Annotated in this window: 49 protein-coding genes (2 of these 49 cut by a window edge); 21 read left to right on the forward strand and 28 right to left on the reverse strand. The window is 31.2% G+C overall.

Features of this window, described 5'->3' with window-relative positions:
* The 4 genes from bhDAH_RS06295 to bhDAH_RS06310 all read right to left on the reverse strand — a co-directional run.
* Window positions 1-226 carry the 5' portion of a hypothetical protein gene (locus bhDAH_RS06295; RefSeq protein WP_020732447.1) on the reverse strand. 29 nt of this gene lie to the left of the window's left edge, so 226 of the gene's 255 nt are visible here — the first part of the coding sequence; the start codon lies at window positions 224-226; the stop codon falls past the left edge of the window.
* A gap of 71 nt (window positions 227-297) precedes the next feature.
* The gene (locus bhDAH_RS06300; RefSeq protein WP_020732448.1) at window positions 298-822 is read right to left on the reverse strand and encodes a hypothetical protein; all 525 of its coding nucleotides are present in this window, start codon (window positions 820-822) and stop codon (window positions 298-300) included.
* Window positions 823-944: 122 nt separating this feature from the next.
* Window positions 945-1,535, reverse strand: coding sequence for a hypothetical protein (locus bhDAH_RS06305; RefSeq protein ID WP_020732449.1), 591 nt, complete (start codon window positions 1,533-1,535; stop codon window positions 945-947).
* Between the two features lie 51 nt (window positions 1,536-1,586).
* On the reverse strand, window positions 1,587-2,105 hold the full coding sequence (locus bhDAH_RS06310; protein ID WP_149029006.1) for a hypothetical protein: 519 nt from the start codon (window positions 2,103-2,105) through the stop codon (window positions 1,587-1,589).
* A 489-nt stretch (window positions 2,106-2,594) separates the two neighbouring features.
* Here bhDAH_RS06310 and bdr point away from each other — a divergent pair, with 489 nt between their 5' ends.
* Window positions 2,595-3,140, forward strand: a complete 546-nt coding sequence (bdr, locus tag bhDAH_RS06315) for a Bdr family repetitive protein (protein ID WP_062705917.1) — start codon at window positions 2,595-2,597, stop codon at window positions 3,138-3,140.
* Window positions 3,141-3,142: 2 nt separating this feature from the next.
* Here the strand turns inward: bdr and bhDAH_RS06320 are convergent, their stop codons facing one another.
* From bhDAH_RS06320 to bhDAH_RS06360, 9 genes are all read right to left on the reverse strand, one after another.
* The gene (locus bhDAH_RS06320; protein WP_020732452.1) at window positions 3,143-3,742 is read right to left on the reverse strand and encodes a hypothetical protein; all 600 of its coding nucleotides are present in this window, start codon (window positions 3,740-3,742) and stop codon (window positions 3,143-3,145) included.
* 53 nt (window positions 3,743-3,795) lie between these two features.
* Window positions 3,796-4,341: a hypothetical protein gene (locus bhDAH_RS06325; protein WP_020732453.1), complete on the reverse strand. Its 546-nt coding sequence runs from the start codon at window positions 4,339-4,341 to the stop codon at window positions 3,796-3,798.
* Between the two features lie 149 nt (window positions 4,342-4,490).
* Complete coding sequence (locus tag bhDAH_RS06330; RefSeq protein WP_020732454.1) at window positions 4,491-5,090, reverse strand: hypothetical protein; 600 nt, start codon at window positions 5,088-5,090, stop codon at window positions 4,491-4,493.
* A 50-nt stretch (window positions 5,091-5,140) separates the two neighbouring features.
* A complete protein-coding gene (locus bhDAH_RS06335) occupies window positions 5,141-5,695 on the reverse strand; it encodes a hypothetical protein (RefSeq protein WP_020732455.1) in 555 nt (184 codons plus the stop codon).
* A 292-nt stretch (window positions 5,696-5,987) separates the two neighbouring features.
* Window positions 5,988-7,172: a hypothetical protein gene (locus tag bhDAH_RS06340; RefSeq protein ID WP_020732457.1), complete on the reverse strand. Its 1,185-nt coding sequence runs from the start codon at window positions 7,170-7,172 to the stop codon at window positions 5,988-5,990.
* A 246-nt stretch (window positions 7,173-7,418) separates the two neighbouring features.
* Window positions 7,419-9,020 (reverse strand): Mlp family lipoprotein, encoded by a 1,602-nt coding sequence (locus bhDAH_RS06345; RefSeq protein ID WP_062705920.1) that lies wholly within the window; start codon window positions 9,018-9,020, stop codon window positions 7,419-7,421.
* Window positions 9,021-9,434: 414 nt separating this feature from the next.
* Window positions 9,435-10,118, reverse strand: a complete 684-nt coding sequence (locus bhDAH_RS06350) for a hypothetical protein (protein ID WP_062705924.1) — start codon at window positions 10,116-10,118, stop codon at window positions 9,435-9,437.
* 213 nt (window positions 10,119-10,331) lie between these two features.
* A complete protein-coding gene (locus bhDAH_RS06355) occupies window positions 10,332-10,907 on the reverse strand; it encodes a hypothetical protein (RefSeq protein WP_247098906.1) in 576 nt (191 codons plus the stop codon).
* A 136-nt stretch (window positions 10,908-11,043) separates the two neighbouring features.
* Window positions 11,044-11,595: a hypothetical protein gene (locus tag bhDAH_RS06360; RefSeq protein WP_062705930.1), complete on the reverse strand. Its 552-nt coding sequence runs from the start codon at window positions 11,593-11,595 to the stop codon at window positions 11,044-11,046.
* A 274-nt stretch (window positions 11,596-11,869) separates the two neighbouring features.
* On the opposite strand from bhDAH_RS06360, the gene bhDAH_RS06365 reads away from it, so the two are divergent.
* Together bhDAH_RS06365 and bhDAH_RS06370 are read left to right on the forward strand one after the other, a co-directional pair.
* The gene (locus tag bhDAH_RS06365) at window positions 11,870-12,658 is read left to right on the forward strand and encodes a S2/P23 family protein (RefSeq protein WP_020732462.1); all 789 of its coding nucleotides are present in this window, start codon (window positions 11,870-11,872) and stop codon (window positions 12,656-12,658) included.
* A gap of 915 nt (window positions 12,659-13,573) precedes the next feature.
* The gene (locus tag bhDAH_RS06370) at window positions 13,574-14,026 is read left to right on the forward strand and encodes an arthropod-associated lipoprotein (protein ID WP_020732463.1); all 453 of its coding nucleotides are present in this window, start codon (window positions 13,574-13,576) and stop codon (window positions 14,024-14,026) included.
* 309 nt (window positions 14,027-14,335) lie between these two features.
* On the opposite strand, the gene bhDAH_RS06375 is transcribed toward bhDAH_RS06370, so the two are convergent.
* The 15 genes from bhDAH_RS06375 to bhDAH_RS07510 all read right to left on the reverse strand — a co-directional run bounded on the left by bhDAH_RS06375 (window position 14,336) and on the right by bhDAH_RS07510 (window position 27,663).
* Window positions 14,336-15,265 (reverse strand): hypothetical protein, encoded by a 930-nt coding sequence (locus tag bhDAH_RS06375; RefSeq protein ID WP_020732464.1) that lies wholly within the window; start codon window positions 15,263-15,265, stop codon window positions 14,336-14,338.
* 582 nt (window positions 15,266-15,847) lie between these two features.
* The gene (locus tag bhDAH_RS06380) at window positions 15,848-17,200 is read right to left on the reverse strand and encodes a PBSX family phage terminase large subunit (protein ID WP_020732465.1); all 1,353 of its coding nucleotides are present in this window, start codon (window positions 17,198-17,200) and stop codon (window positions 15,848-15,850) included.
* A 2-nt stretch (window positions 17,201-17,202) separates the two neighbouring features.
* Entirely contained in the window at window positions 17,203-17,763 is a 561-nt protein-coding gene (locus bhDAH_RS06385; RefSeq protein WP_020732466.1) for a hypothetical protein, read from the reverse strand.
* Between the two features lie 983 nt (window positions 17,764-18,746).
* The gene (locus tag bhDAH_RS06390; protein WP_020732467.1) at window positions 18,747-19,292 is read right to left on the reverse strand and encodes a chromosome replication/partitioning protein; all 546 of its coding nucleotides are present in this window, start codon (window positions 19,290-19,292) and stop codon (window positions 18,747-18,749) included.
* 57 nt (window positions 19,293-19,349) lie between these two features.
* Window positions 19,350-20,102, reverse strand: a complete 753-nt coding sequence (locus tag bhDAH_RS06395) for a ParA family protein (protein WP_020732468.1) — start codon at window positions 20,100-20,102, stop codon at window positions 19,350-19,352.
* A complete protein-coding gene (locus bhDAH_RS06400) occupies window positions 20,078-20,644 on the reverse strand; it encodes a DUF226 domain-containing protein (protein WP_020732469.1) in 567 nt (188 codons plus the stop codon). Before bhDAH_RS06400 ends, bhDAH_RS06395 begins: the two co-directional genes overlap by 25 nt.
* 32 nt (window positions 20,645-20,676) lie before the next feature.
* A complete protein-coding gene (locus bhDAH_RS06405; RefSeq protein WP_020732470.1) occupies window positions 20,677-21,789 on the reverse strand; it encodes a plasmid maintenance protein in 1,113 nt (370 codons plus the stop codon).
* Between the two features lie 430 nt (window positions 21,790-22,219).
* Entirely contained in the window at window positions 22,220-22,585 is a 366-nt protein-coding gene (locus bhDAH_RS06410; RefSeq protein WP_020732471.1) for a BBA14 family lipoprotein, read from the reverse strand.
* Window positions 22,582-22,956, reverse strand: coding sequence for a BlyB family putative holin accessory protein (locus tag bhDAH_RS06415; protein WP_020732472.1), 375 nt, complete (start codon window positions 22,954-22,956; stop codon window positions 22,582-22,584). The genes bhDAH_RS06410 and bhDAH_RS06415 overlap by 4 nt, the downstream gene beginning before the upstream one ends.
* Before the next feature lie 17 nt (window positions 22,957-22,973).
* Window positions 22,974-23,141 (reverse strand): BlyA family holin, encoded by a 168-nt coding sequence (locus tag bhDAH_RS06420; RefSeq protein ID WP_076982460.1) that lies wholly within the window; start codon window positions 23,139-23,141, stop codon window positions 22,974-22,976.
* Between the two features lie 117 nt (window positions 23,142-23,258).
* Entirely contained in the window at window positions 23,259-24,368 is a 1,110-nt protein-coding gene (locus bhDAH_RS06425) for a DUF685 domain-containing protein (RefSeq protein WP_020732474.1), read from the reverse strand.
* A gap of 29 nt (window positions 24,369-24,397) precedes the next feature.
* On the reverse strand, window positions 24,398-24,997 hold the full coding sequence (locus tag bhDAH_RS06430; protein ID WP_020732475.1) for a DUF735 family protein: 600 nt from the start codon (window positions 24,995-24,997) through the stop codon (window positions 24,398-24,400).
* Window positions 24,984-25,844 carry a DUF276 domain-containing protein gene (locus tag bhDAH_RS06435; RefSeq protein WP_020732476.1) on the reverse strand — a complete coding sequence of 287 codons (861 nt, stop codon included), beginning with the start codon at window positions 25,842-25,844 and terminating at the stop codon, window positions 24,984-24,986. The genes bhDAH_RS06430 and bhDAH_RS06435 overlap by 14 nt, the downstream gene beginning before the upstream one ends.
* Window positions 25,841-26,170, reverse strand: a complete 330-nt coding sequence (locus bhDAH_RS06440; protein WP_020732477.1) for a contractile injection system sheath initiator — start codon at window positions 26,168-26,170, stop codon at window positions 25,841-25,843. Before bhDAH_RS06440 ends, bhDAH_RS06435 begins: the two co-directional genes overlap by 4 nt.
* A 1,370-nt stretch (window positions 26,171-27,540) precedes the next feature.
* A complete protein-coding gene (locus bhDAH_RS07510; RefSeq protein WP_257722530.1) occupies window positions 27,541-27,663 on the reverse strand; it encodes a hypothetical protein in 123 nt (40 codons plus the stop codon).
* Window positions 27,664-28,335: 672 nt separating this feature from the next.
* On the opposite strand from bhDAH_RS07510, the gene bhDAH_RS06445 reads away from it, so the two are divergent.
* The 18 genes from bhDAH_RS06445 to bhDAH_RS06530 all read left to right on the forward strand — a co-directional run.
* Window positions 28,336-31,014, forward strand: coding sequence for a BTA121 domain-containing protein surface lipoprotein (locus bhDAH_RS06445; RefSeq protein ID WP_062705933.1), 2,679 nt, complete (start codon window positions 28,336-28,338; stop codon window positions 31,012-31,014).
* Window positions 31,015-31,287: 273 nt separating this feature from the next.
* Window positions 31,288-31,497, forward strand: coding sequence for a hypothetical protein (locus tag bhDAH_RS06450; RefSeq protein ID WP_062705936.1), 210 nt, complete (start codon window positions 31,288-31,290; stop codon window positions 31,495-31,497).
* Entirely contained in the window at window positions 31,464-32,903 is a 1,440-nt protein-coding gene (locus bhDAH_RS06455; protein WP_149029008.1) for a BTA121 domain-containing protein surface lipoprotein, read from the forward strand. The genes bhDAH_RS06450 and bhDAH_RS06455 overlap by 34 nt, the downstream gene beginning before the upstream one ends.
* Before the next feature lie 240 nt (window positions 32,904-33,143).
* Window positions 33,144-34,160, forward strand: coding sequence for a BTA121 domain-containing protein surface lipoprotein (locus bhDAH_RS06460; protein ID WP_020732481.1), 1,017 nt, complete (start codon window positions 33,144-33,146; stop codon window positions 34,158-34,160).
* A 282-nt stretch (window positions 34,161-34,442) separates the two neighbouring features.
* Window positions 34,443-35,426 carry a BTA121 domain-containing protein surface lipoprotein gene (locus bhDAH_RS06465; protein WP_062705943.1) on the forward strand — a complete coding sequence of 328 codons (984 nt, stop codon included), beginning with the start codon at window positions 34,443-34,445 and terminating at the stop codon, window positions 35,424-35,426.
* Between the two features lie 390 nt (window positions 35,427-35,816).
* Window positions 35,817-36,779, forward strand: coding sequence for a BTA121 domain-containing protein surface lipoprotein (locus bhDAH_RS06470; protein WP_155719667.1), 963 nt, complete (start codon window positions 35,817-35,819; stop codon window positions 36,777-36,779).
* A 390-nt stretch (window positions 36,780-37,169) separates the two neighbouring features.
* Window positions 37,170-38,600 (forward strand): BTA121 domain-containing protein surface lipoprotein, encoded by a 1,431-nt coding sequence (locus tag bhDAH_RS06475; RefSeq protein WP_155719668.1) that lies wholly within the window; start codon window positions 37,170-37,172, stop codon window positions 38,598-38,600.
* A gap of 347 nt (window positions 38,601-38,947) precedes the next feature.
* On the forward strand, window positions 38,948-40,351 hold the full coding sequence (locus bhDAH_RS06480; RefSeq protein WP_155719669.1) for a BTA121 domain-containing protein surface lipoprotein: 1,404 nt from the start codon (window positions 38,948-38,950) through the stop codon (window positions 40,349-40,351).
* Window positions 40,352-40,616: 265 nt separating this feature from the next.
* Window positions 40,617-42,677, forward strand: coding sequence for a BTA121 domain-containing protein surface lipoprotein (locus tag bhDAH_RS06485; RefSeq protein ID WP_020732485.1), 2,061 nt, complete (start codon window positions 40,617-40,619; stop codon window positions 42,675-42,677).
* 241 nt (window positions 42,678-42,918) lie between these two features.
* The gene (locus tag bhDAH_RS06490) at window positions 42,919-44,547 is read left to right on the forward strand and encodes a BTA121 domain-containing protein surface lipoprotein (protein ID WP_192957786.1); all 1,629 of its coding nucleotides are present in this window, start codon (window positions 42,919-42,921) and stop codon (window positions 44,545-44,547) included.
* A 222-nt stretch (window positions 44,548-44,769) separates the two neighbouring features.
* Window positions 44,770-45,753, forward strand: coding sequence for a BTA121 domain-containing protein surface lipoprotein (locus bhDAH_RS06495; protein WP_020732487.1), 984 nt, complete (start codon window positions 44,770-44,772; stop codon window positions 45,751-45,753).
* 296 nt (window positions 45,754-46,049) lie between these two features.
* Window positions 46,050-47,987 (forward strand): BTA121 domain-containing protein surface lipoprotein, encoded by a 1,938-nt coding sequence (locus tag bhDAH_RS06500; protein WP_020732488.1) that lies wholly within the window; start codon window positions 46,050-46,052, stop codon window positions 47,985-47,987.
* Between the two features lie 220 nt (window positions 47,988-48,207).
* Window positions 48,208-49,635, forward strand: a complete 1,428-nt coding sequence (locus tag bhDAH_RS06505; RefSeq protein WP_020732489.1) for a BTA121 domain-containing protein surface lipoprotein — start codon at window positions 48,208-48,210, stop codon at window positions 49,633-49,635.
* Between the two features lie 516 nt (window positions 49,636-50,151).
* Window positions 50,152-50,349, forward strand: a complete 198-nt coding sequence (locus bhDAH_RS06510) for a BTA121 domain-containing protein surface lipoprotein (RefSeq protein WP_062705950.1) — start codon at window positions 50,152-50,154, stop codon at window positions 50,347-50,349.
* Window positions 50,350-50,800: 451 nt separating this feature from the next.
* On the forward strand, window positions 50,801-52,702 hold the full coding sequence (locus tag bhDAH_RS06515; protein ID WP_062705953.1) for a BTA121 domain-containing protein surface lipoprotein: 1,902 nt from the start codon (window positions 50,801-50,803) through the stop codon (window positions 52,700-52,702).
* 231 nt (window positions 52,703-52,933) lie between these two features.
* Window positions 52,934-55,300: a BTA121 domain-containing protein surface lipoprotein gene (locus tag bhDAH_RS06520; protein WP_062705957.1), complete on the forward strand. Its 2,367-nt coding sequence runs from the start codon at window positions 52,934-52,936 to the stop codon at window positions 55,298-55,300.
* Between the two features lie 278 nt (window positions 55,301-55,578).
* Window positions 55,579-57,303 carry a BTA121 domain-containing protein surface lipoprotein gene (locus bhDAH_RS06525; RefSeq protein WP_020732495.1) on the forward strand — a complete coding sequence of 575 codons (1,725 nt, stop codon included), beginning with the start codon at window positions 55,579-55,581 and terminating at the stop codon, window positions 57,301-57,303.
* Between the two features lie 313 nt (window positions 57,304-57,616).
* Window positions 57,617-57,671, forward strand: the beginning of a protein-coding gene (locus bhDAH_RS06530; RefSeq protein ID WP_062705960.1) for a BTA121 domain-containing protein surface lipoprotein. 1,094 nt of this gene lie beyond the right edge of the window; 55 of the gene's 1,149 nt are visible here — the first part of the coding sequence; its start codon is at window positions 57,617-57,619; the stop codon falls past the right edge of the window.

The raw sequence follows: 57,671 nt of genomic DNA on the forward strand, positions 1-57,671 counted from the left end.
ACTCTTCATCACGCATTGTCTTTATCTCTTCCCTACGAGACTTCAAGAGATCCATTTCTACAAAAGAAATACTCCTTATGCTACCAAAGTTAAACTCCCTAGAATATCGCCTGTAACAAAAATATTTATTCTCACAAGATGGTTCAATCTTAGCTCCAAGCAAAAATACACCTAGCACGTAAAATTGAACATACATTAACATCCTCACAATAACTTGAGTAAACATATATGCCTCCTTAAAAATAACAACTTTTAAAGATAAACTTAAGATAAATAACTACTGTAGGTCCTAAAATATCAATGATATACTACTTCAAAAATATCAAGTAAGCGACTCAAATTTGCTGCACTGACTTTAAAAGCATACTTCCGCTCAAGTTTACCCATCTCTTCAATACACTCAACATTAAATTTTAAGTCACCCTTAGCTTTCTTAATCAGTTCTCTCCACTCTGGCTTGCAATGCCTAAAATCAAACTGATCAACACTACTACTCCATTTCCCATTCTCAAGAAACCCATTAATGACGCTACTCTTCATGTAAAAATAGAGAAACTTTCCATCTAAGTCAATCTTCTTTAGTTGCATTGCACAATCACTTTTAAGATCAAGAGATACGTTTATATCATTAAAATAACTATCATAACTGATTGCAAATACATTACCATCATCATCAGTCAAATTCAATGTAATAATGCCTAATCCATGCTGATTGCTTCCATAAACTACTTTAAATTCCTCAGACTCTTTTGCAAACAAATCATAAAATACAAATAAACTGACTGCTAGTAATAATTTTAAAAAGAGTTTATATACTTTCATAATTAAATACCCCCCCTAAAATTAAATTTTCATTAATAAAATATTAATATAACATTAATGTTTTACTAAAATATATATTAATATATATGCCAATATTAATTTCCAATTTAAAGCTTAAAGCCTTAAATTGCATATTCTCTAATAAAATTATCTGTCTCTAAAACAAATTCCTTATCATAATGAGTGATTAGAGTAATTTTAAGTCTATCTTTAGCTTTAAGCTTATCAATAAATCTCTGCTTAAGGACAATAGTGAAAGTATTACGCACTGGTGCTGGAAAGATAAGGTTTAAAAATTTCGGATTAACATCAGGTCTTCCCATCTGAAAATCTTTAATTCTAGCAAGTTCAAAATTAGGCTCATAAAGATTAAATATTGATACTTCTGCTTCTACACCATCAAAAATAACCTTCTTAAAATTAATTGCTCGCGGTTCACCAACTATTTCAAATGATAAATAATAAGCTGGATAACCCTTTAGCATTACATTTTTAAACCTCTCATCACGCATTGCATTTATTTCTTCTTTATAAGACTCTGAGAGGCTCTCTTTCATAAAAATGATACGCCTTATGCTACCAAAATTAAACTCTTTAGAATATTCCCTGCGACAATAAGATTCACCCTCACAAGATGACTCCGCATTTGCTCCAAGCAAAAATACACCTATCAAGCACAACACACATAAACGACACATTACCTTAGTAACCATATATGCCTCCACGACAATATATTATCAATATATTTAAGGGACAATTAATTATTATAATAATTCTGAGATATAAAGCACATTACTCAAACTTTCTGCACTAACTTTAAAGTAATACTCCCGCTCAATCATACGCTCAACTTCAATGCAAACAACACAAAATTGTAAGTCTTCTCCATTAGCTTGCCTTATAAATTCTCTCCACTCTGACTTGTGGCTAGCCAAATGAACAACAATCCCCCCCCAAGTAATCCATCTTCCATCCTGATTATACATAGTAACTAGCTCATCCATAGTAGATTTGTAGCCCACATGGAAAACACTTCCCATTAAATCGATCGACTTTAATTTAATCGCACGATCACTTATAAGCTCAAGCCTTATCCTTATATCATCGGCACCAACATAAATTGAAAACAAATTATAATCACTAAACAAATATAATTTAACGACACCTAAGCCCTTACTATTGCTTGAATAACGTATTTTAAAGGATTCTTTTGCAAAAATATCACAAAACACAAATAAGTTAACTATAAATAATAATTTTAAAAAGAGCTTATATGCTTTCATAATTAAATACTCCCCTAAAATTAAATTTTTCATCAATAATACATATATGCTTAAGTCTATACCCAAAACAGGCATTAATCAACCTTACTCAAAACCTTTAAATATTAATCTGAATTTATAGAATTCCTACAATAATTCCTACAATAATAAATATCTGGCTTTAATAAACATAAAGCTTTAACAAAATTAAACCTTAAACTTAAAACAAAAATGCAGCATAATTAGGATTGCCCAATTAAACTTGTAAGTAATAAATTTACTAGAATTGCTACGCTAATAGGACCTTTTGCAAGCTCTTAAGTATCCTAGATTTCAGCAGTAAGTCTGCTCTATATCATTTATAAGCACAAAGGAAATGATAAGACCCATTGACTTACTAAACGCATAGCGCTCTTAACTCTAGGTACACATGATTAAAGCACATTTTACTAAGGTAAAGGTTCCTATAACACTTAAGATACTATATAATAATTATATAAGGAGATTCTTATGGGACACGCGCAACCAGTAATTACTCAACAAATGGTTATAGCAGAACTTACTAAAGCTGGAATAAACAGAGACATTGCTGCTGATCTTTCTTATAGATATTATCGTAATGAGCTTACTTACAAAGATATTGAGTATTTAGAGAACAATTTTAACTTAAAACTCGAAATGTTAGAACGTAGCCTAAAATCTGAGATTATATCCGTTAAAACTGAACTTAATAACAGAATAGATATTAAATTTAATGAACTCGATAATAAAATAGATACTGTTGAGAATAATCTAAATGTAAAGATTGATACTAAATTTAATGAACTCGATAATAAAATAGATACTGTTGAGAATAATCTAAATGTAAAGATTGATACTAAATTTAATGAACTTGATAATAAAATAGATACTAAATTTAATGAACTTGATAACAAAATAGACATTAATAAAATGGAATATAAAAGTACATCAAGATTACATAATTGGATGTTTGGAACTATTATTACGCTTAATATAGGAATAATCTTAGCATTAATATCAATGTTAAGTAAGTAAACTTAAAATTCATATTTTCTAATGAAATTATCAGTCTCTAAAACAAACTCCTTATCATAATGTGTTGTTAGAGTAATTTTAAGTCTATCTCTAGCTTTAAGCTTATCAACAAATCGCCTGCTAAGAGTAATAATAAAAGTATTATACACTGGTGTTGGAAAGATAACTTTTAAAAATTTCGGATTCTCATCAGGACGTCCCATCTGAAAATCTTTAATCATAGCAAATTCAGAATTAGGTTCATAAAGATGAAATATGGATACTTCTGCTTCTACGCCATCAAAAATAACCTTCTTAAAATTAACTGCCCGCGGCCCATCAACTATTTCAAACTTTAAATAATAAGATGGGTAACCCTTTAGCATTGCACTTTTATACCCCCCATCACTCATTCTCTTTATCTTTTCCCTAAAAGACCCCGCAAGGTCCTCTTCAGTAAAAACAATACGCCTTATGCTACCAAAGTTAAACTCTTTTGAATATTCCCTGTTACAATAAGAATCATCTCTACAAGATGATTCAAGCTTAACCCCAAGCAAAAATACACCTATTAAGCACAATAAACATAAACGGCAAATTACCTTAGTAGCCTTAATAAACATATCTGCCTCCTTAAAGATAACAATTTTTAAGATAACAACTTTAAGATAAATGACTACTGTGATGCTTCAAAACTAGCTACTTGCTCTAACAAATCAACAAATCTGCTCAAATTTACTGCACTAACTTTAAAGTAATATTTCCTTAAAAGCCTATTCTCAGATTCAATGCAAGTAACGCAAAATTGTAAGTCAGAATCCTTAGCTTGCCTTATAAGTTCTCTCCACTCTGACGAGAATTTACCGAAATAAAATAACCCTCTCTCCAAACCCCATTTTCCATCCCGATTGTTCATATCAATCACCCCCTCATCGGCAGACCTATTAATATGAACAATGCTTCCCATTAAGTCGATTGTCTTTAACTTAATCTCACTATCACTCTTAAGCCCAAAATTTACATGCACATATCCAGTATAATTAGAATAATGCATTGAAAGAAAATTATCATCATTAGTTAAACCTAAGTAAATTTCGCCTGATCTATCGCTATTGCCTGAATAATGTACTTTAAGCTCCTCAGACTCTTTTGCAAACAAATCACAAAATACAAATAAACTGACTATAAATAATAATTTAAAAAAAAGTTTTTCTCCTACCATAATTAAAGACTCTCCTAAAATTAAATTTTTCATCAATAATATATATATGCCTCAAGTCTATACCCAAAACAGGCATTAATCAACCTTACTTAAAACCTTTAAATATTAATCTGAATTTATAAAATTCCTACAACAATGAATATCTAACTTTAAAAGCCATATTTTTTGATAAAATTATAAGTCTCGAAAACAAACTCTTTATCATAATGAGAAGTCAGAGTAATTTTAATTTTGTCTCTCTTTTTAAGCTTATCAATAAATCTCTTTTTAAGAACAATAGTAAAAGTATTATGCACTGGTATTGGAAAAATAAGGTTTAAAAATCTTTTATTAACATCAGGCTCTCCCATCTGAAAATCTTTAATACTAGCAAGTTGCGCACTAGGTTCATAAAGATCAAATATAGATACTTCTGCTTCTGCACCATCAAAAATAACCTTCTTAAAATTAATTGCCCGCGGTTCACTAACTATTTCAAACTCTAAATAATAAGCTGGATAACCCTCTTCAATTGCTTTTCTATACTCTTCATTACGCATTGTCTTTATCTCTTCCCTATAAGACTTTGAGAGATCCCCTCTCTTAAAAGAAATACTCCTTATGCTACCAGACTTAAATTCTTCAGAATATCGCTTGCTACAAAAATATTTACTCTCACAAGATGATTCGAGCTTAGCCCCAAGCAAAAATACACCCAACACATAAAATTGAAAATACATTAATACTCTAGCAATAACCTGAATAAACATATATGCCTCCTTAAAGATAACAATTTTTAAGATAACCTTAAGATAAATGACTACGGTAATAATTCAAAACCATGCACCTGTTCTATTAGATCAATCAATTTACTCAAATTTGCTGCACTAACTTTAAAAGTATACTTCCGCTCAAGTTTACCCTCAGCCTCAACACACTCAACATTAAATTTTAAGTCACCCTTAGCTTTTTTAATCAGTTCTCTCCACTCTGGCTTGCAGCTATGAAAATTAAGATCAAAACCATTGCCCCACATTCTATCCCGATTAGACATCTTCATTAACCTATCCAAGGTAAATATATCGTACATACAGACATCATTTTCATTTAATTTAATCGTCTTTAGATAAATTTCACGATCACTTTTAAGATCAAGATATACCTTTACAGAACCACCCAAATAAGAATTATAACTAACTACAAGCATAGCACCATCATCATTAATCAAATTCAATGCAAAACCACCTGTACCACTTTTATTGCTGAAATAAGACGCTGTAAACTGCTCAGATTCTTTAGCGAAAGTATTATAAAAACAAAATACGAGGAAACTGACTGTAAATAATAATCTTAAAAAGAATTTCTCTGCTATCATAATTAAATACTCCCCTAAAAGATTAAATTTTTATCAACAATAACATTGATAATAACATTGATAATAACATAAATGAATAAATAAATGAATATTCAAGTCCATGCCTAAATGGACATTAATCAACCTTATAATACCACTAACCATCAATCTAGATTTTAAATAGATCAATAGATCAAACTTCAAAAGTTGCTTGGAAAACAAACAAATAAACTAATTAAATTAAACGGGCAAAAATAAATTTACCCTAAAGCTTATAAGCTTTAGGGTAAAACATACTAATATTTAACTAAATCTATCCCTTAACTTTGGAACTTAATGCACGAAAATCATCACTAAGATTAGAATTACCCTTAAACGCTGATTTCATCTGTCTAAATATCCAATCAAAAGAATCATCACTGTAATCATTACCATTTGCAAAAATATCTGCTAAGCTTTGGAAAAATAGACTTAAAGAAGTCCCACTATAGTGTCTAGAACTAACTGAACACCTAATTAAAGCGTCTACCGCAGCATTACTACTTAGATCGCTAACAGAACTAATTCCAGCTTGACTTAAAAGCTCATTATCTTTACCCTGACTAATCCAATTTTGAATCTCTTGTGAACTTCTAGCATTTGATTTTATCAAATCAAATACCTTCTTCATAGCTCGTGCCAATTCTATTCTTCTAAAAGAAGAAGTAGAATCATTTCTTTTTAACCAATTAAAGAATTTTTCGCGTACGGTCTCAAATTTTTTTTGCTCAGAAGTTGATCTACCATTAACTTTAATAGCATCTTCAAGATACTTCTCTAAATACCCAAATAATTTTTTCTCTTCATCAGTAATAACTATAACCGAACCGCCACTGCCATAAGTTGACCTACAGCTAACAGACCTAGGACTAGAAGACACATAAGAATAAGCAACCCTTGTTCCCAAAATAGAAGATACAGGACCTCTTGGGTTCCATCTAGTTTGACTAGTAGTAGTTCTATTTTTATTTCGACGCTTTTGTTGTTTATCTGCTTTTCTATCTACTTTTTTATCTACTTCTTTGCTTGGCTCCTTCTGCTCAACTTCTGTTGCTTGAACAGTTACAGCTTCTTGGTTCTCAGCAGGTATACTAGCAACTTTTACGTCCCCACTACCAGACAACTCACCAGGCTTAGCAACAACTACTCCACCAGCAGACACATCAACTCCACCTTTATCCTCAAGCTCATTAACAACTTCTAGCTCATAATCAACAACATCATCATAGTCTACATAAACAACGTTGCCATCCTCATCAACATAAGCATATTCATATTCGCCTTTAAGAACATCTACAAGATAATCTGCACCTTGCTTAGCAGCCATCAGACCACCTTTAATAAGAGCCTCTATTCCTCCGCCCTGACCATCAAGGCCATCTCTACCAAGCAAGTCAGACAGATTACAACTAAATGCCAAAACGCTTAAAAGCACAACAAAAATTTTTGAAATTTTCACACTTTTCCTCCTTATCAAATTCTAAATATCACCAATTTTTAAATATTAAATTAATAATATACATCAATAAATTTAGATTTAAATTAATAATTCAAGTTATTATCAAAAATATCGTAAGATAATAGACAGTATAAATGTACGTATGCATATACACTTTAAAAATTTAATTAAAATTAAATAAGGACTTACCCTAAAGCTTGCGGGCTTTAAGATAAATCCTTAAAATTACATTAATCACATTAATTCTCAAGCTTGACTTTTATCTTCAATTATGGATTTAAACTCTCCAAATCCCTTATCTTCACCAGCATTATCAGAAAATACCGCTTTTAGATCCTTAAATATTTGCTCCTCAGGTTTATCACGATCATTCTCAGCATCATAAAGAGTATCTGCTAATGCTTGGAACAATAAACTCACAGCAAACCCACTATAATCTCTAGAGCTAAGGGTTTTCTTTATTAAAAAGTCTATCTCCACATCACTATTTAACTCATCATCTCTATCAACGTCAACAACAGTATCATCATCTCCAACAACACCTAAAACCCAAGTCTGAAGCTCTCTTGAGTTGGAACTCTTTTCTTTGATGAAATTATACACTCTCTGCATCGCTTGCACTAATTCTTTTCTCTTGGAAAAATCAGTATCCTTTTCTCTCAACCATGCAAAGAATTTTTGACGTCCATTCTCTAATTTACTCTGCCTAGAACTTTCATTTCCATTAACCTTAATAGCGCTTTTAAGATATTCTTCTAAATGACCAATTACCTGAGTCTCATTAGAACTTAAACTTACAGTCATACCGCTGTTTACAGTCATACCGCTGTTTGCACTCGAAACATCAGAATCAGACTTAATACCAGCAAACATATCTCCCATGCTAAGAGTAGCATCCATTACAAAATTCCCTACATCTTGGAGAGAACCAAGAACAGCTCCTGCTCCTTGCATAGCGGCTGTAACAAAAGTCTCTGCTCCCTTGCTAGCGGTCTTAATTCCATCCTTAACTTTGTTATCAATCCCATTCTCAAGTCCATACTCAATTACATTAGCAATCCCATCAGCAACACCGTCCACAATTTTTTTTACTGTACCCAGGACAGCGAACTTAACATTTTCTGTCTCTTTTTCTGTCTCTTTTTGTGTCTCTAAGACAACAGCAATCGAATCTTTAATAGCAGCAACTCCCCTCTCATCTCCAGATACTATTGCCGGACTTGCAGCAGCAGTAACGCCACTAGTAATAATAGTATTGGTTAAATCTCCACTAGCAATAACTCCTTCTGTTCCATGACCAGTAGAAATATCACCCTCGGCTTTAATATTTAAATTAGAAGCACCAACTCCATGACTATCAGCTAAAACATTTTTCAAATCAACAGATTCTGCTTCTTGACTACTAGATGAATTTCCATCAGAAGCAGCAGCTCCTACTCCAGAACCACCAACTGAAACTCCACCAGCAGCTACAACTCCTTGAAGAGCACCATTAGTTCCTTCTTGGGAAGCAACGCCTTTTTGAGGAGAATCCCCTGGTTTTTGCAAAGCACTACCAGCTCCTTCTTGAGAAGAATTTTCTGAGTTTTGCAGAGTATTTTTCTTAGAACCAACAGCAACTACTGCCCCCTCGCCACTAGCAGCAGCATCTTTCCCTACTTCCTTACCAACAGATTTGCCCCTTTGGCCAATATTCTCTGGCTTTTGAAGCTCAGAAGCAACAGAATTTCTTATATCTTGAACAGATCCAGGCTCATCAATCTCCCAGTTACTCTCACTTACAGCATGATAGAATTTGCAACTCAAGGTAAATGCACTTAAAATAATAACAATACCAAGATTCCTCATATCCATCCTCCTATACAAATTCCATAAGTATTAGAATAATAGTATATAGCAATAAACTTAAATTTAAAGTAAATTTTTTGAAATTTTATCTAAATAAAATACCCTTAAGCTCTTTGTCATTACTGACATAAACCTTGAAAACCATTGGAAATGAAAGAAAAAACATACCCCAAAGTTAACGTAACTTTGGGGTATATCAATTAACAATATTGATGTACAGAAAACTGCTAAATCTTATATACTTAAAACACATATTAAATGTACTTTTCCATTTTAAGATTTACTTATTAACATCACTTGTTCTGCCATTACCTGAACTAATACTACCTCTGTACCCTCAACTATACTTAAGAAAGTGCTCTTTAAAAAAGAGCACTTTTTGCTTCATAGTTAATCTCAATAACTCCTACCGCTTTAAATCCCATGATATGATGTAGAAGAAACACTAAATAATGAACGGAATAAACTGCCTATTCCACTCCAACCAGATGAAGAGCGTGGCTTAACAGCTTTTGGCTTAGCAACTTTTGGTTTAGCAGCAGCTGGGGCTTTAGCTGGTTTTGAAGGAACAGTACCTTTTGATGTTTGGGTAACAGTCTTAGTACTTTCTGATTTCTCAGAAACCTCTGGGGTCTTTACTTCTGGCTCAACAACTTCTGCAGTCCCAACACTTTCAGTTTTAACACTCAAACCAGCAGCAATTTCTGATCCAGCACCAGTACCAGCAACTTCTACTCCTTGACTATTAGCTTCTTCTTTTTGCTCATCAGAACTTCCCTCTTCCTTAGCTTCCTTTGCTTCTTCAGCTTGCTCTTCAGCTTCCTCTTGCTCTTCAGTTTCCTCAGAAGCTTCTGCGCCTTGAACAACATCAGCAACAGCTCCTAATACTTGAACACCAACATCGCCAATGCCTTCAAGAATAGATGAAAGCCCAGAAACAATTAAATCTTCTGCTCCTGGCTCAGAAGACACATGCTTAGAAGACATAAGCCTATCACGCAAATCACCCAACTGAACATCTGCCATTAAACCTTCATAAAGGTCACAGCTAAACATAAATACACTGAAAAATATAAAAATAATATGTAACTTTTTCATAATATTCTCTTATTTCCTCTCCTAATTATAAATTTCTATTCATAATCGATCTTTAAAACTCAAATTATGAATAGAAATAATATATAACAGTAAATTCTAAATCCAAATAAAATTTTTAAATTATTATTATAAAAATAAATGCATATACGTACTAATAAGTTCAATAAAATTTAAATCAATTTTAAATATCAATTAAATTTTAAGGTTTTAATTTTAATGTAAAATATCAAAATACCTTTCTTCGGACAAGAAATTAACAGTCTCAATGCTATACTCAACATCATCATGAGAGACTAAAGTAATTTTAAATCCTACTTGCTCGCGCAAAGCCTTAAATAGGGCTTCATTAAGTGTAATAGTCAAATTATTAACTACTTTAACTGAATACTCTTTTAAATACTTCCGGTCCAAATCATTACTACCAACAATTTGAAAATATGGCACATCTGATGAGTTAAACTCCGGTTTGGTTATTTTATAATTATAAAGCCTAGCATCAACTCCATCAAAAATTACATTTTTAAACTTCATTAAGCGTCCTTTATCAACTATTTTAAAACTTAGAGTAAAAGATGGATGAGAAGCTATGAGCTCTTCTCTCTCGGAATCCTTTAAGGCCTTAAAATCTTCAGATTCGGCATTAATATACAACGCTTTAAAGAAAATACTCTTTATACCACCTAAATCAAATTCTTTAAAATAAGTACTCTGCCCTATCATATTAGTATGCGGAGTTGAACTATACCTCTCTTTTGTCGAAAATAAGTTATTTAATACCTTATCCTTCAAGTATAGAACAAAAAAGAATATGAAAAATATACAAAAACATATAAGCAAAAAAATATATATCTTAAATGCAAATGCCCTAATCTTATTCATATATTTATCCACCAAACATATTTACTAAAAAAATTAAGCAAAAACTTCAAATAGCTTTAAACTTATCAACAAGGTCAAAAAATTTCTGCGCACCATTTACACTGAAGCTAAAAGAAATATTTCTCTTAACACCACTCTTGCGCTCAACACACTCAACATCAAATTTAAGACCTTCATTTTTTGCAAATTCTACAAGTTTTAAATATTCATTAAGTTCAGACTTTAGGTAAATCCAAAATCCTGTAAGTTCAATTGAATCATCAAAAGGCAAAATATACTGCTTATCAGCAAGTTCCAACTGTTGATTATCAAACGACCGTAAATATTTATGCTCAACTTCAATACCATTAAAGGAAACCTTTAAAAGATTAAGAGGCTTGTTAGCTGAAATATTAAAATCCAAAACAAGGTAGTCATTATTATCCTCATTAACCCTATCAGGATAACTCATATGAATCGAACCTACATCGTTTCTTAAAATCATCTTAGTTCTAAGATTCCCATGATTAACATCATGCAAAACCTCAATCTCTTCTGAGGATGAACGTGAACAGCTAAAAATTAAAAATGTTGATATTAAAATAACATTTAACAACATAACCCTTGAATCCCATTATAAAACATAATTCAAGCTTTTACAATATTTATGCTTACAAACAATAATAAAATAACAAGTCTTAAGAATCAACTACTTGCAATGACAAATACATGTTAATATACATTATGTATATGATTCTTAATCAAGATGATAAAGTTACAAACTTATGCGATAATAGAAATCCATGCGATACTTTAGTAAGCAATAATCCCTAAATTACTTAAGGATAAACAGCATGAAGTAATTCATAGATAAGTTTAAGGAGAAATATTTTATGGATATGAAGATTTTATTATTAGTACCCACTGCAATATTTTGCATGCAATGCAATAATAAAGGAGCTCAAAATTTAAATTACAATCAAGATGAAAGCAAACGACGCAGCGTTAAACGTGACAATTACCTAAGTAAATTTAATCACAAAAAACCTAAAGAATTTGAATCTCCCTCTAACACTTTAATACAAAATACGCAAGAACCATATGTAATGCTAGAAGGCACCAAAAAAATTTCATTAATTTTTACAACAAAATATGCAACATGGATTAAAAACAAAGCTATAAGCATTAAAGGACTAGATGGCAAGATTATGAGTACTCTTGAAAATAAGCTTAGATATGCTTATTCAATATCCCCTATTAAACTGAACAACCATTTTAACACCAAAATTATGCCTATTGTACTATTCGAGACCACTAAAAATGGTGGTGAGGATCTTGAAGTTACAAGCTTTAATTTAACAGATACGCCTCGCTTAAATTTCAATGCAAGAAGATATCCAGGAATTGAGGGACTATACAAACCAGCAACAACAGAAAACTCAGAAGAACCTGGCTATTTTCATACAAACCCATTTTGGATACCATATAACAATAAAGAAGTAATACCAGCACTTACACAAGCACAATACATAAAAGCCAAAATCAAGGTTAAGCATAAGACAAGCAATACCATTAAGGAATATCATATATTACTTGATACCAGCTATCTGGTTAAGTTAATAAAAAGCATACTAAACCGATATCCTGATATTACAAAGACTGCGCCTAATTTTAAACTTTAATGTTAAACTTTAATGTTAAACTTTAGTGTTAATTAACGCTAATTAATGTTAATCAATGTTAAAAACATAAAAACAAAGATTCTACACCATAGCTTTATAGACTATAGTGTAGGATCTTGTATCATAACAACGCTAGCTTAGCATTAAGCAAAGCTGCTACTTAATTACCTATGTATAATTAAACGATTTAAATGCTCCTGAACAATATCTTTAAAATAACACATATCCTAATAATCTACCACCCACCCATCAAAATTAAAATAAATTAAAATTAAACAAATACAGATAACAAATAAAAACAGCTAAACAAAATATATATTTAAATTAATGCAGTTTAAGCATTAAGTTTGCCTAAACTGCCAATATTATAACTTAAGCCACCACCTTCTTTAGTACTTAGGCTTTTTGTTCACAATATGTGAAAGAAGGAAACAGCACCAAAGCTAAAATAGCTAAATAAACCTACATCTCCAACATTTTTCAAGCATGTATGCCTTATTTATTGTTAATAATAAACATATATCAATATCTAAATAGATCAAGTTTTTTAAATAAAAAAATTAAATATAACTTCCAAAAGTTATATTTTTCAAATAAAATATGCAATTAATGCACCCGCACAGAATGTGAACTGCCACCACTTTTACTTGTTACCACTAGTTCAACGTCTCTTCATAATACTTCCTCTTGTCGCTTGAATCTTACTTAAAAACACTTAAGAAAAGTATAAAAATCTAAAACACCCTTCACAGATTGCGTACAAAGCATTTTAAAACCTTTAATTGAAAAAAATTCTTTATTAATACCCTTTATTAACATGTAACACTCTTGTACTTCTCAATTAAAAATGATAACATAACTATAAAACAAATTATGTTATCGTGTTAAACAACGCGGTAAAAAGGAGAATGTTTAATGAAAAAAATTATTTTAGGTGCTATCGTAGCATTATTTGCTTTATTAAGCTGTGATCAAAATTCAAAAGCAGATCCAACAAAACTTGGAACAGGAGAAGGCAATGCCTACGTAAAGGTTATTAAAGACCCCGCAAAACTAACAGTAGTTGCCAGAAATTTTGAGGACATTAAGGCTCTTTTACCTCCAGCATCAGCAGGTAAAACTTATCAAGACTCCAAATTGGATGCTGCATTTACAGCAACTGGTACTGATCTAGATAAATTCTCAAAAGCATTAGCTGCTAAACAAACACTTGAAGCTGCTAAAAAGAATGCAGGTGCCAATGTTGCTGAGATTGACAAAGAACTTATAGAAGTAATTAAAGCTTTAGGATTTACAGATGGCGATGCAGCCCAAGCCGGCAGTTTTAATAATGTTCTTAAGAAATTTACAGACGCCCTAGAAGGATAAACCCTTTTAGGAATTGTAAGTTATTTTAAAATTTGCAATCGACAAGGCTGTTGTCATACAGACTGCAGATAGATTAATGAAAATGCACTCCCTAAGGAGTGCGTTTTGTTTTATATCTTTATTATTGCAACTTAAAACCAATAATATCTTATAAGTTAAGTACAAAAAGGATGTAAACTTAAATATCTACCTGGTATACATACTATTAAATTACTCTTCACATTTACTAATTCTAAGCCGCAAGGTATTTGTCCCGCAATTAAATACTTAAATATTAAATTAATTTTACATTCAATATTGATTTGCTATTCATAAAATAGCATCCCTATTCTCATCAAGGAAATCTCTTAACTGATTTACAGTCATTAAATTCCTTAGCACATCAACATACCCTACAGAGATCTTAACAATTTCAAGCTTCTGCATCATAATTGAAGCATCCTGACCAAAATTCAGCTCACCTTCACTCCTAAATATTACTTTAGAAGTTGAACTATCATATTTAACTTCCCCCGGCAATAATAATCTATCATGATTTTCAGATTTAGCTGAAAAATTTAATTTTACTGCATAAGCACTCTTATTTCTAATATTAATAACTTTATCTTTTTGCGCTAAAGCCTTCTCCACAAGACTTAAATGATCAAAATTCATCTCTATATTAATATCTGCCCCAGCCTCGGTTCTAAATCCTAAAAGTATCATCAATAAATGCTTGGGTTTAAATCCTCTTTTTTTCATTTCATGTAAAATTTCAGGAAAATAATCTGATCCTAAGATCTTCTTAACAGGTTTTGTAACTAAAAGACTTATACTCTTTAACTTTGCATCTAGTACCTTTTCCACAACTTGATTACGCTGACTACCAGACTCTATGCGTCCATCTTTAACATCATAAGATAGATTTGCCCCAATATAACTCAAATCTATATCCAAGTTATTAAAAGGACTTGACAATCTTGATACATCAAATGCCACAGATGGAAGTTGAAATTGTTTAATCATACCTTCTGGGACTTTATTTTTCTGGTTTGAAAAAATATTGTCATTTACTTTTGATAAAGTAATATCATCAAATTCATCCTTAAAAACATCTGCCTTCTCTTCCCTAGCATTTTGTAAATCTGAATTTTTACTTTCCCACATACCCTGCAAACTTGGAAAGTAATTTCGACTATAAACAAGCAATGAAATAAATAATACAACTGTTGATACAATAATAATTACTCTAACTATCAAACTCCTCCCCCTCATACATTAAACAATACAAATAATTATTGTGATCAGTATAACATACAAATACATACGATACACTAAGCTATGCGCACCACAGCGCACTTTAAACCATCAATAATAAATTCTAGTATTTAGAAGTAATCTCATTATAGTAATATCTACTAACTTGCTAGAAGTGTCTCTATTTATTTTAAGTCATACTTTTCTAAAGTAGATAAATATTACTAAATTTCCACAAATAATAATTATACTTTCTAATAAAAGGCAATATTTTAATTTTTAAATTAGGGAAAATTAAAAAGTCCACAATGTAAGGTCCATACGCTTAACATATTGAGCATAAGGTTTATTACAAAAAAACTCTTGATTAAAAAAATTGCATTCCAAATTAAACAGTTCAAAATAAATGCTCAATTTCACATAATTTTTAGAAAAATATGTGTATATAAAAAAAATTGAACTATATTTTTTAAAAAGTCATGTTTATAATGATTCTTCCATTATAATAGACTTGAAGAATTACGCAAGCTGCAGTTTTGAGGCTGTAGCTTCAAATTTAAACTTATATACAATAATCTATGCAAGTTAAATATATCTGCTCTTGGAGAAATGCTTAAGTTTATCTTTATATTCAAGACTTAAGAGTAGATAACAAGCACTCAAAGCATCAAGAGCGTCATCTTTGCCTTTAGAAGCACCACTATAGCTATAAATATCATTAATAACATTCTTATCTATAATCTTTAAAAACTCTATCTTACGGGCGTTAAATAAGGGTATTAGAGTACATATTCGCACAAACTTATTGCTTAAAGGTTTAACTGCTGATATTTTAAAATAATGATTCATGCTTTGCCGAAGGGATATCATAATTTTTGTTAAAAACCCATGTCCATCGGTATTATCTCGATCCTCAACATAAAGTGTATTAATATTAAAGTTTTCCGCAAGCACATTAATTGCACTAAGAATTGAATTATCACTTATAGGTTTTCTATCCTGATAAATATATGCATAATACTTATCTCCCACCCTCTCAAGTACACAAATTGCAGTATTGTCCATACCAACAGAAAACGCAGGATCAACATACATAATTGGACTTTTAAATGTATAATCACAATTAAGAATAACCTCATTAAAGCACGCATCAGTACTAGCAGTCCACTCTCCTAAGAGTACTCGGGCCTTATAAGCAGATAAATTTTTGTAAATCATTTCCTGTGTTTCAATAAAATCTTTCAAGTTTAAAGGATTATCATAAATACTAAAATTATATGTCCTATATATATCTTTTTTATCAATATAATCACTCTTAAAGTAATGTGCAGGATGATCGGGATTAGTGTCAAAAATAATAATGGATGGCTTTTGTCTAAGCCTTTTCATTATCTCAAGCAAAGTTTCTTTATGCATTAAGGTTGCCTCATTGACATACACCAAAGCAGAATTACTACCCCTAATCCTAAAGAAAGCATCACTATTCTTGCCACCATAAATATTAAGTGTCAGGCCCGCAATGGTGCATGAAACACTGCGAGAAACCTTTAAAACATACTCTACATTTAAAAGATTACATATCTTCTCTACCTGTTTAAGTGTATTGGTAAGCAATGCACCAATGGAACTGCCCACAATAAAATTATTAGTATCTTTGTGATAATAATCTTTATTTTGAATCAAAAACTTAATAAGTAAATATGATGCTAAGAATGTCTTACCACTAGATATTCCACCATTAAAGATTATTTTAGAGCAAAAATTATTATTTAAATCCAAGAGTACTTCCCTCTGTTTAAGGGTTAAATACTTCTCTTCAAACGATTTAAAATCAATTTCTTTTCGTTTTTTTTGTGAAAATGTGGCAATATTAATATTAAATTTTTGTTTAAATCTCTTCTGCAATTTAATAAAAACTGATAAATCGTTTAATTCCAAGATTACCCCAACTTTAAGCCCTTAGACTTAAAAATTTCCTTAAGTTTAATCAAGCACTCATAATCTTCCTTCATATCATTTAAAATAAGCTTTCTAGATATTAGGTTCTTCTTATAAATCTTGCGCTTTAAATCAAATCTAAGTTTCTTACATAAGCTCTCATCATCACTATTGCTTATTTCCTTTTCTAAATTTAAAATTTCGCTATTAACATCAATTAACTTTTTAAAATCAGACCTAAGAGTAAGTTCTTTATATTTAAAATGGGAATTTATGTAAGAATTTGCAATTTTATAAAATGACTTATAAAAGCTATCGCGCTCCCCTTCAAGCCTATAAGCCTCGCAAGTTGCATCTCTAGCAAGATCACCCAAATCAACATCACTAGAAGACCTAGACGTAATATCAGCGCTACCCGGATTACTTGCAAGCTCACCTAAAATATTAAGTTTAACTTTTAAAACGGTGGATTCACTAACATCCAAAATTTTTGCAATATCAGCTGTACTTAAATTTGATTTAAATAAAATATTATATTTTGCTTCCCTATTTTTAAATGCCATTTAAATAAATTGTAAACAAGTTTTTACAAAAAAACAAGATTTAATGCATTTCAAATTCAATAAAAACCTAGAACATTAACACAAAAACTTGACTGCCTGGCAAACTCGTTACACATAAAGTAGATATTGGATTATATCCAATATCTACAAAAAGGAGAAAAGTATGATTAAAAATCATTTTAAGTTAAGAATCACCTTTAAATTAATAAATAATGTAATATTAATTATGATTTTAACATAAAACATAGGTTAAATCGAATTAACTAGCAATAAAAAATAAAAAACAATAAAATTCATAACACCAACATAAACTTGATACCATAAAAATCTACTACTTAAAAAGCTAATACCAAAATATTACTAGAACAATGTCAATCCAAACTTTCATAAAATGTAAAGAAATAAAAATTGATTTTCAATTTATGCTATTTTTTAAACGTAAAATTTTACTCTGCACTAAAACCCAAAATCAACAAAATATCTCAGATCCCTATTTTATACTCTTAGAACCAGGGGCTTATTGCCCCGATAAAGAGAATTTATGAAAAAATATTGTTATTTGCCTCTCAAAAACTAAAGGGTTTACTAGGAACTCTGGCCTCAAAGCCCCTAATAAACCCTTTAAGGTAACAGGTCCTTATATTAAGAGTGACACATTGCATGTCAATCTGTACTAACTATAATATATAACAATTTCAAACATTTTGCAAATATTTTTCAAAGTTTTTTTAAAAAAAAATTAAAAAATACCAAAAAAATTGATTACCTTAACATTTATTTACTTACCTAAAGTCCACTTACCTATAAATACAACCAAAAAACTAGAACATTTTGACTGGACTTTAAAAAATTTAACAAAAAAATATTAAAGTTTTTACTCTCTCCACGTTAGGTTTATTTCTAAGATCTTTGACCTATCTGCATTAGGAGACTATTTTCAAAAAATTCTTAGAAATAAATCCAACATCACAAAATCTATTATCCTATTTTTTCCCCCTCTTTGAAGACTCAAATTGACTTATTATTTTTGCTAAAAATTCTTTTTCTTCCGAGAAAACTTTCTCTAAAAGAAAGCTTGTAAGCTTGGCATTTTGCTTATAAAATGCATATGCATCAGAACATTTAAGCTGAAACCTTAAAGGCCTTAACGGATTTTGTTTCGATTTCTTTATATTAACACCCTCTTTATTCCTTAACAAAAACATGGTTCCATTGATCCCATTGTTAATGACATACTTCTCCTCTACAATTCCCTCCTCAATAGCAGTGGCTATCTTTAAATACTTATAAGTCTGAGTCCTTGCAAGCCGATAATCTTTGGCAAAATCGTCAAAACTAGCATAATTATCAAGCTTGTAATACTCCTTATCCTTAATCTCTTTTAATACCTTCATTGCCTCAATTTTACAAAAGATCTCTTTTTGAAAATTAATTTTCAATCTCTCCTTAAGCTTATTATAGTGAATAGATATCTGTTCTTCAGGTGAAAGTTCTTTAGCCAAATTCCTCTTATTAACCTCTATTCCCATTTCTAACCCTCCTTTGCCTTTTACGTACACTAAGTGTACGTAAACTATTATTCAAGCTTAAGCCATAATGCCTATCTTACTCATCAAAGTTAAAAGCGTATTTTGGTACTCCATTATATAATCTTTACTTAAATCAAAAACATCGTTTCTAGCTATTTTCCTATTTAAATCTTCTCTTTCGGAGATTGTACCTAAAAAATTATCATTTTCTTTTAAAATATTTAATAACTCCTTATGCGTATTATTCTTTTTAAACTTAGTATTAAGCAAATAAATAGGAGCCTTTATAGATAATTTCTCTATGAAAAAATTAAATAAATCTAAACTCTCAACTGCCCATTTCTCTGCCGTAATTGGCACTATGATGTAACTACTACATACTAAAGCATTAGTTAAAGTAAAATCTAAGCTTGGATTGGTATCAAGTATTATGTAATCATACTCAAACCCCAATAACTTTAATTGTTCTTTTAGCCTAAATTCTTTATAAGGAATAGACTCTGAATTAAATTTATGCAAAGTCAAATAACTTGGTATTAAATCTAAATTACTATTAATATTTACAACAGAACTATCAATATGCAGATTTGATATTAACACTTCATATATATTCCGATTAAACAAATCTATTCCCTGTTCCTTTATGATATTAAAATAATAACTGGTAGTTGATGCTTGTGTGTCAATATCGATAATTAATACCTTAAAAGATTGTGATAAAAGCGTTGCAAATATTAGACTCGTGGTGCTCTTACCCACACCACCCTTAATTGATGCCACTGTAATTACTTTTGTCTCTTTTGTATCCATCTTGGAATGATACCCCCTTCCGGCAATTTTTTCCCATAAAATGCATAAAGTTCCCTCTCTAATTCTAGGAGTATACTTAGTAAAGTCTGATAGTAGGAACTCTCAACCTTATCTTTTTTTAATAAATTATGCAGGCCACTTAAATAACAAAAAACCCCGCCCTTCTTAAATCTAAATTCTATGTACTCACACTTCCTTAAAGTATAAGTCTCCCTCTTATTAAAATTTTTTACTAAAAATGCCTTGTCTAATTTCTTAATCCCGTAATAAATACCCAAAAAATCATCATCATCTCTTATTGAGAATAAATGAAACATGCTTATGTCTTCTATGTTGAAAATCCCTCTAAGAGATATGAAAAACTTAGTTGGCTCATTCTTACTTATCCCAAATGTGTAAAAGTCATTAAATATCTTAGTATGATATATCTTGCGTTTATTAATCTCTTCTACTTTAGAGAAAATATTACTCTTTCCCTTCCTTTGGTTCTTGGGATCTATTTCTTTTTTCTTCTGCTTCAATAATTCTAGTAAAGCCACCATCCTTCCTTTTCCTTGGTATAATTAATAATTTATTACTTTATAATCCTAAGCAATTCGTAATAATATGTGTTATCAACCACTTTGCTATACTTTAATTCATCCTTAGTATTAATAAATTTCTTTAAGGCAGGTATCAATACGCTAATATCTACTCTATGCCTTAGCTGTTCTAATAATATACTAAAAATATTGTTTTTTATATCATCTCCTTCGCTTTCTTGTTTTCGGTAGGTCTTAATGTTGGTTTTTATTTTCCTTATTAGACGATCTAAATCTCTGTATTTGTCTTGTTCTATTATGAAATGGGGCTTTTCTTTATAAGTTTCATATATTCTACTAAACTCCTCTCTTAATGCCTCTTCGTCATAATTCTGCTTCTTAAGTTCCAATTCCCCTTTACCTAGTATTTCCTTAAGTTTCTCTACCTTAATTGCCTGTTTACAGCTATTACCTTGGGTATTTTTATTTAAATATCCCTTTCGTTTTAAAAAGTCCTCAACACATCCTATTTGCCCACTTCTAAGCTCACCTTTAATTAAGGTCAAGTCTTCCTCTGAGAGAAGGTTTATGCTCTTTTCATACCTTTTTATTTCCTTTATAAGTTCTATCTTTACTGTCTTATTTATCTTCAAGTTTAATAAAGTGAAGGGTAAATCAATCCTGAATTTGCATTTGCTTATGTATTTGATCAATATTTCTTCTTCTCTTTTATTATTATTATTAATATTATTAATACACTCCCATTTTGGACTCCCATTTTCTTTGCCGTAAATCCTTACTCTTTCTTGAAATTTGTTTATCTTCTCTTCCTTAAGATGCTTGAAATGTGAGTTTATCTTAGCGTGACATTCTTTCTTTGAATATTGTAGCGTATAATAAATTTCACTGCCACATTGCTTGCCTAGGTGTTTGCAGTAGTTGAGTGTGAGTTTAAACTTTTTCTCAAGTGCGTATAAATAATTCTGTAGTGTTTTGATCTTGACTATCTTTTGATTATTCCTCTTTAAGTTGCCATTAAAAAAATATAAAATGTTCTTTTGTGTGTATCGTTTTAGTTTGAAATTCATGAAATTAAGTGTAGATATAAGCACAATTAAGTTGTATTGATATCTATTGGTTTTTCCCTTTATACTTTTGATTTTCATTGTTTACTCCTAATATAAGTATTTATAAGTCTTAAGTTAATTAATAATACAATTTATCTTAAAAGTAAATACTTGTTTTAACAAATATGAAAATAAATTAATATTTATTTTCATAAGGTTAAATATTGATTTATTTTTTTATTGTGTTTGATTTCTCTAAAAAGTGCTTTACAAACTTATGTTTTTGCTATATCATAAGAATAAACACTTGTATTAAGAGTAAATAAGTACTAGTAATTTTTATTTAAAATTAATTGGAAATGGACGAGCCTTGTTAAGGGCAAGTCGTGTTAAATCTTTAATATTTTTTCAATATCTTTTGTTTTGTTAAAATTTTCCTTGAAAATATGATTTTATTTGAATGCATTAAAATAAAAAGTCCCAAATAGGGACTTTTTTGTGAAAGAGTAAATGATGATGTTTTTTAAATTCACTTTTTTAATTTACTATATTTTTTGTATACAGAAATAGCTATTGGTTTTGTATTATTTATGTAATGTTTTAAGTGCGCTATATTGTCTTTAACTGCCTCTAGTGTGTGCTCTTCTCTTAGAACACTGGAGTTTAGTAAGGTAAAGGTTGGAAAGTCCGAATCTCTTAATTTTTGTTTAGTTCGAACTAAAAATGTTTCTAGATACAATGCATAACCTGTAAGTTTTGCTTCATATATGCTTAAGTTCTTAAGTGTAGGCTCAATAGGTGCTTCAGGTTCTTCTGGTAGTGAGGCTATGGAAGTACAACTTAATATAATGAATTGCAATAGAGTAATTAGACATAGAATTAATTTTATCTTCATTTCTTTCCCCCCTTTTTGCCCCTTGCCTCTAATTCTTCTTTGAGTAATTTGGTTTTGGTTTCCATAAGGGTATTGCGTTCAAGTCGTAATTCTTCAATTGATGTAGGATCAGCATCAGTGTTAATTGCGTTAATAAGATTCGTAATCTTATTAAGTATGGTTTCAAGTTCCATTACTATTTGTTTGCATTCTTTAACTTCCATTTTTTGCATTGAAGTCAAGTAAAGAGTATTCATGTATTTGTAAATATCAATGGCTTTTTTTATTCCTATTTCAAAAATTTCATCGTCATAAGTGTCGCTGTATCCAAAAAATTCCATTAAGTTTTGAAGAAAGACTATTCCCAAGTTGGTATTATTTTTGTTTAACATAATTTATTCCTTGAATTTTATTTTTTGTTTTTTTTGTCAAGCAAATGTTTAATTATTTGAATTACATCAATTATTACAGGCTTTAAGAGTAGTACTATGGGGATTAATGTAAGTAATGCAATGCCCCCAATGATTATAAGTTTCGTCTCGGCAATATTTGATAGGAAGTTAAATAACGTATTCATATTGTCCTCCATTTTAAATGTATATTAGGCGTGTTGTTTTGTACTTGAGAGATAAACTACTTAATTTTTTATATTTATATATTAACATAAATTTAGCAAAAATTAAATATACAAAAACTATATTTTAAGAAGATGTGGAACATCTTGATTTATATCATCGTTGTATATGGCGTATTTTACTTGATACCATCCTGCAAGAATTGGCATTGTTATATTGTGTTGTCTCCCGCTGTAGAAAAATAAGCTTGCATATTGTGATGCATTGCTATTTTCTGAGAATCTGACATTAAGTTTTTTTGTCATAGTATCATTGGCATTTGTCATACTTGTGATATTAAGAAATATGTTAAGGTAAATGCATTTTTCTTTAAGGTTTCTTGGGAATCTTAATTCTACTTTATCACTTCTAATGTCTATTCTTAACATCTTGTTGCTAAATTCATGATAAGAGTAGTAGACATCAGTTGATGCTTGTGCTCCCCAATGTTGAAAACCATGGGGAATCCCTTTTAAGTACTTGTGCGATGTTAGTCTATATAATGAGTTTGCCTTTGGATGAAATGCAATAAATTCTAAGCTCAAATCTTGTTCAGTTTGTGGTCTAATAAAGCTCATTGCAAGGTTTAAGTCTTTGTGCAACTCATTCTTTTTTACATAGACTTGGCTTAAAGAATTGTTTACTCTTTGAAAATCATCTATTCTGGCAAAAGTTATGCTTGCATATTCTTTGAGTTCTTCTAGTGTAGTGCTTTCTGCAAAAACTTCTTTTAAATTGTCGATAAGGGTTTGAAATTCAACCAATTCGAAATCCCGTTTGTTTGGATTGTAGACTGATATCTTGCTCAATTGCACATTATGTCCAGACTGATTTAAATTTTGAATTAGTGTTTCCTTGATTTTGTTAAATAGAGCACTAAAATCAATGCTGTTTGGTTCTGTTTTAAGTCCTATTAGCTTACAGATTATCTTTAAATACATTTTTTCTATGTGAGATTCATATTCAAGCAGTTCTCTAGATATTATTTCTCTTATGACCTTTTTAAAATATTCAAGTCCCTCGTAGAATGTATCTTTTTTAATTTGCTCAAGTAAGTTTTTATATGTAATTGCGTAAGTTTCCTCCACAATATCGTCAATGGGAATTAGATCGTTCTCATTGACTTTAATTTTTCTGTTAAAATCTTTTATTTGTATGCTTTCTTCTGTGTCTTCATCTGTATGGTCCATATAATCTCCTTATTTAAGACAATATAAATTTATTTTATTTCTTTATCATAGGTGTCAAAAATTTTAATAGTTCTTCCAGCAGGAATTAGGGATTTAATAAATCCATAAATTGAATTTTTAAAATCCTTTGGAATATAGTTAGATGCAAGTTTTTTAAGTTTTCCTTTGTGTTTAACTATAATAATTTTTAATTTTCCATTAATTTTTCCAGCTATTTTAAATTTAATTGGCGATCTAATATTATCAAGCAATTTAATAATAATCTCTCCAGGTATGTTTGGATTAACCGTTACCTCAACTCTTGCGTGTAAGAATGCCTTAAATAGCAAATGAAAACTTTCGTCTGTTCCTATTGATTTTAGTGCAAATATTAATGCTTTAAGAGAATTGATTAGATCTTTTTTAAGTCCTTTTTTTAAATGAAATGCATTAAATAATGATAGCATCATCAATGCAATGTATCTTGAATTGATACTTTCTTCTACATTGATTGTAGCAAAATTTTCTAGTAGTTCATTAAGCTCCTCTAGTAGCTGTTTTTTAAAGATAAGTTCGCTTTGTATGATTTTTGCAATCTGTGTATTTTGTAGGAACTTTGGTATTGTTTGCATTGCCCTATTCTCTGTCAATTATGAGTCTTAAGTTTTCATTAAGAGAGATCAGTTCATTTTCTTTAATTTCAACATCGGCATTGAACATAAATTCAGATTCTTTAATTTGTGTTATTTTAGTCTTTAGGTTTTCTTTTATGAAAATACCAACTCGTATGCTTTTAATTCCTCTAATTAAGCTTACGGGACTTAAAAAATCTTGATGTCTGAACGAGATTCCCATGTCTTTATATTTATCTTTAATGATTTTTTTGTAAATTTCTCGTATTTGTCCATCTATTTCTTTATGTATTGCCTCTGTTTCGGTTTTGTATAACACTTTTAAATATGCATATTTATTAACCCCTAAGCTAAACCTGTATATCTTTTTTTGCCGGTTTTTGTTTAGAAATTCAAGTTTTATTTGTCCTTGAAATGATGTGCCACTCGGAGCAGTATAGTATATTGCTTGCCAAATATTTATCCGTGTTTCCTCATCAATGATCCCAGTTTCACTGTATTCAGGCGTAAATATTATGTGAATTTCAATTGTTCCTGCTGAACTTATGATATTTGCATACTCTACATGTGGAATTTCTAGGAGTGCTTGTTTTATTGCGTCATAAGTTGAGCTTTTTGGTATGCTTAGAGATTCTTGTAAATTTTGAAAGTATGTTCCCCCTTCTTTAAGTGTTGTAAATAGTTCATTTAAAACTTTAATTACTTCCATATCGATTGCAGAGCTTGGGTAATTTATTATGTCAAATATTGAGTTGTCTTTTATTGAAAGGTTATATTCTTTTTTAAGTATTTCTTTCTTTGCATTTTGTATCTCTTCTATTGATTTTGTAAGGATTCCAATTTCTTTGTCAAATAGTATTTTCATAAATGATATTCCATACTTAGAGTATCTCCTGCTAGAAAAAATTGTAATATTATTTTTTTATTTTCTTGTCTTGTTTTGATATTTAATATGTCAATATTGAGGGTTTTTAAATTGTTTGCAAAAAAAGTTTTAATATCATCTGTTTTTTGCATCTTTAAGAGTTTTAGAAAAAACTTAAAGTTAAGTCCATAGTTTTTGTTATGAAGACTACCAACGGGTGTTTTTAAATATAAAAATAATCTTTGCTTTTGTTCATCAAGTCCATCTACTATTTTTAAATCATTGTCAAAAATTATATTAAATTCATTATCTATTTTAATATCCATTTTTAATTGCCTTAGAAATTAATTATAGCATATTTAACAAAAACAATATATTGTTTTTGTTAAATATTTAAAATAATCTAATTTTTAGATTTGATCTAGATTTAAGGATTAGATTTAAAGTTAACAAATTCAATGTTTAGTATCGAATTAATATTATAGTTTCTTATAGTTTAGAAATGCTTACTTGTTTTGATGTCATTTTAAATTAAAGCCGATTTAAAAATCAATACTTTTTATATTATTATAATATAGTTTTTATTATTAAATTAGTTTGATTTTTCTTAAGTGAATTAATTTAAATACTTATTTAGGGCATTTGCTGGGATATTTGCTTAAAAGTATGACGCTTGAAATAAGACGATTTGTGAACAATTAAATTGGTTTATGTTACATAGAAATTGTTTTCTTGTAAAAAAGAGACTCTTTAAGATTAAAGAGTCTCCAAGGTGAGAAGAATATAAAAATGAGATTCGTTGATTTTTTTAAATAGAATTCCATTTTTACTGCTTTAAATTTTTTAATTTAGAGCAGGTTATTTTTTAGATATGAAGTTATTTTTTCTTTCGCTATAGGCCCAGCCTTAGCTTTTATTATGTTTTTAAATTCAGATTCCCCGTGGTACCCGTTTTTTACAAGAGCACCACATGGGAATCTTAAGAGAATAAATGAAGATAATATTGTTTTATACACTTTACGATACTTCAACCTTACAGTCGTATTTCTATTATGTATTTATATTACACATGTGTATTATACATTTTTAATTAATGATCTGCAATAATAAAAGTATAAAAATTCAATAGTTTTTTAATAATTTAAATTTTCAAGCATTATGCACGTTAAAATTTAAAAATTTTGTATTATAGGTTGTTAATTTTATGAGTTTTCAATTCTTACTTAGAGATAAGATTAAACATATAAAATAATGCCAAAGGTTTTCATCTGTTGAACCTAAGGTTTTATTTACGTATAAGGGCTTATTGTTTAAATTTTTTAACATTCGTGGGTATTTGCGGCATAAAATCTTTAAGCGAATAATATGTTTATTTTAAGTATTCATTTTGCCTGATTAAATGATAGATAAATATAGGTTAGTTACTTGATATTTTTGTGTAATAATTTGCGAAGGGTATTGGTGCATTTGCAAATGGTGAGTTGCAATCTAAGAAATATATTTGTATTAATTTTGTAAAGTAAATATAAGCCACCAGTAAATAACCGATGGCGCATATTGATATGTAAAGCTTTTAAAAGCAACATTCACTTTAAAAGAGGACTAATATAATCCCTTTTTCTTGATGAGTTGTTAAAGCTTATAAATTATATTTTTATGTAATTTTAACTTTATTTTTGCTTTCCTGCACAAGTTTTTACCATTTGTGTTCGCTCTTATACCCATCTCCATACTTATTATCTGTTTCAGTATCTTCATCTACAGACTGGCATGAAAGCATTGTCATTAATAGTAATAATAGAAATACGTATTTTTTCATCTTTTATCCTTTATCTTGAAATTGTATCAAATATATTTTGATACTTAGTATAAATTAATGCTATCAAAATATATTGTGAAAGTCTAGGGGTTTTTAGTTTAAGCTTTTTATTTTAAGTTTTGGATAAATTGGCTGTGGGGCCTTTAGAACTCTTATTTTTGTCAAATTAAAGTCAATGAGAATGAAATTCTTGTAGTTATTTAAGTATGTATTTATTATTTTTTTGCTGTGTTGATAAGCTTATTTTTTTATAATTTTGGCAGTCAAATATTTATTAAGATATTCGATTGCTTTTAACTTGAAGAAAAGTTGAAATTTATTTAAATTTCTTTTTTGTGAAAGAGTGAATCTGTAATGAATTTTTTTAGTTTTGTTAAGCTTGAAAGATTTTCAATAATGTTTTTAGGTTTTTTTATTCCTTCTTTATTTGTAAGCTTAAAGGTTTCGTCTTCGAACCTGTAAGAGCTGTTGTCATTTATAAATTCTTGCCAGTTTGTACATAATTTTGTTTTGTAGAAGTAATATTCATTATCTGATGTAGGTTTTATGTTTTGTGATAAGCAATAGAAGATATTTTTTAGTTTAAAACCAATAAATAATCATTGTATGATAATATGATGTTAAGCAATTGATATGATAATAGATTAATTTTAACTTAATAGGAGATATTTAGTGGTGGGGAGAAAACATTGCAATTTGTTGTTACTATTGCTAGTGGTAAGTTGTAGTTTGAAACCTGGGGAAGATAAAATTCTTAAAGATAGTCTGTCTAGGGGGAGTTTTATTGGAAGTGGCTCACCTGGAGGAAGTTTGATTGGAAAGGGTTTGTTTCAAAATTCTGGGCTTAAAAGACCTGTAGGTGCAGATTTGCCAAAGGTTAAAAGTCCTGTACTTGAAGGACCTGTAGGTGCAGATTTCTCAAAGGTTAAAAGCCCTGTACTTGAAGGACGACCTGTAGGTGAGGGTTTGGAAAGGCTTGAGAAACTTGTGTTTAAAGGACCTGTAGGTGAGAGTTTAGAAAAACTTGAAAAACTTGCGTTTGGAGGACATGTAGATGAGGATTTGGAAAGGCTTGAGAAACTTGTGCGTGATGAGCATGTAGGTGAGGGTTTGACAAAGGATCAAAAAAATGACATTAGAAGTACTCCTGGAGCCGCTGCAGAGGAGAGCACGGAAGTTAAACTTAATAAGATTTTAGGCACATTTGGGTCACAGAGCGGAAAGATAAAAGAAGGAATTGATGGTGTACAAAGGGTAGTAACTAATTCTGATATTGGTAGTGCTGAAGGTTACAAGACATATACTAAGCTTGAATTTTACTCCATATTAATTGACTTAGGCGATCTTAGACTTAAGGAAATTATAGAATTTCATTTAAAGTTTTTGGAATCACTAAAAGAAGTTGAGGATTCTATTGATAGGATTGCTACAGAAGAAGTAAGTCTAAACTTGAAAGATGAGTTTTATGATTGCAATGAGCAATATAAATTGTGTATAAAAGCCGCATTTCAAGAGTCTGATCCCGATAAGATTAATTTGATGATAAGTCTTAAGAATGAGAATATGCAAGACTGTATGGATAGTTTTAATGATCTTAAACTTAAAGCTATGAATTTTATAGCTATTGAATCTCTACGCTCAGAGTTGTCTGAGAGAGAAAATGAAGTTATTAATGATGTACAAAGGATAGTAACTAATTCTGATATTGGTAGTGCTGAAGGTTACAAGACATATATTGATGTGGAGTTTTACTCCATGTTAAGTGAGTTGGGTCCTTCTAGAGTTAGAGAAATGATAGAAAGGTTTAAGATAGGTTCTGAAGTAGGAATTGATGATGTTATAGAAGTTATTGATAGAGTTGGTTCAAACTCATTAGGGGACGAATTGAAACGTGCTTGTCATAATTATAGGGAGCTTTTTGAATTAGATATAAAGAGAGTATTTAATTATCCTACTGCTACAGAGGTGTATGATGAGGTTATGGATAGTAATTGGTATGATGCTGAGTTTGCTAAGATTAAAGAGCGCGCTACACATTTTATGGATTATTACAAGCTATATTCAGAGCTTCCAGGTGAAGATGGATTTGCAATTCGGTATATACGAAGAGCAGTAACTGATCCTGATATTGACAATGCTAAAGGTTACAAGACATATACTGATGCTGAATTTTACTCCATATTAATTGATTTAGGCGAGCTTAGACTTAAGGAAATTATAGAATTTCATTTAAAGTTTGTGGAATTACTAGAAGAAGTTCAGGACGCTATTGATAGGATTGCTACAGAAGAAGTAAGACGAAATGTGGAAGCTGAGTTTTATGGTTGCGATGAGCAATATAAATTGTGCCTAAAAGCTGCATTTCAAGAGTCTGATCCCGATAAGATTAATTTGATGATAAGTCTTAAGAATGAGAATATGAAAAACTGTATTAATAGTTTTAATGATCTTAAACTTAAAGCTATGAATTTTGTAGCTATTGAATTGCTACGCTCAGAGTTGTCTGAGAGAGAGAATGAGGTTATTAATGATATAAAAAGGATAGTAACTAATTCTGATATTGGCAGGGCTGAAGGTTACAGGACTTATACTGAGCTTGAGTTTCGTGAAGTATTAGGTGAGTTGGGTCCTTTTAGGGTTAAAGAGATGATAGAAAGGTTTAAGATGGGTTCTGCAGCAGACTTAGAGGCCCTTAAGGAAGTTATTGAGAGTATTGATTTAGGCTTAGTAGGATACAAATTGAGAAAAGCTTGTGATAATTACAGGGAGCTTTTTGAATTGGATATAAAGAAGGTATTCGATAATTCTACTGCTACAGAGGTGTATGATGAGGTTGTGGATAGTCGTTGGTATGATGCTGAGTTTATTAGGCTTAAAAAGCAAATTTTATACTTTATAGATTATGAGAATACATATGCAAAGCTTATTGGTAAAGAGGGATTTATAATTAAGTATCTACAAAAAGCAGCAACTAATTCTGATATTGGTAAGAGTGAAGGTTACAAGACTTATACTGATCTTGAGTTTCGTGAAATATTAGGTAAGTTGGGCCCTGCTAAGGTTAGAGAAATGATAGAAAAGATTAGCGAATTTTTGGACATGTTAAACGTAATCTTAAGATTGATTGCAACTGCTAAGGAAGGGCAATTAAAAGTAGAATTGCATCGTAAGGTTCTCTTGGAAAGGAATATTCATTATCTCTTGAAGGTTAAAGAGTGTTTCAATAAGTCTACTGTTGATGAGATTTATCAAGCAATTACAGGGGATGATTTCTTAGATCGTGTGATGTTATTTTCGAAGGAATGTCAGCGCAGGATAGAAAATCAACAGAGTAATCAGCAGAGTAATTAATAGAGCAATCCTCTTAAGAGCAGTAAGTCTGAAGAATAATAAGTTTAAGCTTTGGGTTTAAGTCTAAGGCTTTTATAAGCATTGTGTAATAATATGGTATTATGTAATTAATAGATCAAATAGATAATAGGTTGATTTTAAAAAGGAGATATTTAGTGGTAAAGATGAGACATCATAATTTGTTATTACTATTATTATTGCTAGTAATAAGTTGTAATTTGAAATCTAAAGAAGATAGCTTACTTAAAGATGGTTTATCTGGAGGGAGCTTACTTGGAAGAAGCTCATCCGGAAGAAGCTCCTTTAGCAGTAGTTTATATGGACTTGACTCATTTAGCAGTAGTTCATATGGAAGAAGCTCATTTAGCAGTAGTTCATATGGGCGTGACTCATTTAGTAGTAGTCCATATGGAAGAAGCTCATTTAGCAGTAGTTCATATGGAAGAAGCTTGCCCGGAAGAAGCTCATCTGGGGGAAGTTTGATTGGAAAGGGCCAGTTTAAAAAACCTGCGATTGGAGCACATGTGGGTGAAGATTTGACAAAGGCTAAAAAGCGTAATGCTAGAAGTACTTCTGAGGTTGATGTTGATGCAGAGGAGAACATAGAAGTTAAACTTGCTAAGCTTTTAGGCACATTCAAGCTACAAAGTGATGAGATAAAAGAAGGAATTAAGTATATACAAAGTGTATTAACTAATCCTTCTATTGGCAAGAAGTCTGGTTTTAAGACTTATACTAATGATGAGTTTTACTCCATATTAGTTGATTTAGGCGAGCTTAGACTTAAGGAAATTATAGAATTTCATTTAAAGTCTTTGAAATTACAAAAAGAAGTTGGGGCTGCTATTGATAAGATTGCTAGAGAAGAAGTAAAACAAAGCTTTAAAGGTGAGTTTGATGATTTCAATGAGCAATATAAATTTTATCTAAAAGATGCATTTCAAAGTTATGAGCCTAATAAGATTAGTTCAATGATAAGCTTTAAGAATGACAGTATGAAAGAATGGGCGGATAATTTTAATTATCTTGGACTTAAATCTTTGAAACTTATAGAAATTGAAGCTCAAAATAAAGAGCTGCCTGATGAAGAACTAAGAGTAATTGAGCTTGTACGAAGTGTAGTAACTAATTCTGATATTGGTAGTACTGAAGGGTATAAGACGCATTCTAATGTTAGATTTTATTCCATATTAGGTACGTTGGGACCTTCTAGGGTTAAAGAAATGATAGAAAAGCTTAAGGTGCGCTTTAGAGCACTAGCAGATGTTAGAGGGGTTATTAAGGGTATTAATTTAAAACCCGCAAGAGACGAATTGGAACTTGCTTGTAATAATTACGAGGATCTCTTTAAATTGAGCATAAAGAGAGCATTCAATCAATATCCTGTTGAATATATACATGATGATGTTATACATGGTAATTGGCATATGGGTAAGGTTTTGATGATTCAAAAGCGAGTTACACGATTTATGGATTATGAAAATCTATATGCAGGTCTTTCTGATGATGATCAAAAAGCAGTTGAGTATTTACAAAATGCATTAACTGATCCGGGTATTGGTGATGATAAAGGTTACAAGACGTATTCTGATGTTGGATTTTATGAAATGTTAGGTAAGTTGGGTCCTTCTAGGCTTAGGAAAATTATAGAAAATATGCAAGCGGTTTTTGAAATGCAAGAAAAAGCTTTAAGAGCTGTTGAGGGCGTTAAGAAAGAGCAATTAAAAGAAGAGCTTAAACATAAATTTTTATCGGAAAAACAGCTCTATTTAATTCAGCTTAAGGAGTTCTTCAATAGTTCTGCTCCTGATCAAGTGTATAAAGCAGCTACAAAGAATGATAGTTCAAATCGTTTTATAGCCATTAAGAATAATGCTCTAGGCATATAGCAGACAAGCCTTAAGAGGGATCTCTTCAAGGGCAGTAAGTTTTAAGAACAGTCAAATTAAGCTTTGGGTGTTTAAATTTAATACTTTTAAATAAAGAAGTAATACCAATATATTTATTTAAGCATCGTAAATTAAAATCAATAAATAATTATTATGCATATAGTAGGTTCATACTAATGGGTTTGGATTAATGAATTCTGTATAATAATAGATTTATTTAAACTTAAAAGGAGGTGTTTAATGATAAAGGTAGGGAGATATTGTACATTATTGATAATAATATTGATAATAAGTTGTAAATCAGATGCTCAAGATGGTATTGCATCTGGAGGAAATCCGATTAGAGTAAAGACAGCAGCTGAGGGTATAAAAGCTAAAATTGATAAGCTTTTGGGTACATTCAGATTGCAGAGTGAAGAAAGGGAAGCATTTAAGTATATACAAAGAGCAGTAACTGATTCTAATGCAGGACTCTCAGGTGATAGGACGTATTCTGATTCCGAGTTTTATGATTTGTTAGTTGGCTTGGGCGATGTTAGGCTTAGGGAAATTATAAAAGTTTATTTAGGCATATATAAAGCAAAAAGAGCAGTTGAAACAGATATTGAAGGTGTTAAGGAAGATGCATTAAAACAGCAATTAAAATATGGGTTAGAAGTGGAGGAGAGCTTTTATTTAAGAGAGCTAAAACAGGTATTTAATGAATCTACTCCTGGTGAGGTATATAATAAAGTTAGAAATATGAGGAATTTGAATAAGTTTGCTACTGTTAAAGCCTCTATTAGACAAATTAGTGAGCTTGAAGAACTATGCGCAAGTCTGTCTGATGATGAGAGTAGAGTAGTTTGGTATATGCGAAGCGTATTAACTAATTCTAATATTGCTCGTGGGTACGGTTATTCAACGTATTCTAATGATAGTTTTTATAGTTTATTTAAGAACAACCTGAATGATGCTAGATTGAAGGAAGTTATAGGATTTCATATTGTACATGTTAAAGCGTTATATGAAGCTAAAGCGGTTATTAAAGATATTAAGAAAGAGGGATTAAGACTTCAATTGCAAGGTAAGTTGGGTGTGCGAAAGAATGACTATGCCTTGGAATTAAAACGGATATTTAGTCCATCTTCTTTTGATCAGATATATAATAAAGCTATAGATAGCAATGCCAATAGCAATATCAATCCTGCTGTTGAGTTTACTAAGATTAAAAATGAAGCTTTGGCTATTATAGCAGCTGATCAGGGTAATCCTTAAGAGCAATCTCTTCAAGAGCAGTAAGTTTTAAGTAAAGTAAAAGCCTTAGATATTTAAATCTAAATTTAAATCTAAGGCTTTAATAATTAGAAGTAATTAATGTATTTAACTTAAATATTGCAAATTAAAGCCAACAAATAATTATCATATTATTATATGATAATATTATTATCTAATAATTATGGATTTTGTATTATAATATAATTGTTAAGATAATGATCAATTTTATAATGGTAGGTTAGGTATGATAATGGATTAATTTTAACTTAGAAGGAGATATTTATGATGAAGACAAGATATAGTAATAATTTGTTATTAGCATTAATATTGTTATTATTGCTAACAATAGGTTGTGATTTAGGATTCGGGAAAAAGGACGATCCTAAATTAAGTGCGGCTGATATTAAGCTTAATCAGCTTTTAAACACATTCAGGCTACAGAATGAAGAAAGGGAAGTCGTCATGTATATGCGAAACGTAGCAATGGATCCTAGTGTTGATTTCGATCAGGATTATAGAACGTATAATAGTAATGAGTTTTATAGCCTTGTGTATGGTTTAGGTAGTTTTAAGACTAAGATGATAATAGGAGTTCATTTCAGGACCTTGCAAACACAAAAAGAGGCTAAAGAAACCCTTGCAATTGTTAGGGAAGGGAAAGGGAAGAGAGAACTTGAAGATAGGTTTAGGTTGAGGGTGAGAGCATATAATTTGGCCCTAAAGAATGCATTTAGCGACTATCATGTTCAGAATATTTATGACAATCTGATGGGTTATAATCGTGAATTTGAGGGTTATTTTATTGGGATTATAGATGATGCTAAAGGCGTTATAGAGGTTGGAGATCTGTACATAGAGCTGTTTGAAAACGAGAAATTGGTAGTTAATCATATGGTAAACATAGTAACTAATCCTAAGATTGGTAGGGGTCATGGATATAAGACTTATATGAATAAGCTTGAGTTTTATGGACTATTAAGCAAGTTAGGTATTGCTAGGGTTAGAGAACTTATAAGATTGCGTTTCAATAATGTTAGAACAAAAAATGAAACTTTACGAGCTATTAATCGTGTTAAGGACAAGCAAGCAAGACAAGACTTGCTAAGCCAGTTAAATGTATTAGAGGACGGCTATCCATCGCGTTTAAAATTGGTATTTAGTGGTCGTACCCCGGATATAATTTATAATCAAGCTATGAATGGTCTTGATTATGTTGCTAGTTTTATGGCCATTAAAAATGAAGCTGATGCTAAGAACAAGCCTTAGGACTACTTTTGAAAAGTAGTGTTAAGAGAAGCAATTAAAAGTAGTAATTAAGAGAAGTAATTAAGAATATTAGTTAAGCCTTAGATTCAATATCTAAGGCTTTTGATTTAAGGATTTTAATAATGAGAAGTAGAGTAATATCTTTAATTAAAGATGTTTAATTAAGATAGTGGCAATTAGCAGCAATAATTAGTGATAATATGGTAGTATGATTGTATTATTACCATAATAGCAATAATAGGTTTGATATCATAATAGATATGATAATAGATTGGATTATAGATTAATTTTAATATGAATTAATTCTAATTTATAAGGAGATATTTAATGAAGGAGAGCAGATATTATAATTTGTTACTGATGTTAATACTGCTAGTAATAAGCTGCAATTTGAAGTCGAAAGAAAGTGCAGCTGGAGGTGCTTCTGTTAGCGGGGTAACTGTAGATAAAGATTTGTCAAGGGCTAAAAGGGATGATAAGCAAGAGAGCATAGATGTTAAATTTGATAATCTTTTAAGCACATTCAAGCTACAGGGTGAAGAGGTGGAATTAGTTAAGTATATACGCAGTGCAGTAACTGATTCGGATGTAGGAATTGCAGGTGACAAGACTTATACTGATCTTGAGTTTTACAACTTGTTAGTTAACTTGGGTGATGCTAGGCTTAAAGGAATTATAGCAGCTTATTTAGGTCCCTTTAAAGAACGAAAGGAAGCCCAGCTAGCTATTGATAATCTTAATGGAACAACATTAAAACGAGAATTGCAAGAATTGCAAGATTGGTTAAAAGCAGAGGAGGACTCCTACTTAAGTGAACTGAGACGGGTATTTAATGGAACTGCCCTTGATTCTGTGCATGATAAAGCTATAAATAGTAATTATTCGGGGCAGTTTCTTAAGCTTAAAGCTGATGCTGAAGGCGCTCTAAAGGGTAAAGCGGTATATGAAGCGCTAATTGATTATTATGAAGTAATTGAGGATATGCGAAAAGTAGTAATTAATCCTGATATTGGCCGTGCTGAAGGTTACAAGACTTATACTAATACTGAGTTTTATACATTGTTAGGTAATTTGGGTAAGGATAAGGTTAAGGAAATTATGGAGGCTCGCTCAGAGACTTCGCAAATTCTAGACGAGGCTTTAATAGCTATTAAGGGTGTTACAAACGCGAGAGAAAAAAAGAACTTATCAGAAAAGTTGACCAATTTCAATTCTAGGTATTTATTGGAAATAAAAAAGATCTTTAATGAATCTACTCCTGATGCTGTGTATAATAGCGGAATTAGAAAGAGTATTTATATGGATCATTTTTTAAACATTAAAAATGAAGCTGATGCTAAGAACAAGCCTTAGGACTACTTTTGAAGAGTAGTGTTAAGAGAAGCAATTAAAAGTAGTAATTAAGAGAAGTAATTAAGAATATTAGTTAAGCCTTAGATTCAATATCTAAGGCTTTTGATTTAAGGATTTTAATAATGAGAAGTAGAGTAATATCTTTAATTAAAGATGTTTAATTAAGATAGTGGCAATTAGCAGCAATAATTAGTGATAATATGGTAGTATGATTGTATTATTACCATAATAGCAATAATAGGTTTGATATCATAATAGATATGATAATAGATTGGATTATAGATTAATTTTAATATGAATTAATTCTAATTTATAAGGAGATATTTAATGAAGGAGAGCAGATATTATAATTTGTTACTGATGTTAATACTGCTAGTAATAAGCTGCAATTTGAAGTCGAAAGAAGGTGCAGCTAGAGGTGCTTCTGTTAGCGTGGCAACTGTAGATAAAGATTTGTCAAGGGCCAAAAGGGATGATAAGCAAGAGAGCATAGATGTTAAATTTGATAAGCTTTTAAGCACATTCAAGCTACAGGGTGAAGAGGTGGAATTAGTTAAGTATATACGCAGTGCAGTAACTGATTCGGATGTAGGAATTGCAGGTGACAAGACTTACACTGATCTTGAGTTTTACAACTTGTTAGTTAACTTGGGTGATGCTAGGCTTAAAGAAATTATAGCAGCTTATTTAGGTCCCTTTAAAGAACGAAAGGAAGCCCAGCTAGCTATTGATAATCTTAATGGAGCAACATTAAAACGAGAATTGCAAGAATTCCAAGATTGGTTAAAAGCAGAGGAGGACTTCTGCTTAAGTGAACTGAGACGGGTATTTAATGAAACTGCTCTTGATTCTGTGCATGATAGAGCTATAAATAGTAATTATTTGGGGCAGTTTCCTAATATTAAAGCTAGTGCTGAAGGCGTTATGGAGTTTGAAAGGCTATATGCAAGTTTTTCCGCTGATGAGCAAGAAGGAATTGATTATATACGAGATGTGGCAACCAATCCAAATATAGGAGACCCAATGACCAGCATAACGTATAATCATACTGAATTTGATCTCGCTTTTCTCTTGTTAAGAGATAGGTTGCAAGATGTTAAATTGAGGGAAATGATGCAAGTTCATTCAAAGCGGCTTAAAGAAGAAATACCCGCAGCTTTAAATGTTATTGAGCGTATTAATATAGATACACTTCAAGAAAGACTACCGTTCGATACAGCTATAGCAAAAATAGAACTTGATGATGATTTTGATGATATCGAGCATAAGTATCAACGGAATATAAAAGACTTATTCTGTAGTAAGCAGCTTAATTTTGATTATAGGTATTCTTGGTTTGTGTATGGCAATGAATTTGATTTTATTAAGCTTAAAGCTGATGCTGAAGGCGCTCTAAAGGGCGTAGTGGTATACGAAGCGCTGTTTAGTTATCATGAAGCAATTGAGGATATGCTAAAAGTAGTAATTAATCCTTATATTGGCAGTGCTGAAGGTTACAAGACTTATACTAATACTGAGTTTTATACATTGTTAGGCAATTTGGGTAAGGATAAGGTTAGAGAAATGATGGATGCCCACTCAGAGATTTTTCAAATGATGTACAAGGCCTTAAGAGCTATTGAGGGTGTTAAAGACGCGAGAGAAAAAAAGGACTTATCAGAAAAGTGGACCAATTTCAATTCTAGGTATTTATTGGAAATAAAAAAGATCTTTAATGAATCTACTCCTGATGCTGTGTATAATAGCGGAATTAGCAAGAGTATTTATACGGATCATTTTTTAAACATTAAAAATGAAGCTGATGCTAAGAGTAATCCTTAGGACTACTTTTGAAAAGTAGTGTTAAGAGAAGCAATTAAAAGTAGTAATTAAGAGAAGTAATTAAGAATATTGGTTAAGCCTTAGGTAATAATTAATCTAAGGCTTTTGATTTATGCATAACATACCAAAAATATTGATAGGTTATGTAAATAGCAATGTTTATTATAGGGCAGTATATTGCGGTATTATGATATTATTAATTAGTAATAGATTTTCTATGATAATAGATTGGATTATAGATTAATTTTAATATGAATTAATTCTAATTTATAAGGAGATATTTAATGAAGGAGAGCAGATATTATAATTTGTTACTGATGTTAATACTGCTAGTAATAAGCTGCAATTTGAAATCGAAAGAAGGTGCAGCTGGAGGTGCTTCTGTTAGCGGGGTAACTGTAGATAAAGATTTGTCAAGGGCTAAAAGGGATGATAAGCAAGAGAGCATAGATGTTAAATTTGATCAGCTTTTGGATACATTCAAGCTACAGGGTGAAGAGGTGGAATTAGTTAAGTATATACGCAGTGCAGTAACTGATTCGGATGTAGGAACTTCAGGTGACAAGACTTATACTGATCTTGAGTTTTACAACTTGTTAGTTAACTTGGGTGATGCTAGGCTTAAAGAAATTATAGCAGTTTATTTAGGTCCCTTTAAAGCACAAAAGGGAACCCAGCTAGCAATTGAGAATCTTAATGAAGCAACATTAAAACGAGAATTGCAAGAATTCCAAGATTGGTTAAAAGCAGAGGAGGACTTCTACTTAAGTGAACTGAGACGGGTATTTAATGAAACTGCTCTTGATTCTGTGCATGATAGAGCTATAAATAGTAATTATTTGGTGCACTTTCCTAAGCTTAAAGCTAATGCTGAAAGAGTTATGGAGTTTGAAAGGCTATATGCAAGTTTTTCTGCTGATGAGCAAAAGGGAATTGATTATATACGAGATGTGGCAACCAATCCAGATATAGGACACCCAACATACAATATAACGTATAATCATATTGAATTTGATCTCGCTTTTCTCCAGTTAAGAGATGAGTTGCAGGATGTTAAATTGAGGGAAATGATACAAGTTCATTCAAAGCGGCTTAAAGAAGAAATGCCTGCAGCTTTAAATGTTATTGAGCGTATTAATGCAGATCCAGTTATAGTAAGACTAGAACTGGATGATGATTTTTGTGATATCGAGGATAAGTATCAACAGCATGTAAAACACTTATTCTGTAATAGTCAGCTTAATTTTGATCAAAGGTATGCTGGATTTGTGGATAACAATGCATTTAATTTTATTAAGCTTAAAGCTGATGCTGAAGGCGTTCTAAAGGGTAAAGTGGTATATGAAGCGCTAATTGATTATTATGAAGTAATTGAGGATATGCAAAGAGTAGTAATGAATCCTGATATTGGTCGTGCTGAAGGTTACAAGACTTATACTAATACTGAGTTTTATATATTGTTAGGTAATTTGGGCAAGGATAAGGTTAAGGAAATTATGGATGCCCACTCAGAGACTTTGCAAATGATATACAAGGCTTTAGAAGCTATTAAGGGTGTTAAAGACGCGAGAGAAAAAAAGGACCTATCAGAAAAGTTGGGCAATTTTAGTGATAGGGATTCATTGGCAATAAAAAAGATCTTTAATGAATCTACTCCTGATGCTGTGTATAATAGCGGAATTATAAAGAGTATTTATACGGATCATTTTGTAAACATTAAAAATGAAGCTGATGCTAAGAGCAATCCTTAGGACTAATTTTGAAAAGTAGTGTTAAGAGAAGCAATTAAAAGCAGTAATTAAGAATATTGGTTAAGCCTTAGGTAATAATTAATCTAAGGCTTTTTATTTATGCATAACATACCAAAAATATTGATATGTTATGTAAATAGTGTTATGTAAATAGCAATGCTTATTATAGGGCAGTATATTGTGATATTATACTAATATTAATTAGTAATAGATTTTCTATAATAATAGATTGAATTATAGATTAATTTTAAAAAGGAGATATTTAGTGGTAAAGGTAAAATATTATAACTTGTTATTGCTCTTTCCATTATTGCTGATAATAAGTTGTAATTTAAAATCCAAAGAAGATGGACTGCTTGGGGCGCGTTTGATTAAAAAAGGCAAACCATTTAGAGCGCACTTTACTGGAAATAAATCGATTGATAAGGGATTTGGATTTAAAACACCTGTAGGTGCAGCAATCCCTGTAGGTGCAGCAATCCCTGTAGGTGCAGCAATCCCTGTAGGTGCAGCAATCCCTGTAGGTGCAGCAATCCCTGTAGGCGCGGCAGCAATAAAGGAAGATGTGGATAGTGCTTCTGAGGTAGTTGCGGATAAGAGCATAGAAGTTAAGCTTGATGAGCTTTTAAGTACATTCAATCTACAGGATGAAGAAAGACCAGCAGTTAATTATATACGAAGCATAGTAACTAATCCTGACATTCCGGGCGCTAAAACGTATACCGATTTTGAATTTTATGATTTGTTAAAGACATTAGATGCTACTAAGGTTACAAAAATTATGAAGGTTCAATCAAAGGTTCTAAGGGTACAAAGAGAGGCTCAAGTAGCTATTGAAAATATTAATAAAGAGGAAAAAAAGAATGAGTTGCAAGATCGGTTTAATAAGGAGAGTAATTCTTATCCATCTTGGGTAAAATCGGCATTCAGTAAATTTACCCCTAATGATGTGTATCGAAAAGCTATATGTGCTGAGGATGAATATGATTTTGATGACATAAAAGAGGAAGCTGAGAGTTTTAAAGAGTTTGAGGACTTATACGCAGGGAAGCTTTCTGCAGATGAGCTTGTAGTAATTGAATATATACGAAGTGTAGTAACTAATAATATTGTTTATAGTTATGGTGATGTTCTTGACGATGCTAGGTTTAATCTCTTGTTGGGTAGATTAGCTTTTGATAGGGTAAAAAAAATTATTGAATATCATTTAAATACGCATCAAGCAATTGCAGATATTAACTTAATGGTTAAGAATATTAAGAGAGAGAGATCAAAACAACAAATTTTAAGAGATTTTAATGATAACTACAAAGATTCATATCCGTCCAGTTTAAGAGATTGCTTTGCTTTGGTGTATAGTGCTAATGTTATATATAATAGAATTATTCATAATAATTATTTACAAGAGCTTAATGTGATGTTAGATAATATTAGAGGCATTATAGATGGTGAGGTGCTGTACGCAGGCCTGTCTGGTGATGATAAGATTGTAATTGAGTCTATGCGAAATATGATAATTAGTTCTGATGTTAGTGATGGAATTTATGATTATGCTTATAATGATTTTGAGTTTTATTTTGTGTTAGGAGTTTTGGGTGTTGATCAGTTTAGAAAAGTTATAGAAGTTAATTTAAAGGAATTTTTTAGAGTGCAAAAAGAAGCTGAAGACACTATTGAGGGTATTAATGACGATGAATTAAAACAAAAATTGAGACGTGAACTTGGTGCTTGGAATAATAGTTCTATGTATTATCTACGAAAAGCACTAGGTCGGGGCAGTCCTTATGCTTTTGATGATGAGATTATGGATAATAATAATGAAGGAGTGAGTGGTTTTATAAAGATTACAATGAAGGCTAGGACCTTTATAAATTATGAAGAAATATCGGCAAGGCTGTCTGATGATGAACGGGCAGTAATTAAGTATTTACGCGATATATTAACTGATCCTGAGATTAAGGCCTATCCAGGGAATGCACCTTTACAAACGTATAGTGATAATGAGTTGAAGCTTTTATTAGGTGGTTTGAATTATACTCAGGTTCAAGAAATGGCAGTAGATCTTCAAAAGATTCTTACATTGCAAGAGAGAATTCAAGCGGTTATTGATTCTATCAATAATGAGGAATCAAGGAAAGATTTGAATCATGAGTTTAGTATTGCAAAGAAAGAGTATAGAATTTTTAAAAAAATGCTATTTAATATAGTTTCTCCTGTGAATGCTTATGACTCAGTTATAAAAATTGATAATTCTAACTTTTTTATTCCCGTTCAAGAAAAAGCTTCCCGCATTAAAGCAAACGAAGCAGCTAGTATCGGGGGTTAGTATCACAGTTAATCCTTAAGAAAATATTTAAAAGTTAAGCCCTAGATTAAACATCTGGGGCTTAAAGTTGATATTGATATGTTATGTAAAGTTTGATATGTTATGTAAATAGAAATGTTTATTATAGGGCAGTATATTGTGGTATTATAATAATATTAATTAGTAATAGATTTTCTATAATAATAGATTAAATTATAGATTATATAGATTAATTTTAAAAAGGAGATATTTAGTGGCAAAGATGAGACATCATAATTTGTTATTGCTATTACCACTATTGCTGATAGTAAGTTGTAATTTAAAATCAAAAGAAGATGATCTGCTTGGGACTCATTTGATTAAAGGCAAACCATTTAAAGTGGACTTTACTGGAAATAAACCGATTAATAAGGGATTTGGATTTAAAACACCTGTGGGTGCGGAAATCCTTGCGGGCGCGGCAGTTCCTTTGGGTGCGGCAGCTCCCGTGGACGCAGCACCAGCAGTTGGAGAACAAGTAGAAGCAGATTCGGGAGTAGCAGTAAAGGAAGATGTGGATAGTGCTTCTGAGGTAGTTGCGGATAAGAGCATAGAAGTTAAGCTTGATGAGCTTTTAAGTACATTCAAGTTGCAGGATGAAGAAAGGTCAGTAGTTAATCATATACGAAGCGTATTAACTGATCCTGCGGCAGGATCAGTATTTAACAGGACATATACTGATGATGGATTTTATAATTTGATAAGTGGCTTTGATGCTGTTAAGCTAAAACAAGTTCTAGGCGATATTAATGTGGTTCTTGCAGTACAAACAGAGGTTATTGCAAATATTAAGGGCGTTAAGAACGAGATAGCAAAACAGAACTTGCAAGATGAGTTTGAGCCTAAAAGGCTAAAATATATAAAGGATTTAAAAAATTTATTCCATTATGCGTTTCCCAATTCTATCTCTCTTAACGTTAAATTTTTTTCCAGGGACTTTTTGTATACTTTTACTGAGATTAAAAAGAGTAGTAAAGGTGTTTTAGATCTTGAAAATCTCTTAGCAGGTCTTTCTGGTGAAGATAAAAAAGCAATTGAGCATATGCACAATTCAATTGTTTTTGAGAATCCAAGTGATCAAGCGTATATTACCAAAGCCGAGGGTAAATTTTATTACTTGTTAAGTAGTTTAGATACTTCTGAGGTTAAGGAAATCATAAAAGCTCACTTAAATAATTTAATAGAACGGGATCAAGCATTAAAAGTTATTGAGACTATTTCTAAAGAAGAATATAAACAAGAACTCTTAGATAAGATTAATAAGTGCGATAATCATCATGTATCTTGGATAAGATCGGTATTCTGGTCGTATGAACAGCCTTATGAGTTTTATGAGAGTTTTACATATAAAGGTGGTTCTGTTGGTTTTGATAGTCTTAGGGACAAAGCTGCAAGTTTTAAAGAAGTTGAAGACCTATACGCAGGGAAGCTTTCTGCAGATGAGCTTAAAGCCCTTAAAGAGATACGAAGCCTGGTAACTAATAATGATGTTGATAGTGATGATTATGGTGATATGCTTGACGATTATGAGTTTGATCTCTTGTTGAGTCAATTAGCTTTTGATAGGGTTAAAAAAATTCTTGAATTTCATTTAAATACCCATCAAGCAATTGCAGAACTTGAAGCAATGATTAAGAATGTTAAGGAAGAGGGAGAAAAGCAACGATTGACAAATGACCTTAACACTAACTATAAAGGTCGCTATCCATCGAAATTAAAAGATTTATTTAATGGTTCTGCTGATGATGTGTATCGTCAAATTATTATGGATACATATGGTAATCCTTATTTAGATGATCTCTCTTTTCTGCAAGAGGAAGTTAGAGATCTAATAAAGGGTGAAGTGTTATAGCAGGCTTGCCTTATGGTAATAAGCCTATATGTAGTGTTTAAGAATAATATTAAGCCTTAAATTTAAATATTTAAGGCTTTTAATTGAGTAGTAATAGCAATATATTAATCAATGCATTTACTTAGATGTCGCAAATTAAAATTAATAAGTAGTGATAATATGTCAAGATTATTATGTTATAATGCAACAATATATTAATTTTAACTTAAAAGGAGATATTTAATGGTAAAGGTAAGAAGATATTGTACATTACTGATATTAATAATAAGTTGTAATTTAATAAGTTGTAATTTAAAATCCCAAAAAGAAGATGGGCTTGGATTTAATGCAAAAGAGCATATTAAACTTAATAATCTTTTGTCCACATTCAAGCTACAGGATGAAGAAAGGTCAGCAGTTAATTATATACGAGGCGTAGTAACTGATCCGGGTATAGTAGGACTCTCAGTTAACAGGACATATGCTGATTCTGAGTTTTACAACTTGCTAGTTAGCTTGGGTGATTCTAGGCTTAAGAAAATTATAGCAGTTCATTTAAAAAATGTTAAAGCTCAAGACGAGGCTTTAAAAGTTATTGAGAGTGTCGATAGAGACGAATCAATTCGGCAATTGAAAGATAGGTTGGGCGCGCAGAAGAGGTTCTACTTAAGGGAATTAAAACAGGTATTTGGTAGTGCTATTCCTAATAAGGTATATCTTCAAGCTATGAATATTGATTATGTGAATTCTTTTGATAAGATTAAAAATGAAGCTAGAGACATATTAAGGTTTGAAAATCTATATATGAGGCTGTCTTATGATAATAAGGAAGTAGTTGAACATATACGAAGAGCAGTAACTAATTCAGGTATTGGTAAGAAGGAAGGTTACAAGACTTATACTGCTTTTGAATTTGAGCTCGCGTTAGGTAGCTTGGATAATTTAAGGCTTCGGGAAATTATAGGGGTTCATTTCGAGATGCTGGGGGAATTGAAACAAGCTCAAAATGTTATTAATGATATTAAGGGAGTAGCATCAAAACGAGATTTGCAACAAGAGTTTAATGTGTTAAATAACGCCTATTTATTGCATGTAAAATGGATATTTAATAAATTTACTCCTGCTAAGTTATATGATGAAGTTATAATCAATAAGTATAAGAATGATTTTATAACCATTAAAAATAAAGCTTTAGGCATTAAAGCGGCTGAGCAGGGCAATCCTTAATATTAATAGTTAAAAAGAGCACTTAAGTAAGAGTACTGAAATTAAGAGTACTTAAGTAAGAATAAGATTTAAGCCTGAGATTTAAATATCTAAGGCTTCTAATTTAAAAGTAATAGCAATATATTTGCAGTATATTTAATTAATATGTTTATTAATTAATGTAAATTAAAATAAATCATGATTCTATATCATTATTCTATTATGTGTGGTATTGTATGATAACATAATACCATTGTATAATGATGCATTTATATCATTGGTATAATAATAGATTAATTTTAAAAAGGAGATATTTAGTGGTAAAGAAAAGACATTATAATTTGTTATTACTATTGCTATTATTGCTAGCAATAAGTTGTAATTTAAAACCCAAAGAAGATAGCATTCTTAAAGACAGCTTCTCTAGCGGGAGTTTGTTTGATAATAGCACGTTTAAGGGCAAGTCCAGGTATGACCCTTATACAAAACTTATGGTGGGAAAATCTGTAGATGATTGGGCAAAGGTTCCAAAGAATGGGATGGGAGGTATTTTTAGAGTTGGTGCAGAAGGGAGTGCGGGAGTTAAATTTAATAGGCTTTTGGGTATATTCAAGATACCTCGTGAAGAGGTGGAAATAATTGAGTATATACGACTTGCAGTAACTAATGCTGGTATTGGTAGTGCTGAAGGTTACAGAACTTATACTGATTCTGAGTTTTATACTTTGTTAAGTAATTTAGGCAAGGCTAAGCTTCAGAAAATCATAAAAGCTCATTTAGAGAATGTTCAAGCACTAAGAGAAGCTTTAAGAGTTATTGATGCTGTTAAGGCAGAGGAATCAAAACAACAATTGCAAGGTATATTGAAAGTGGAAGAGAACTCCTACTTAAGGGAATTAAAACAGGTATTTAATGAATCTATTCCTGATAAGGTGTACCATCAAGCTATGAGTGTTGATTATGCGGGTCAGTTTAATAAGATTAAAGATGATGTTATAAAAATTAGAAAGGAAGAGTTATATGCAGGCCTTTCTGGTGAAGAGAGATTAGTAATTGAGCATATGCGAGACGTAGCAACTAATAGTAGTGTAGGCCTTCCGGCTTATAAGACTTATACTGAGCTTGAGTTTGCTCTTTTGTTAATTGACTTAGGCGATGCTAGTTTAAAGAAAATTATAGGAGATTGTTTCAAGGTTTCAACAGCAAAGGAAGGCGCTTTAAGAGCTATTAATGCTGTAGCTGGAGAAAAATCAAAACAAGATTTGGAACGTAGTTATGATTATTTCAATAATTCCTATCCATCGTATTTAAAGGGGATGTTTAGTGGTTCTACTCTTGATGATGTGCGTCGTCGAATTATAAATATTGATTATGCGGGTCATTTTGCTAAGATTGAATCTGATGCTAGAAATATTACAAGGACTGAAGCGTTATACGCAGGACTTTCTGTTGAAGAGATTAGAACACTTGAGCATATACAAGGTGTGGTAACTGATTCTGGTAGAATCTCAGCAGGTTCCAGGACTTATACTGATTCTGAGTTTTACAACTTGTTAGAGAGTTTTGATACTGCTAAGTTAAAGAAATTTATAGAAGTTCCTTTAAAGATTTTTGGAGAAATAGACGAAGTTTTCACAGTTATTGATGCTATTAGGGAAGAAAAATTAAGACAAAGCTTAAAAGGTAAGTTGGAGGATGAAGAGATTCTTTGTGCAAGGGGATTAAGATCGGCATTTAATGGATTTAATCCTGATGATGTGTATAGTAGAGTTACAAGTATTGATTATGCTGATAATTTGCTTGGGCTTAAAAATTATGCTAGAAGAATTGTAGAGGTTGAAGAGCTATATGCAGGACTTTCTGTTGATGAGAAAAAAACAGCTCGTTATATACAAAGAGCAGTAATTGATCCGGGTATAGGAGACTTAAATGAGAAGACATATACTGAGCTTGAGTTTAAGCGATTGTTAATTAATTTGGGCGCTCTTGGACTTCGGGAAATTATAAATGTTCATGTAGATACTTTTAGAGCATTAAGAGAAGTTGAAGTAGCTATTAATGATGTTAAAGATGCAGACTCAAAACAAGAATTGTCAGCTAAGTTTGAGGCAGAAGAGGGGACCTATGCAGGCCTATTAAAAAAGGCATTTAATAGTTCTACTCTTGATTCTGTGCAAAGTCAAGCTGTAGGTATTAATTATTTGGATAATTTTATATCCATTAAAAATGAAGCTGATCGGAAGAGTAATCCTTAAGGCAAATTAAGATCAATAGTTAAATAAGTACTTAAATAAGAGTACTTAAATAAGAGCAAGATTTAAGCCTTAGATGTAAATGTCTAAGGCTTTTAAATTAAAAAGTAATAGCAATATATTTATTTAAGCCGCGTAAACGAAAGAAATAAGCAAATTATTATGGTATTATTATATTGTTATATGATAATAAATTCATTTTTGTATGAAAGGGAGAAAATTAATGGTGAATGTCAGGACTCATAGTTTATTATTAGTGTTAATATTACAATTATTGCTAATAATAAGTTGTAATTTAAAAGCCCAAAAAGATGTTTTGCAGGGAAATTTGTTTAAAAATGACTTGCTTAAAAAACCTGTGCTTGGAGGACGTGTAGGCAAAGATTTGGCAAAAGTTAGAAGACGTAATGTTAGAGATACTTCTGTAACTAGTGCAACAGGGAAAAGCACGGAAGGTAAACTAAAGACCAAAGCAAAAAGAGCAGTTGAAACAGATACTGAAGGCGTTAAGGAAGCTGCATCAAACCAACAATTAAAAGGTAAATTAGGTCCAAAAAAGACCCCCCATTTAGGATCAATGAAACAGGCATTTAGTGAATCTGCTTCTGATAAGATAAAACATCAAGATGTAGAAGTGTTTAGTGAATCTGCTTCTGATAAGATAAAACATCAAGATGTAGAAGTGTTTAGTGAATCTGCTTCTGATAAGATAAAACATCAAGATGTAGAAGAGGGCAATAATGAGGATCATTTTACTGAGATTAAAGACGATGCTCAAAGCATTGCAAAGGGGGAAAAGCTATACGCAAAGCTGTCAGGTGATGATATGAAGAGAATTGATTATCTACGAAGCGTAGTAACTGATCCTGATATCCCGGGCGATAGGACTTATACTGATGCTGAGTTTTACTCCATGTTAGGCAATTTAGGTGAAGAAAATTTGATTAGACTTATAAAAGTTCATTCGTATGAGTTTGAATTAGTAGAAGAATTAAAAGAATCCATTTTAGTGGCTATTGGCGCTGTTAAGGGAGAAACATTAAAAGACGATTTGAAGATTAGGTTTAATAATTCCAATGACTATCCATTATATTTAAAATCCTTATTTCGTGGGCAGTTTACTTTTGAGCAGTTGTTTGTTCAGTTGTTGGGTGGCAATTATACTCGTGAGTTGGATAAATTTAAAAGAGATGCTTTCAGTGTTGTAATGGGTGAAGAGCTATATGCAGGGCTTTCTGTTGATGAGAGGGAAGTAATTGATTATATACAAAGCGTAGTAACTGATTTTAGTCTAGAAGAAGCCCCAGATGATAAGACTTATACTGATGCAGAGTTTTATACTTTGTTAGGTAATTTAGGTGAAGAAAATTTGAGTAGAATTATAAGAGTGCATTTAAATACTTTTGAAGCATTAAATAGAGCCTTAAGAGCTATTAAGCGTGTTAAGGAAAATGAATCTAAAAAAGATTTGCGAGATAGATTTGATATAGAAGAGGGGACCTATGCAGGTCTACTAAAAAAGGCATTTAGTGAGGATACTCTTAGTTCTGTATATAATAGAGTTATAAAGATTAATTATGAGAAGGATAAGTTGACTCAGATTAGAGATGATGCTAAGCGTATTATAGCAGCTAGTAGGGGCAATCCTTAGGGGCAGTACTTAAACAAATTAAGATCAACAGTTAAATAAGTACTTAAATAAGAGTACTTAAGTAAGAGCAAGATTTAAGCCTTAGATGTAAATGTCTAAGGCTTTTAATAATGAAAGGTGGAGCAATATATTATTTAAGCCGCTTAAACAAAATAAATAAGTAATAGTAATTATTATATGGTAATATAATGATGTATTATATATAACAATGGATTAGTTTGCATAAAAGGGAGATATTTAATGGTGAAGGTAAGAGGTTGTAATTTGAAATCCCTAAAAGATACCGTTCAAGAATACTTGCTTAAAAAGAATCTGAGAGAGGGGAAATTAATTGTAAGTAGTTCTTTTGTATGGAAGCCAATTGTAAGTAACTTTGGCAAATTAATCCTTCCGTTTAAAAAAGCATGAAGAGGAAGATTTTGCTAAAGTAGATGAAGTAAATGAAGTAGAGGAAAGCATAGAATTTAAGCTTGATAAGCTTTTAAGTACATTTAATCTACAGGATGAAGAAAAGGAGTGGCTAAGTATATACGAAGAGTAGTAGTTGATTCTGCAGACACAGGTGTTAGAACATATTCTGATCTTGATTTTTATAACTTGTTAAATGTCTTTGGTGATTCTAGGTTTAAGAAAATTATAGCAGTTCATTTAAAAATGTTAAAGCACAAAACAAGACTCTTGCAGTTGTTGAAAATCTTAATAGAGGGGATTTAAAAGGAGAATTTGAAGAGAAGATTTATCGCAATATCAAAAATATAAATTGGCTATAAAAAAGGCATTCAATCATTGCGTCGATGTTGATTATATAGTTAGCGAGGCTTTTAATATTGATTACGAGAGCATGTTTATTGGAATTGGGAAATATACTGAGGACGTAAAAAGGGTGAAGATTTATGTGCAGGATTGTTTGATAGGGGAAAGGAAATAAGAGTATACGAAATATATTAATTAATCCTGATATTTGTGAGGATAAAGATTTTTTTGCGTATTAGGAATTTGGCCTCTAGTACTTAAAGAGGCAGTAGCAATATATTGAGATATATTTAAGATATATTCAATATATAATTAAATTTGTAATTTTAAAAGTAATAAATAGTGATAATATGATTATTATACTATAATTATATGGCAATAGTTTAATTTGCAAAAAAGGAGAGATTTAAATATGAAGGTAAGAAGTAAGAGTTCATTATTACTATTATTTCTGGTAATAAATTGTAATTTCAAGCCACAAGCGGATCTCATGTTTAAAGATAACTTGCCTGGAAAGGGCTCAGTTAAAGTGAGACCACCTATAAGCAGCTCGCTTGAAAATACTTCAGTTAAAGCAAATGGAGCCAATGTAGCAGAGGAAAATATAGAAGTTAAACTTGACAAGCTTTTAGGTACATTCAGGTTGCAGGATAACGAAAGGGAAGTAATTAGATATGTACGTAGTGTAGCAGCTGATTCTGGTGTAGGAGCCTCGGGTGATAAGGCTTATACTGATGATGGGTTTTATAATTTGTTAAAGAGCTTGGGTGCTCTTAAGTTTAAGGAAATGATAGAAGTTCATTTAAAGATTACTAAGGCACAAGATGAGGCTTTAATAGCTATTGAGAATGTTAATAATGAAGAATTAAAACAAAAATTGCAGCGTGAGTTTGATGATTATAAGAATAATTATTTATCGCATCTAAAAGAGTTATTTAGTGGGTTTATTCCTTCTGGGAGTAGTGCTGATAATTTGCATTATAAATCTATAAATAGCGGCTATGAGGGTTATTTTAGTTCTATTGAAAAGCAAGCTAGAGATTTTATGGATGGCGCAAATCTATACGCAGGGCTCTTAGCAGCTGAGCAGTCAGTAATTGATTATATACAAGATGTAGTAACTAATCCTGCTGTTGGTAGTGCTAATGATTACAGGACGTATTCTGATTCCGAGTTTATTATTTTGTTAGGTAGTTTGGGTGATTCTAAATTGGCTGAAATTATAGAATTTCATTTAGGGATTTTGAAAGCAAAAGACGATGCTCTTGCAGTTATTAAGGATGTCAAGAGAGATGAATTTAAGCAAAAATTACAAAATAAGTTTAATGCTTGCAATAATGCTTATCCATCACATTTAAAAGGGTTATTCCACGAATTTGCTCCTGATAGGGTGTATAGTAGGGTTATAAATAGCAACTATGCTGATTCGTTTGCTTATATTGCAAATCAAGCTGGAAGTGTCATGCAGTTTGAAAAGATATATGAAGGGCTGTCTGATGATGGGAAAGCAGTAATCGATTATATACGGGGTATAGTAGTTACTTCTGGTGTTGGTGATGATGATTCTGCTGATGCTTATACTGATGATGATTTGTATGCTTTGTTAAGCAATTTGGATGCTCTTAAGCTTAAGGAAATTATAGAAGTTTATTTAGAGATCGAAAGAGTACAAAAAGAGGCTAGCGACGCTATTGAGGATATTAAAAAGGAAGAATTAAAAAAACAATTGAAACGTGAGTTTGATGTTTACAATGAGTTTTATTTATCTGATCTAAAGTCCATATTCGTTGATGGGTATGATCCCGGTTTTGTACATAATAAAACTGTAAATGGTGAGCATGTGGATAAGTTTACTAAGATTAGAGACGATGCTAGAAGTGCTATGGGACTTGAAAATCTATACGTAGGGCTCTCAGCAGATGAGCAGCTAGTAATTGAGCATATACGAAGTGCAGTAACTAATCCTAATATTGGGCATATCAGCTCTAATACTTATACTGATGATGAGTTTTACTCTATGTTAGTTAACTTGGGTGCTCTTAGACTTAAGGAAATTATAGAAGTTTATTTAGATATTTATAGTGCACGAGAGGATGCTTTAAGGGTTATTGAAAATGTTACTAGAGAAGACTCAAAACAAGAATTGAAACGTGAGTATGATGATTACAATAATATTTATTTGTCCGATATAAAATGGGCATTTAGTGGTTCTACTCTTGATGATGTTTATGATAATATCATGGATATAGATTATAAGAGTGATTCTGTGGATGGGTTTACTGCGATTAAAGACCAAGCTATAAGCTTGAAATAGAGCTTTGAAATAGAGTTTAAAATAAAGCTTATGTAAATATGCAGAGAGTATTGTTTAAGAGCAGTATTTAAGAAGAGTTAAGAATATTAGCCTTAGATTTATATACTAAGGCTAATAATAATTAGAAGTAATAGAAATGTATTATTTAGTTAGCATATGGTATTTTATAATAATATATAATTAGTATGTTATTAATATGATAATAGGTTAATTTTAAAAAGGAGATATTTAGTGGCGAAGAAAAGACATCATAATTTTTTATTACTATTATTAGTAATAAGTTGTAATTTAAAACCCAAAGAAGATGCTCTTCTTAAGAGGAGTTTGATTGTAAAGACCCCGCTTCAAGTCATCAGAGGACCACTTGTGGGGAATGTTGGTGGAGCAATCCTACCGCTTAAAAAGCATGAAGAGGAAGATTCGGATAAAGATGAATTAGATGAATTAGATGGGAGCATGAAAGATAGGATTAATAAGCTTAAAGACAAATTCGGGACCTTTCCTAAAGGAGAAAAAGTATTTCGACGTATTCGAACTATAGTAACTAGTCCTGATATTCCGGGTGCTAAGACTTATACTACTGCTGAATTTTGCTCCTTTTTAGAGAGCTTGAATGATGCTAGTATTAATGGCATCGTAGAACCTTTAAGAGAGATTTTAGAAGTAAAAGACGATATTTTACGCGTTATGGGAGATATTAAGGCAAAAGAATCAATAAAAAACTTAATAGATGAATTTAACCTTAAAGACAAAGAATATGGAGAGGCTTTAAAAGGTGCATTTAATAATCCTAAGATTGAAGATGTGCTTGTTGGCATGAGAGATAGTGTTTCTAAATATAAAGCAGAGTTTACCAAGATTAAAGCAGATGTTGAGAAAGTTTTAGAGCTTGAGAAAGCTCTAATCTATGAACAAGTCGTTGAAAAGGGTGAAAAGATATATGACAGACTTTCTGGTAATGAGAGGGCAGTAATTGAGTATATGCGAGATGCATTAACTGATCCGAGCATAGAAACTTCAGGTGACAGGGCGTATACTGATGATGAATTTTATCACTTTTTAGGTAGCCTATCTGATGTTGATATTCGGAATTTTACAGCCCATATGAAGTTGAAAGAGCAGGATGAGGCTTTGCGCGCTATTGAAATTGAAGATGTTAAGACAGAAAGCTTAAGAGCAACCTTAAAAGCTGAGCTTGAGCTTAAAGCCAAAGAATGTAAATCAGTTCTAAGGCGTTTATGTAGGAAGCCTATTGATAAGGAGCGTGGGAATATAATAATAGAGGGTTTTAATAAATATGAAGCTGGTATTGCTAGGATTAAGACAACTGCTGAGGAATTTGTAAGGTTTGAAAATTTATACGCAAGTCTCCCAGATGATAAGAGGGCAGTAATTGAATATATACGAAGTGTAGTAACTGATCCGGGGATTGGTAGTGATAAAGGTTATAAAACATATTCTGATCCTGAGTTTGACCTCTTGTTAGTTAAATTAGGTATTAATAAGATTGAAACGGTTATATCGTATCATTTAACCGTTGCATCAGAAAAAGCTGCTACTAAAGCAATTATTGATGGCGTTAGGGGAGGAACATTAAGAGGTGAGTTTGAAGGTAGATTTGATCTTAACTGCCAAGAATATGAATTGGCTTTAAAAGGCAAATTTAGTACCCCGGAGCTTTTAGGGCTTAGTTTCGAAAGTAAATATGTAGAAGAGTTTATTAAAATTAAAGCCGATGCAGAAAAAGCTATTAGAGGAGAAAATTTGTACTTAAGTTTACAGGATAATGAGAGAGAAGTAGTTGATTATATGCAAAGTGTAATGTTTGATCCTAGCATAAGAGGTCATTTGATTAAGAGTACGTGTACTGAGCTTAAATTTTATCACTTGTTAAGTAACTGGGATATTGTTAGGCTTCGGGAAATTATAGGAATTCATTTAGACATTCTTAAGTTACAAGAACAAACTTTAAATACTATTGGGAATATTAAGAGAAAAGCATCAAAACGAGACTGGCAACATGATTTTGATAATGCCAAATATACCTATTTATGTGCTCTAAAAGACTCACTTATTGGTCCTGGTCCGTTAAGAGACTATAGTGGATTTAAGAAGTTTGACTTTGATGATATTATTTTTGATGCTGAGAGTGTTATAAAATATGAAAATCTCTACGCAGCTCTCTCTGATGAAGAACTAGGAGCAATTGAGCATATACGAAGTGTAGTAACTGATCCTAATATTCGTGATTCTGAAGGAAATGCATACTCAGAGGATTATACATATACTGAGTTTGAGGGCTTCTTAGATGCTTTAGATGTTATTAAGGTCAGGGACATTGCAAGAGTTTATTTAGATATTTGTAGTGCCCGAGATGATGCTTTAAGGGCTATTGGAAATGTTACTAGAGAAGACTCAAAACAAGAATTGAAACGCAAGTTTGATGATTACAATAAAATTTATTTATCTGATATGAAATTTTTCATTATTGATTCGGACTCTGATTCAATGTATGAGAAAATTATGGATGTAAATTATAAGTCTAGGCATGTGGATGCATTTAATGCGATTAAAAACGAAGCTATAAGCTTGCCGTAGAGCTAAAATTGCACTTGAAGAGCTATATATAAAGTAGGTTTACTAGGAAAGAGAGGTTTTATTTAGAGGAACTAGTGGGAGTTTAGTAGACCTACTTCTTTATGTGCATATAACTTAATGTTAACAATAAAATGTTAATAACAGTGTGTTTAATTGATGTGTAAATTAAAAGCAATGACTTAAGAGCAATAAGTAGTGATTATATAATATAATTATTAATAATAATACTATGTTTCTATGATAATAGATTGATTGATATAAAAAGGAGATATTTAGGGATGAAGATAAGGCATCATGATAATAATTTATTACTAGTATTAATATTGCTATTACCATTATTGCTGATAATAAGTTGTAATTTAAAACCCAAAGAAGATGCTGTTCTTAAAGGGAGTTTGTTTGTAAAAAATGCCCTGCTTGTAGGTGCTCCATCTTTAAGGAAACTATCCAAAACAGATGATAAAATAGGCGAGGTAATCGTGCATGGTGTGGGGGTTTCTTCAGAGAAACTGTCCAAAGCAGAGGATAAGATAAGCGCAATTGCGCATGGTGTGGAGGTTGCCCCTGGAACTGGCGCAGATGAGAGCACGGAAGTTAAAATTAATAAGCTTCTAGACGAGTTTGGGTTATCTGATCCTGAAAAGGAAGCAGTTTGGTATATACAAAACATATTAACTGATTCTAAGATTAATGGTTATTTTGCGGATAGTAGGAGTCTTTTTTGGAATGATGTATTTGAAGCGATGCCCAATATGGATGATAAGAAATGTATAACGTATACTGCTCCCCAGTTTTATAACTTGTTAGTTAGTCTTGGTGATGCTAGGTTAAAGGAAATTATAGGATTTCATTTAGAAGCTCTTAGAAGACGAGATGACACTTTAAGTGCTATTTCAGGTATTATTAAAGATGAGACAGCAAGACAAAGATTAAGCTTTATTTTGGGCAAGGTAATGCAATATTATCCATCGTATTTAAAATGGGTATGTGGCAGGTCTGATCCTGATGAAGTGTACCATCAAGCTAAAGCTAGGCTTTCTAATTTAAGTGATTTTACTGAGATTAAAGATGAAGCTATAAACCTTGCAAAGCTTGAGCAGAAATTGCTAGACGCGGGAGTTTTATCTAATGAAGAATGGGAATTAATTGGATGTATGCGAGGTGCAATGAATAATCTTGCTGTGGGGATGCCCCCATCAGCAGGTCGTGCACGTTATCATGGTATTCATTTTGATAAGGCATTAGATAAATTAAGTATTAATGACGAACTGAAAGTATTGCTTGGATATTTCCTATTTAATTTTGTGGCACTAAAAGAGTCTAAAATTGCGATAGATGCTATTGAGGATTCTGCATCCAAACGAAAATTAAAAAATAGATTTGAGGCCCGGAATAAGTTCTATTTAGGCAAATTAAAGGAAATGGGGTATATTTACCTGTGGGGTAGTAGGGATGATTTTGAAGAGATATTAGTATCTGGTTATGACACTACGGAAATGATTAATGATATTAGGGAGAAAGCCAATGAGATTGTATGTTCTGAAAAGCTATACTCAGCATTACCTACTGAAGAATGGGAACTACTTGAATATGCACGAAAAGTAGTAATTGATCCGGATATTGGTCGTGATAAAGGTTACAAGACGTATTCTAATTTTAAGTTTTATGAAGTTCTACTTCGTGCAGGTTATGATAATTTGCGTAAATTAATTGGCAATGATCTATCGCTTTTTAGATTAATAAAAGAGATTGAAGGGTTGATAACGGAAGAAAACAGAGACTTATTCGAAGATGTCTTTAATAATATTAAACATGACCATTCATTGGCTATAAAACATTTATTTGAAGGCTATTTTAAGGATAAGGGCCAGTGGGCACCTAATTCAATTTTGGATTTTAATAACGAGTATATTGGTAAGAGGTTTATGAGGTTAAAACAATTCATTAACCTTGTAAACGAAAGTAGGGCTCGTCGTGCAGCTAGAATGCAACGTCAAGCTTAGCAATAAAATTAAAGCTAAGCAGTGTAGCTTACTATTTTGTACTATAAATATGAGAAGTAGTTTTAAGCCTTAGGATTTAAATCTTAGGGCTTTTAATTTATGTTGGAGATATGTATCGTTTAAGATGAATGCGAAATTAAAATAAATATAAAAAGGGCTTAATTAAAAAAGTTATAAATTGGTGATTTTAAGTCATTATTATATTATAATACAATAATGATTTGCATGTAATAATAAATTGCAAATAATAAAAATTTCATATAATAATAAGTTAATTTAATATATTCATTTGAATTGAAAAAGGAGATATTTAGTGGCAAATAAAAGATATTATAATTTGTTATTACTATTGCTATTATTGCTAGCAA

Source organism: Borrelia hermsii DAH (assembly GCF_023035675.1).
GTDB classification, from domain to species: Bacteria; Spirochaetota; Spirochaetia; order Borreliales; family Borreliaceae; genus Borrelia; species Borrelia hermsii.

Bases quoted from the DNA above. Each gene is read 5' to 3' on its own strand.
- bhDAH_RS07510 (WP_257722530.1), bottom strand. From the start codon at position 27,663: ATGAAAAAATACGTATTTCTATTATTACTATTAATGACAATGCTTTCA.
- bhDAH_RS06310 (WP_149029006.1), bottom strand. From the start codon at position 2,105: ATGAAAGCATATAAGCTCTTTTTAAAATTATTATTTATAGTTAACTTA.
- bhDAH_RS06385 (WP_020732466.1), bottom strand. From the start codon at position 17,763: ATGGCATTTAAAAATAGGGAAGCAAAATATAATATTTTATTTAAATCA.
- bhDAH_RS06305 (WP_020732449.1), bottom strand. From the start codon at position 1,535: ATGGTTACTAAGGTAATGTGTCGTTTATGTGTGTTGTGCTTGATAGGT.
- bhDAH_RS06345 (WP_062705920.1), bottom strand. From the start codon at position 9,020: ATGAGGAATCTTGGTATTGTTATTATTTTAAGTGCATTTACCTTGAGT.
- bhDAH_RS06435 (WP_020732476.1), bottom strand. From the start codon at position 25,844: ATGAAAATACTATTTGACAAAGAAATTGGAATCCTTACAAAATCAATA.
- bhDAH_RS06335 (WP_020732455.1), bottom strand. From the start codon at position 5,695: ATGATAGCAGAGAAATTCTTTTTAAGATTATTATTTACAGTCAGTTTC.
- bhDAH_RS06370 (WP_020732463.1), top strand. From the start codon at position 13,574: ATGAAAAAAATTATTTTAGGTGCTATCGTAGCATTATTTGCTTTATTA.
- bhDAH_RS06505 (WP_020732489.1), top strand. From the start codon at position 48,208: ATGGTGAATGTCAGGACTCATAGTTTATTATTAGTGTTAATATTACAA.
- bhDAH_RS06365 (WP_020732462.1), top strand. From the start codon at position 11,870: ATGGATATGAAGATTTTATTATTAGTACCCACTGCAATATTTTGCATG.
- bhDAH_RS06395 (WP_020732468.1), bottom strand. From the start codon at position 20,102: ATGGATACAAAAGAGACAAAAGTAATTACAGTGGCATCAATTAAGGGT.
- bhDAH_RS06525 (WP_020732495.1), top strand. From the start codon at position 55,579: ATGAAGATAAGGCATCATGATAATAATTTATTACTAGTATTAATATTG.
- bhDAH_RS06420 (WP_076982460.1), bottom strand. From the start codon at position 23,141: ATGAATACGTTATTTAACTTCCTATCAAATATTGCCGAGACGAAACTT.
- bhDAH_RS06390 (WP_020732467.1), bottom strand. From the start codon at position 19,292: ATGGGAATAGAGGTTAATAAGAGGAATTTGGCTAAAGAACTTTCACCT.
- bhDAH_RS06325 (WP_020732453.1), bottom strand. From the start codon at position 4,341: ATGGTAGGAGAAAAACTTTTTTTTAAATTATTATTTATAGTCAGTTTA.
- bhDAH_RS06330 (WP_020732454.1), bottom strand. From the start codon at position 5,090: ATGTTTATTCAGGTTATTGCTAGAGTATTAATGTATTTTCAATTTTAT.
- bhDAH_RS06350 (WP_062705924.1), bottom strand. From the start codon at position 10,118: ATGAAAAAGTTACATATTATTTTTATATTTTTCAGTGTATTTATGTTT.
- bhDAH_RS06425 (WP_020732474.1), bottom strand. From the start codon at position 24,368: ATGGACCATACAGATGAAGACACAGAAGAAAGCATACAAATAAAAGAT.
- bhDAH_RS06495 (WP_020732487.1), top strand. From the start codon at position 44,770: ATGGTAAAGGTAAGAAGATATTGTACATTACTGATATTAATAATAAGT.
- bhDAH_RS06320 (WP_020732452.1), bottom strand. From the start codon at position 3,742: ATGTTTATTAAGGCTACTAAGGTAATTTGCCGTTTATGTTTATTGTGC.
- bhDAH_RS06410 (WP_020732471.1), bottom strand. From the start codon at position 22,585: ATGAAGATAAAATTAATTCTATGTCTAATTACTCTATTGCAATTCATT.
- bhDAH_RS06440 (WP_020732477.1), bottom strand. From the start codon at position 26,170: ATGGATATTAAAATAGATAATGAATTTAATATAATTTTTGACAATGAT.
- bhDAH_RS06300 (WP_020732448.1), bottom strand. From the start codon at position 822: ATGAAAGTATATAAACTCTTTTTAAAATTATTACTAGCAGTCAGTTTA.
- bhDAH_RS06415 (WP_020732472.1), bottom strand. From the start codon at position 22,956: ATGTTAAACAAAAATAATACCAACTTGGGAATAGTCTTTCTTCAAAAC.
- bhDAH_RS06460 (WP_020732481.1), top strand. From the start codon at position 33,144: ATGATAAAGGTAGGGAGATATTGTACATTATTGATAATAATATTGATA.
- bhDAH_RS06400 (WP_020732469.1), bottom strand. From the start codon at position 20,644: ATGGTGGCTTTACTAGAATTATTGAAGCAGAAGAAAAAAGAAATAGAT.
- bhDAH_RS06465 (WP_062705943.1), top strand. From the start codon at position 34,443: ATGATGAAGACAAGATATAGTAATAATTTGTTATTAGCATTAATATTG.
- bhDAH_RS06405 (WP_020732470.1), bottom strand. From the start codon at position 21,789: ATGAAAATCAAAAGTATAAAGGGAAAAACCAATAGATATCAATACAAC.
- bhDAH_RS06490 (WP_192957786.1), top strand. From the start codon at position 42,919: ATGAGACATCATAATTTGTTATTGCTATTACCACTATTGCTGATAGTA.
- bhDAH_RS06515 (WP_062705953.1), top strand. From the start codon at position 50,801: ATGAAGGTAAGAAGTAAGAGTTCATTATTACTATTATTTCTGGTAATA.
- bdr (WP_062705917.1), top strand. From the start codon at position 2,595: ATGGGACACGCGCAACCAGTAATTACTCAACAAATGGTTATAGCAGAA.
- bhDAH_RS06360 (WP_062705930.1), bottom strand. From the start codon at position 11,595: ATGTTGTTAAATGTTATTTTAATATCAACATTTTTAATTTTTAGCTGT.